This is a genomic window from Leptolyngbya iicbica LK (assembly GCF_004212215.1).
Taxonomy (GTDB): Bacteria; Cyanobacteriota; Cyanobacteriia; order Phormidesmidales; family Phormidesmidaceae; genus Halomicronema; species Halomicronema iicbica.
Genome location: NZ_QVFV01000013.1, coordinates 1 through 45,298, shown reverse-complemented (window position 1 = coordinate 45,298; position 45,298 = coordinate 1). Strand labels below are relative to the sequence as shown.

The following is a 45,298-nucleotide window of genomic DNA, read 5'->3' as shown; positions in this document are numbered from 1 at the left end:
ATGCTCACTCAAGGGCTGATGGTTCGTATCTTCAGCTTATGGCGAGTGAGCTTTTTTACTGACTGAGCGATTTATCAAACATCCTCTGACTCTTGGCGATATCATCTGGCGGTTTAGCCCATAAAGGCCAAGATGGCTTTGTCGTTCAGTCAACAGCAGATATCGTTGCTAGACTGCGTTATTTGTCGCAGAAGCTCCACCAAAATCAGATGCTATTCTCAAAGGCGTATAGTGACTGAAGTTGCGACCGATTAGAAGAGACTGAACTGATGAGAATTTGGCGACGTTGGTTGTCCCCAGTGGCTCTATTTGTCTGTGCAGTATTCGTTACTGTGGCCTGCGCAGGTAATAACGGCGGTAGCGATGTCATCCGCGTAGGCTCAAAAGATTTTACTGAGCAGCTCATCTTGGGCGAAATGTATGCGCTTGTGCTGGAAGACGCAGGCTACTCGGTCGAGCGCAAGTTGAACTTGGGCGGCACCCCCGTTGCCCAAGCGGCGCTCGAAAGTGGCGAAATTGATTTATATCCTGAATATACGGGCACTGGTTTATTAACGGTACTCAAAGCCGAGGCGAATAGTGATCCGACGGTGGTATACGAAACGGTTTCGAGTCAGTACCAAGAACAGTTCAATTTGGTTTGGCTAGAGCCGTCGCCGATGAATAATACTCAGGCATTGGCCATGACCCAAGAGAAGTCTAGCGAATTGGGCATTACGACAATTTCTGAGTTCGCAGCTCAAGCCAGCAACCTCACTTTAATTGGCCCCCCCGAGTTTGAAGTTCGGGAAGACGGCTTACCGGGTCTGCAAGCCGCCTATGGAAATTTTCAACTCAATAGTTACAAAGCCGTCGATGCCGGGTTGCGTTATAAAGGCTTAGTCGATGGTGAAGCTGATGTGGCTGTCGCCTTTGGTACAGATGGTGAAATCAGCGCGTTTGACCTGGTGTTGTTGGAGGACGATCAACAACTCTTTCCGCCTTATCAAGTTGCGCCTGTGGTGCGTCAAGAGGTGTTAGATGCGAATCCTGATGTCCGAGATATTTTGAATAGTCTGGCGCCGCTGATTACTGACGAGGTGATGCAGTCGCTTAATTATCAGGTCACAGGTGAAGCTCAGGAGCCAGATGCGGTGGCGCTGCAGTTTTTGCAAGAGTCTGGGCTGCTAGAAGCTGCTGCCAGCGAGGCTGAGTAAAGCCTTAGATGCTTGGGTTGACTCTGGTTGTCGAGGGGCGGAGTGAGCTTGGCCACTCATTTCACGGCAGCGATTGCCCCTTACAGGGCTTAATTCTGACCACTTTTTAGGTTGGCAATGGGCAATATTTTATTTGAACAGGTCACGCTGAAATTTGCGGGGATGGCTCGCCCAGCGGTGGATCAGGTGACTTGTGAAATTCAATCGGGTGAATTGGTCGTCATTTTGGGGCCTTCGGGCTGCGGTAAAACGACTCTGCTAAAGATGGTCAACCGCCTTTATGAGCCTACTAAAGGGCGCATCACGATGGCCGGGCAAAATATCAAAGCGTTACGCCCGACAACACTGCGCCAAAAAATTGGCTACGTGATTCAACAATCGGGGTTATTTCCCCATATGACGGTCGCGAATAATGTGGCTGTGGTGCCCAAGTTGCTGAAGTGGCCGATGCAAAAAATTCAAGCTCGGGTGGATGAACTGCTGGATTTGGTAAAACTGCCGCCTGCTGACTATCGCGATCGCTATCCGGCTCAGTTATCGGGTGGTCAACAACAGCGGGTCGGCATCGCTCGTGCCTTAGCGGGTAATCCCGACTATATGTTGATGGATGAGCCGTTTGGGGCGATTGACGCGATTACTCGAAATGCCCTGCAGGCAGAGATTCTGCGCTTGCATCAGCAATTGAAAAAAACGATCCTGTTTGTCTCTCACGATGTGGATGAAGCACTGCGGTTGGGCGATCGCATTATCGTCATGAATGCGGGGCGGATTGTCCAATTTGACACCCCTTTCAAGCTGTTAACGCAACCTGCCGATCCCTTTGTTCATCAACTTTTAGGCGCTGACGATATGGTGCGTCAGTTAGGGCAGGTCCCAGTCGATGCGGCGCTGATGCCACTGCCAGCCCCGTTTCAACCCGGTCAGCATCCAGTGGTTGAGGCTGACGCCAACCTGCGCGATGCCTTATCCATCATTCTAAAAACTGGAGCCCCTGAACTTACTGTTGTCCGTCAGGGTGAACCCGTCGGACGATTAACGTTGGATCACATTCGCACCTGCGCCCGGGAGCACAACCACTGATGGCCTATTTGCTGAACCACCCTGGCGAAATCGCAACCCTGGTCTGGCAGCATTTACAGATGACGCTCAGTGCTTTGGCGATCGCTATTCTGATTGCCGTTCCCATTGCCTTGTTGATTAACCATGTGCGCTGGCTTTCCGTTCCGGTGATGGGGCTATTGGGAATTTTTTACACGATTCCTAGTCTGGCGCTGATTATTTTTCTGGTGCCTGTGTTTGGGCTCAATGCGACCTCGGTCATCGTGGCAATGGTGATCTATACCCAGGTCATTTTGGTACGCAACCTCACCGTGGGCCTGGCGGGCATTGATGGCTCGATACTCGAAGCGGCGCGGGGCATGGGCATGAGCCTATGGCAACGGTGGTGGTGGGTGCAGGTGCCGTTGGTGTTGCCTGTGTTTGTAGCGGGGGTGAGAATTGCCGCAATTGTGGCGATCGCGATCGCGACGATCGGTGCCAAGTTCAATGCTGGCGGCTTGGGTACACTCTTGTTCGACGGCATTCAAACGAATCGCATTGACAAAATTTGGGCTGGCGCGATCGCAGTCGCCATCCTCGCCTTTGCCTTCAACGGTCTCTTGCTCTGGCTCGAACAACGAAGTCGGCCCGCCCATCAGCGGTAGGCCGAAAGCGAATACATTATTGCCCAAAAGCATCTCCCCGCTCACTTCACCTCAGGCGACATGACTGCAGGCGATGAAGTAGGAGGCGCGAGTATTCATAAAATGATTCAGCGATTCAAATTTTAAGCAACTAAAAAGCGGCTGCTGGTTAAGCAACCGCTTTGAGGCGTATGACAGCAATAGAAGCGCCTGCCAAGATTAACTAAACGGCTGAACCGACGCCCGCATAAGCCCCGTAGAAAAACAGACCGACTACCACCAGCACACCAGTGCCAGCAACGGTGGCCACAATCCACAAAGGAATCCGTCCATTCTTAATCATTTTGGTACCTCCTACTCACAAACTAATCAACACAACAACAGCGGCTCAAAGCCTGATGAAACTAATGACTTGCCAGACTTAGTTGAAGAAATAACTGGAAAACAGCAACCCAGTCACAAAGACCAGCAACAGTCCCAGATAAAGGGATGTCCGGTTCAGCTCAACTGGTTGTTTATTCGGATTCTGATTCCGTTCCACTGGTGTGCTCCTATCGCTGAATAAACTGCATTGCGGCGATCGCGCCCAAGAAGAAAACGCTGGGAACGCCAAGGGTGTGTACGGCTAGCCACCGCACCGTAAAAATGGGATAAACCGTTGGTTCATTGGGAGTGTTCGTCATGTCCTGCTCACTAATTCGTTCGACTGCACTAAGGGTTAACAGTTTTGAGCGCCGTTATTGGCCCAAAAACTCTTTAATTTGCTGTTCTGCCTCATAGCGATCCGACACAATGGGCAGTTCCATCTGATTGCTCTGGTAATACTCGTTGGGACGAGGAGTGCCAAAGGCATCGTAAGCCAAACCAGTGCTCACAAAGAGCCAGCCAGCAATAAACAAAGCGGGGATGGTAACACTATGAATGACCCAGTAACGGATGCTTGTAATAATGTCGCCAAAGGGCCGTTCGCCGGTATCACCTGCCATATCAACCTCACATGTAACGTGTGTATCAATCCTATTACTTAATGATACGGAACTCAGGAATCCATCACAAGTTAGATGCTAAGTTCCGCATTCCACGAGCCGACCTTAAGCTGCTTGAGCGCCAGCATACCGCAGTAAGTAACCGTTTTGGCCCAAGATGAAACCCTGGTCTGGGGTATTGAAAATGATGCGATACAGGTTCGAGGGGACCTGATCAACGTCAGCATCTTTGAACCAGGTCAACCCATCATCGGGACTGAAGTACAGCGTTCCACTCCCGCCGGAAACCCAAAGTTCCTCAGACGTGCGGAAGGCCGCATCCAAAAAGCCCCAGCTAGTAGCTAACTCAGGGGTGATCGGCTCCTGCCAATCTTCCTCTTCGCCCGTGAGCGAAAACTGAATCTGTCCGCCCCGTTCTAGCAGCCATAAGCCACCATCTTGGTCAAAACCAATATTTTGCAAGCGGCGAGAGCTCTCACGGTTGAAAGGACGCCATTCCAAATCGCCAGGGGACCACAGAGAGTAAAAGTTGCCCCGTGAAGAGACGGCCGCGTAGCTGCCGTCGGGACTCCGACTCATGTTGCGGACAACGCCTACAGCCCCTAATACGAGCCCTTTCCAGTTCTGGCCACCATCGCGGGTGCGATAAATGGCGCCTACATCGGTGGCCAACTCAGCTTCTTTATCTGCTAGGGCCGTAATGAGGAAAGGCTTACCGGGTAATTTGTCGCTCAGGGGGACCCGTTCCCAAGTGTCGCCCCCATTCGTGGTGTGGAGCAGAATTTGGGGTTGGCCAGCGACCCAACCTTCATTGCCCACAAAACTCACGGAGGTAAAGGTAAACCCTTTATCTCCCAGGTCGAGCGATCGCTGGGCCCAGGTTTTGCCACCGTCACGGGTTTCCATCAGGGTGCTGCGACTGCCCACCAGCCAGCCGTGATCAGCATCATCGGTAAAAGCAATGTCAGAGAACGTCGCCTCTGTATCCAGATGCACGACCTCCCAAGGATTGTTTTCGAGGTCGGGCAAAAACGCATTGCTGCACCCGAAACACAGAAAAGCGATCGCCACAATCGCCCCAAACTTTCGTAAATGAACTAATAAACCACCCATGCTAGCCTCACCATCCTCAGCCGTAACAACATCAACGTTCGTATCTTTAACTCTGGGCGCCCTGGAGTTATCGCAAACCATAAAGGCTAATAAAGAAGAAAAAACCAACTGCTAAGGCTCCAAAAATCAGAATATTCTTCTGACCAGGCGTCAAGGTATTCACGCCCAAGCCATAATTCAGATTTTCTTTAAAGCCCGAGGGGGTGCCAGCTGGCCCAACATTGGCAAAACGCTTTTTCTGGGCTCCGCAAACCGGACATCGCCAATTCAGCGGTACGTCTTGAAATGGCACACCGGCTTTAATCCCGCTGCGATCGTCCCCTTTGGTCGGCTCATAGGTATAACCACAGGCCATACACTCAAATCGATCCATTTCCCGTGGAGTTAACGGCTTGTCCGGCTCGGCTGCCGAATCGGCGTTTGTCTCCTCAATCGGTGTGGCATTTTGCTGATCAACCGATTGGTCATCAAGCGGGCTGCTCGGCTCAACTTGCTGATTAGGCTCAGGCGACATCACTAATTTCCCTCGACGGCTCTACAAGCAACATCAGCCAGCTAGTCTTCATTAGACCGCTGAAGGCTGATTATGAAAAATTGCAATATTTCTTACCAATTATGACATGGCGCTGAACCTTACTTGTTACCAGGTCAATTTTGAAGGTCGTGATCAACCGCGCCAATTTTGCTGTGGCTCAATGATGAGACTGCCTAATCACCCGCATGGAAACTGCAAAACACTCACGGCGCGCAACGGTCTGAAGTTCAAGCAAATGTAAACTAATATGGAAATGCGTACAGCAAAAGACTGTGTGCGATCGTGAGTGAGGATACGCAGTGTTTGTCTTAACCGGATACGAATACCTCTTAGTCTTTCTCCTCTTATGTGGTTCAGTACCGATTTTGGCCCTTGGCATCGCTTACTTTTTGCGACCCAAGCGAGAAGGGGCGAGTCGTCGAACTACTTATGAATCGGGGATGGAGCCCATTGGCGGAGCGTGGATTCAATTCAACATCCGTTATTACATGTTTGCCCTGGTATTTGTCATTTTTGACGTTGAAACAGTGTTTTTGTATCCCTGGGCGGTGGCCTTTAGCAAGCTGGGACTCCTGGCATTTATAGAGGCGCTGATTTTCATTGCGATTCTAGTGGTCGGTTTGGTGTACGCATGGCGAAAAGGAGCATTGGAATGGTCATGAACCCTGAAAGTAAGGCACCGATGCTGGCTCCTGACGAGCGTTTGATAAATCCAGTTGGCGCTCCGACGGTAACCCAGGATCTCTCTGAAAATGTCATTTTGACTACGGTGGATGATCTGTACAACTGGACTCGTTTGTCTAGTTTGTTTCCACTGCTATATGGCACCGCTTGCTGTTTTATTGAATTTGCAGCACTGATTGGTTCGCGGTTTGACTTTGACCGCTTTGGCCTGTTGCCACGGGCCTCTCCCCGGCAAGCTGATCTGATTATTACTGCCGGTACCATCACGATGAAGATGGCTCCAGCGTTGGTGCGGTTGTATGAACAGATGCCTGATCCTAAGTATGTGATTGCGATGGGTGCCTGTACGATTACGGGCGGTATGTTCAGTATGGATTCGCCGACAGCAGTACGAGGGGTTGATAAGTTGATTCCGGTGGATGTTTACATTCCCGGTTGTCCGCCCCGACCAGAGGCGATTTTTGACGCGATTATTAAGCTGCGGAAGAAGATTGCGACTGAATCTTGGGCCGATCAATCCGCGATCGCTCAAACCCACCGATACCATACGACCCAGCATCAGATGCAGAGTGTTTCGCCGATCTTGACGGGCAAATATTTGCAGACGGGCACCCACGAAACGCCGCCAAAAGAATTGATGGCCGCGATGGGCATGTCGGTTGAATCTTCTTTGGAAGAAGCGAAGCAGGAGGAAGTCAATGGCTGATGCGGATGTAAATCAGAATGAGACTGCTGAAGATGGCGGGGCCATTGTTGAGGCCGGGCCCGTATCAAAGTGGCTGACTGAGAATGGCTTTGGTCACGAGTCTTTAGCTCCTGATCATTTAGGAATTGAAGTGCTAACGGTTGAACCGCAGTTTTTGATTCCTATTTGCACGGCTTTGTTTGCTTATGGGTTTAACTATCTGCAATGTCAAGGGGCGTATGATGAAGGCCCTGGTAAGTCTCTAGTGAGTTTTTACCATCTAGTGAAAGTCAGTGATGATGCCACTAGTCCAGAAGAGGTGCGGGTAAAAGTGTTTTTGCCGCGCGAAAACCCGACGCTACCTTCGGTTTACTGGATTTGGAAGGCTGCTGACTGGCAAGAGCGTGAAAGCTATGACATGTACGGCATTGTGTACGAAGGACATCCTAATTTGAAGCGGTTGCTGATGCCGGAAGACTGGAAGGGATGGCCTTTGCGCAAAGACTACATTTCGCCAGATTTTTACGAATTGCAAGACGCTTACTAGGGCGCCACTTAGATTTATGGCTAGGTAGTTTGAAGGATGTACGGTTTGGCCGTGCATCCTTTTTAGTTTGACGATTTTAGTTGGTTGCAGTAGCTGACCCAATCACATGGGTGATTTAGAGGGGGGATGGGGCGATCGCGATGAGTAAATCTTGCTGCGATGCCTTGGCTATTGAGGGCGACTGAATTTCCTAAGAGGCTTCAATGAAAATTGATGAGCTTGTAATTCTAGCTGAGTATTTATGTTGAGATGAACTGGCTGGAGAGTCGATGCTGTGATGCCTTGGATTGGCTTAAGGATGAGAAAAAATTGCTGTGAATAAGTATTTTCAAACCGTTTGACGTTAGCGGGCGCGCTGAGTTAGGCATTTTTAGTATGGGTGACTACGTGAGGTTGTATAAACGTTGCAACACTCACGACACATACAACTACAAAGGGATGCATTTACCATGATTCAGTCAGCTAAATATCCAATGAGCCAGGGCATTTATCCGGGCCAGACCCGTGTATCTAGCGCAAAGCGGTATGCTCCGATTCCGGTGTGGCGGCCAGAACTTTTTGCGATCGCAACTCATGGCGCTCATTCATTAGCGAACGAGGCACTGCAGCTGGCGGGGGCGGGGACGATTTTACAAACATCGACGGTTTTACAGGTTTCGACTTCCCTGCAGTCAAAACAATCGCGACGTCGCAGCCGCAAGCGACCCAGTCCCGCGTCAATTTATCTCGGTATCTGGTTCTTCGTACTGCCGTTTATCAATACTTGTGTATTTGTCGGGCTACTGATCTACACCGTCATGGGTCAAAAAGCGAGTAGTGCCCCGGTGCCCATCTTGGCTCAGCCATTTTTGCCCACGGGGAATGCCAAGTTGTCGGAGACCGGCGTCGCGGGGACAACTGTGGCAGAAATGGCTACAGACACTCAGACCTCTAGCTCCTTCTTGGCTGCGAAATTGCCACTGCTGCCCATGCCCGCACCGATTTCAGAAATTGGCGCAGACGCAGATGTGAAAGTCGCTGCTCCCACGCGAGGTCAGGCGTTGGGTGATTTCCGTTATCCCGTTGCTGGTTTTCCCCTGTCGAGTCCTTTTGGTGAGCGTGTACACCCGATTTCTAAGCAGGTGCGATTTCATGAGGGGGTCGATTTTGCTGTACCCACAGGGACTCCTATCAAGGCTGCCGATGGGGGGCGGATTAGCCGTGCAGGCAGCAATGGGGGCTATGGCAATGTGATTGAGATTGATCATGGTAATGGCTTTCGGACTCGCTATGCGCATTTAAGCGGGTTTCAAGTATCGGTGAATGATCTGGTGGCCCAACATGAGGTGATTGGTTTTTCCGGCAATACGGGCTACTCCACCGGGCCGCATTTGCATTTTGAAGTGCTGCTCAATAGCAAACCTCAAGATCCATTGAAGTTTTTAGTGGATTAAGGGGGCTTTCCGGATGTTTTAGAGAGCGATCGCGCTTGGCCATCATCTTAGTCAAAGGGTAGAGCTACGGGCGATCGCTCTCTAGAGAGCCACTGGAGATCGGCCAATAACCAACGGTCCTCTTCCTATGTGGGTAGTCAAATTGGGGCTGTGGAGGCTAAGAATTGGCGATGGTCGCTGATATCTGAGCCTGCCTGAGCACCGTTCCTTGACATCTTCCGGCATGATGGAACGGGCACTGTTGCAGAGGAATTATGGCCGATCGTTCGCAGCGTTTACCGTGGCGCTTTTGGATTATTACGCTGGTCGCATTTATTAATGCGGTCAGTTTTACCATCATCATTCCGGTTTTATATCCCTATGCCAAACAGTTTGGCCTGAGCGACTTTCAGGCCAGTTTGCTCACCACTGCCTATGCTGCTTCGCAGTTTATTGGGACACCGATTTTGGGTCGCCTGTCTGATCGAGTCGGGCGCAAACCGCTACTGATTTTGAGCTTGCTGGGGACGGTGTTAGCTAACCTGATGGCCAGTCTGGCCCCATTTGCCTGGTTTTTATTTCTGGCCAGAGTGTTGGATGGGGTGACCGGAGGCAATAACTCGATCGCCCAGGCGATTATTAGCGATATCACGAACCCTGAGCAGCGCACCCGGGCTTTCGGCATTTTTGGCGCCACCTTTCGTCTTGGGTTTGTGGCGGGGCCACCGCTGAGTTATTTGGCGCAGGTGGTGCCGCCGCTGCCTGGGATCTCATCTTTGGGGATGAGTTTTATGGTGTCAGCCGCGATCGCCCTTATCGCCACAATCCTCTGCGCGGTCTGCCTGCCAGAAACCCATCAGGTCTGCGAGCAATTTGAACTGACTTGGTCAGACTTTAAGTTGGGGCGCATTGTGCGATCGCTTCAGAATCCCCGCTTTGGCCGCACCTTTCTTGTGACGTTTTTGAGCGGCTTTACCTTCACGATTTTCACGTTTGCATTTCAACCCTTTTTCTTGAATATTTTGGGACAAACGCCAGGACGACTCGCGCTCATTTTTGCGGTGTTTGGCATTATCGGCTTTATGACTCAGGTGTTTGGGCTAGAGCCATTGCGCCAACGATTCAATGTGGTCAACATTTTGGCGTTTATGCTGGCCGCGCGAGGCATCTGTTTCTTGCTGATTCCCACGTTTCCGACGATTCAAGCGTTTGTGGTCATTACGGTGGTTTTTGCAGCGGTCAACTCCTTCCCCCTGCCGCTGATCGAGTCGATTTTGTCGCTGCGCAGTGGCCCGCAAGAACAAGGAGAAGTGCTGGGTACCAACGCCTCTTTTCTCAGTTTGTCGAATGCGATCGGGCCAGCAGTCGCCGGGGCACTGGTGAGCTTTGGTTACGGTATTCCTTTTTGGATTACTGGAGTGCTGACGATTGGCGTGGCCTGGTTTGCGCTCAGTTTACGGGAGTCAGCTTCGGCCCATTCCACATAATGGGCAATAAGGACTGCTATTCCGGTAAGGTCAGTCGATTGATTCAGTTGTTACGCAAATGCTTAGCCAGCCTTGAGTACGCTGAGATATTCGCGATCGAGACGCTGGCCTTGTTGGGATCGTCATCAATTTCATTTTCGCCGACGAGGCAATAGCCGTCGGGCATGATGGTGTAGCTCATCTTGGCGGCCTCTAGCGGCACATTTTGTAGATTGGCCCCCGTCAAATTAGTGCCAAACAACGATGCCCCCGACAAGTTAGCCCCCGTGAGATCGGCTCCGCGCAAGTTGGCACCATTGAGATTGGCCCCTGCTAATGTCGCTCGCTGCAGATTGGCCTCACTGAGATCAGCCCCGCAAAGATTGGCGGAGGATAAGAGGGCATCACGCAGGCAGGCTTGATGCAAATTAGCCCGAATCAGGTCAGCGGCAATGAGGTTAGCTTTATCAAGCTGCGCCGACTGTAAGCGAATCCGCATGAGCGTGGCCCCGGTCAAAATGGCGTGACGCAAATCGGCATGTTCTAAATTGGCTGATTCGAGGTTGATAAACGGCAGATAAACCCCACGCAAGTCGACAGCTTTTAAGATTAAATCGCTAAAGTTTTCCTGGCCGGCCTGGTAAGCATCGAGCAACTGTTGGGGATGGCGAATCGGTGATTTCACGGCAGCCTTGAAGGGGATGTCGGTAATTCTGGGAGGGTAACCGCAATGGGTACGAGGCAAAACGCAACCGTCCTTTATCCTAACAGCCGCGATCATCCGGACTGCTAAGTAGTTCTACGGAATCGGGCCGGGGTTAAGAGGGAGCATGCAGAACTACGATGTTCAGGAATTTCAGACTCATTTCCTGCGGTTGTGACGGCAACCGTGAGAATGAGCCCTGGGCTCTGCGCGGTCTCGGTGACGATAGGATGCAACCAGGATACATTTGACGATCAGGCAGCAAATACCAAGGGCGATCGCGGTCATGTAACCATCCTGATGTCTTAATTGTGGCTTAATTGGCGCAAAATATCGGTTGTTGGCTGGCAAGACTTTACGTTGGTGAGGCAAGCTGCTGTTGCGGGCCATGGTAGGGCGATGCGTGGCTGTAAAGTGTGCCTGGTGTCGATTGAGCTCTCTCCTGATTCGCCAGTCTTTCAAGATCTCTTGGTCGATGACAGGGCTGTCGTTTCTAACACGCAGGTTGTTGGCACCAGCTTGTTGTGAGTAAGGCGATATGGAGCATGTGGACAACCCTGAAATCCAGGTCCTGAATGTAAGGGTTTAGCGTGAAGCTCTCTGCCGGTATTGAATCCCCTCTGAGGCGGGGCGTTGGGGTGGCTTAGTCAAGGCATGACCGATATCTGACCCACCCTGCCCTCCGGGCACCCCTCATCGGAGAGGATCAGCCATTCCGAACTAACGCTAAACATGTACTCCTGAATTTAGACCCTAAAATGCAGGGTTCACCGGTCATTCGTGGTGTTGCCAGCAATTGTGGGTGCCAGAGATTCGAGGGTAGTCTGGCAGAGGCAGAGTTTCCGCATCCCCAATACCCATGATTATTGTCCAAGTTTCTGACTTACATGTGCAGCCTGCAGGCCAGCGAGCCTATGGTATTGTCGACACCAATCGCTACTTGCAAGCTGCGGTGCAGCAGATTAATCGGTTGTCGCCCCAGCCCGATTTAGTGGTGGCTACGGGTGACTTGGTCGATGAGGGCAGCGTTGAGGAATATGAACAGCTTCAAGCGCTTCTAGCCCCACTCAAAGCCCCCTTGTATTTGGTGATGGGCAACCATGACGATCGCGCGGCCTTCCGTCAGGTGTTTCCCAACTTGTCTTACGTCCCGGCTGAGGGCTTTGTGCAGTATGTGGTTGAAGACTGGCCGCTGCGGCTGATCGTGCTCGATACTTTAGTCGAGGGAGAGGGGTACGGCAATATTGATCGCGATCGCCTGACTTGGCTCCGCGATCGCCTAGCCGAAGCGCCCGATCGCCCGACCGTCATCTTTATGCATCATCCCCCGTTTGAGAGCGGCTTATATGGGATGGATCGTCTGCGGTGTCGGGGGGATGTCGCGCTCGCGCAACTCATTCAGCAGTATCCCAACGTGCAGCGGGTGGCTTGTGGTCATCTGCATCGCTCGATTCAAACTTTGTGGGCCGGCACGTTGTGTACTGTTGCGCCCAGCACGGCTCACCAAGTCGCCCTCAAACTTGCTGCCGATGCCCCGCCGACTATGGTGATGGAGCCGCCCGGTTTGCATCTGCATCTCTGGCATGAGGGGACTGGGTTGATTACGCACACAGCCTTTATTGGCGACTTTGATGCCTACTCTTATAAAACTAAGGAGAAAGTCAACTTGTATGAGTCGGCATGACTCGATCGCCGACAATCTGGCGATGGCTGGTGGGGAGACAGTTTACCCACCAGCGATGTGGGCTGCGAGGGGATGACTCCTCGGCTGCGGGCTCAAACCACTACAATTGTGTCCACATCATGCCATCAAAATTTATGCCGTCGAATTTGGGTCAATTACAGTCGCTAGCGAACTTGTGGCGATCGCGGCTGTCGCGGCGCATTGTGTTTTGGGTCTTTCTCAGCATTGTGGTGATTGAGGCCATTATTTTGGTGCCGTCAGTCATGCGGCGGGAGCGGGAGCTGTTGAATTATTTGCGATCGCTCTCCACAGCCCAGGCCGAAGGCATCTTGAGCAGCCAAGGGGATTTGATGGCGATTGACGACCAGTCGGTACTGGCCAGTCTGGAAACGTTGCTCCGGAATGAAGTCATTTTGGGTGGCACCCTCTATCGTGCTGACGGCACCCAGATCGGCAGCTTTGGTGAATTGCCCGAGCTAGCAGCTGCAATGCCTGAGCTGCTGCCACAAGTTTTGACGGAGCGCGATCGCTACAACCGCCGCACCCAACGCTACGATGCCGTGTGGGAAATGTCGCCCCTAGAGGGACGCTATGAGCTGATTATTCGCCATGATGCGACTTGGGTCGGGCGGGAGTTTTACTACTTCATTGGTCGCATCATCGGGCTCGTGCTGATCATTTCCGTTTTTGTCACCGGGGCCACCATGATCGTGCTGGATCGGTTGGTGATTGCCTCAGTGCTGGCGCTGCGACGCGACTTGCGGCGTGCCGGTCAGACCTTGCGGCGCAACGAGGATGCGCGATCGCTTCCGTTTGAATCGGTATCGCCGGGGGCATCGCGCCCGGACGAACTGGGCGACGTGATCATGGCGTTTGAGGAAATGGTCAATCAGGTGGGGGAAGCGATCGCCGAGCGAGATCAAGCCGAAGCCGATCTGCGCCTATCAGAAGAGAAGTTTTCCAAATCGTTTTATGCCAGCCCCAACCCGATGAGTTTGAGCGTGTTTGACACGGGGGAACTGTTGGATGTCAATGACAGCTTTCTGACGCTGTATGGCGCCGAGCGGGCTGCCGTCATTGGGCAAACGGCTGCTAGTTTGAAATTGTGGGCTGATATTGGCGATCGCGCTGCCATGCTGCATCGCCTGCGACAACAAGGCTTCATTCGCAATCAAGAATATCGCTTTTGCTGTGCCCAAGGCACCAGCCGCACCGTGCTCTATTCCGCTGAAATCGTACAGCTCAACGGTCAGGAGTGTATTTTGTCAGTCTCCAATGACATCACTGAACGCAAAGCTGCCGAAGATGCCCTCAGTGAGAGCGAGCAACGGTTTCGAACGCTGGTGGAGCAGGCGACAGATGCCCTCTTTGTGGTGGATACGGATGGTCGCTTCATTGATGTCAACGAGGAAGCTTGCCATACTCTGGGCTATACCCGTGCTGAACTGCTGCAACTGTCGGTGCCCGATGTGCAAAAGTCGGTATCGATGTCCGCATTGGCCCAAGATTGGGATTTGGCTGCTGGGCAGGCCGTGACTCGCGAAGGCATCCATCAGCGCAAGGATGGCAGTCAGTTTCCGGTCGAGGTGCGCATTGGTCGCATTGATATCGGCGGCAAGCCAGTGCTGTTGGCGCTGGCCCGTGACATCACCGCCCGCCGAGCGATGGAGCAAGTCCAGGCTCGACTGGCCGAAATTGGGGAACTTGCCGCCATGATTGTGCATGAAGTGCGCAATCCCCTCACGACGATCTTGCTCGGGCTCAACTCTTTGACCCAGATGGAGTTGCCGCCGCGATCGCAGCACCGCCTCGCCTTTGCGCTAGAAGAATCCGAACGCCTACAACGGCTGCTCAACGAAATCTTGATGTATGCCCGCGAGCAGCATTTAGAGCTGGAACCGTTGGCCCTGGGGCCATTTTTACAAACGCTACACGCAGAATTCAGCCATCAGCCGGTGGCGCAAAATCGGCAGCTCCACACGATTGGCCTGGAGCAAACCGTCACGGTGAATGGCGATCGCGATCGCCTCACACAAGTTTTCATCAATCTTCTGAGCAATGCCTGTGAGGCCTGCCCCGAGGGCGATCGCATCACCTGTTCGCTCTGCGTGAATGATGACACTGTCAACATTCACGTTCACAACGGCGGTGACCCCATCCCGCCAGAGACCTTGCCGAAATTGATGCAACCCTTTTTCACCACCAAATCCACTGGCAATGGCCTTGGCCTCGCTATTACCCGCCGCATTGTCGAGGCCCACGACGGGGCGATCGCCTTCACCTCCAACGCCGCAAGTGGGACGACTGTGACCGTCACCCTCCCCCTCAAGGTGACGCCGTCGGTCACGTTAAACCCGGGCTGAACTGATCCCATGCCGGATAGTGCAGCACCAGCGTGCTGCTAAGACATCGGCAAAACCGAACTGTTTGCTTCGGACTTTACGGCTCCAGCAAGAGGAGTGAATTTTAACCTTTCGTTACAATAGGGATATAAACGCGGAATGACTTCGAGTTGTTTGGGGTTATGCCGCACTGATGAAAATTTGAGGTGCCCCATATGAACGGCAATATACGGGTGGGCAGCCTATTCGGGATACCCTTCTATCTCAATGTGTCCTGGTTTTTGGTGTTAGCCCTGGTGACTTGGAGTTATGGCAGCGGTTTGGCCGACGCCTTTCCTGCATTACCGGGGACGACTCCCTGGTTACTGGGTTTGTTTGCCGCCCTCTTGCTTTTTAGTTCGGTGTTGGCTCACGAACTGGGTCACAGTTTTGCCGCCCTACGTCAAGGCATTGGCGTCAATTCCATTACGCTGTTTCTCTTTGGGGGACTGGCGGCGTTGGAAAAAGAATCTGATAGCCCTGGCGGTGCGTTCAAAGTGGCGATCGCGGGTCCGGTAGTGAGTTTGTTGTTGTTTGCTGCTCTGTTCACAGCGGGACAAGTCTTGGCACTGAGCGGCCCACTGGGCGCGATCGTGTCTTTGCTGGCTTACATCAACCTCGCGCTGGGAATTTTTAATTTGCTGCCAGGGTTGCCCCTCGACGGCGGTAACGTCGTGAAGGCGATTGTCTGGCGGATTACAGATGATCCTTACAAAGGATTGGCGTTTGCGAGTCGGGCCGGTCAAGTCCTGGGTTGGTTAGCCATTGCGATCGGTGCTGCCGCCATCGCGGGGATCAGTCCCATCGGCAACGTGTGGACTCTGTTGATTGGCTGGTTTTTACTGAGTAATGCTAATCGCTCGGCGCAGTCCGCGACTGTCCAGCAACGCTTAGAAGGTTTGACGGCGGCAGATGCCACAGTTAGCGATAGCCCGATCGTGGCTCAAGACGTTTCACTGCGCACTTTTGCCGATGACGTGGTGCTTAATACCCATGGCAACTGGCGCAAGTTCCTTGTGGTGAATGAGACGGGAGCGCTGGTCGGTACGGTCTCGATGGACGCGCTGCAAGAGACGCCCCGCGATCGCTGGGCCACAACCCGTGTCGCAGAAGTGATGTCGACCGACATACCACTGACCACGATTGAGTCTGATCAACCGCTGCTAGAGGTCATCCGCACGTTAGACGAGAAAAAGCTGTCGGTGCTAGCTGTGATTCGTGAGAATGGTCAGCTGCTGGGGCTGTTGGAAAAGCAGGCGATCGTTCATCTGATGCAGGGTCAGCCTTCGAAAATGCAATCTGCCACCGCAGATTAGGTTGATTCACTAAAGGTGACTGCCCGCATGAATAAAGCTACAAGGCGATAAAAGCGTCAGACAGCAAAAAGCCCAGACAGATATCTGTCTGGGCCTTTCATTTATTTGGTGGCGGGGCATGGATTTGAACCATGGACCTTCGGGTTATGAGCCCGACGAGCTACCAGACTGCTCTACCCCGCGTCGGCTTATGTAGTATAGCGAACAAAGTTCAATTGCGACAATGAAATTGCCGAAGAAATAAAAATCGCTCTTTTTCTCTACGTCAGCTCTAGGAAAAGTCCCTGGGATTCAGGGATGGTCAATCTAATTTCATCGATTGATCGCGCGATCGCAACACCGCAAACCATGAAATAAGCCGCCATTGGGGACGGTGCCCTATTGGATCAGCCAATACTCTCAGGAGGAACTCAAGGGCACCGTCCCCTGATGAGGTCTCGACCGTGTCTTGAAACCGTTTTGGCCTGACGAATGGATCAGCGACTCGTGGCGCTGGGCTGATTTCCTGCGACTTTGGCAAGTTAGAACGTGCCCTAAATAAGCCTGGCTTTTATTTCTCAACCGCTGTCTCGGCCGCTTTCAGTTGGTCAGTGGCGAGATCCTCGACATCCTCGGCAACGGGGACGATTTGAGACTCGGCCTTATCGAGTTCTTCGTCAAATGCTGCCGCAGCGCGCTCTAACTCTGCTTCCAGCGCTTCCGCCGCCTCTTCATTGGCTGCTTCTAACTTTTGCTGAATGGAGGCTTTTTCATCTTCTAATTTTTGCTCTAGAGCGGCTTCGGTTGTTTGTACGGTGTCTTTAACCGTCTGGACTAGTTCAGATGTCTCATCGGCTGCGGCATCCGTGAGGTCTTCAGTCGGGGCGATCGCTTCGACACTATCTTTGACCTCAGCAGTACCTTCTTTAGCGGCTTTGGTCACTTCCTCAGTCGTCTCTTTAACGGTTTCCTTAGCGGCCTCTGTCGCCGCTTCGGTAACGTTTTTTGCCGCCTTAGTGGTGGTGTCACTCACGGTTTCTAGGGTGTCTTCTGCCGCCTCAACGCTGGCCGCGTCAGTAGTAGTGCGGTCTTGAGGCTTCTTCAGACTATCGGTGACAGATTCCAATTGGGGCAACTCGTCTGGCGTTGTCGTGCTGCAAGCTACCGATCCCAGCAGTAGGCTCAGGCCAGCGATCGCGACCAGCAGTAGTCGCGCTAGGCGAGAAAATATAACCTTCAACATAGCTCCCTCGAAGTTACGAATGTGACTCATCGCGCCACACTTGCACTTTCACAAAGGGATCGCCGGTCTGACAAGCGCTAATCGATAGAAGAATGCCAGAGATTTTGGGCACTGGCGTCATCGAGCACCGTGGCGGCTTACCAATCGCCGGTCGCGACTGTGAGCGTTGCCCCGGTGTTTTCTAGCACCACGAGCGGTAATGTGGCGGCACTCTCAACTCGCTCAAATTGGAGAAAGCGCAGTCCAGTGGTGGTGGGTTCAACCGTCATTTGATACTGGTCGCCCGTCCAGGTGAAATCGACGACTTGATAGCCGATTAACCACATTTCGGCGCGCTCACCCGCGTTGATGGCGGTGGGGCGATCGCCCTCATAACAGGCCGACATTTCATCGATCCCCGTCCAAACGCCACTCAGGTAGATCGGTTCCGTGCGGGCGCTTAAACCATAGGTCGTAAAGGTGATCAGCGATTCATGCCAAAACTTTTCAAACAGGCTTTGCAGCGGTTCCGTGGCCAAGGCTTCGCCGTAACGGGGATTTTCCTGCAGGGCGGTCGTCTGTTCTTCGAGACTGGGACGTTGCCAATCGTCGATCTCGCCACAAATGTCGTAGGCGATCGCGGTGGGGGGGGCCGTCGCGATCGCCACTTGAGTGGGTCCCGACTGCACCACGGGTAACGCCTGTGCTGACGATGACGGTGACTCTGCGAGCCGGTGCAATGATGGACAGCCTGCTAATCCCAAGCTGCCGACTAATAGTCCGGCGAAGCCAATAGTTGATAACGAAAATCCTGTCTGCATCGGAGAGATCCTTAGTGCCTGGACTGCAGCCCTCACTGGGGTTGCAGATCCGGTTAGTAAACGAAGATGAGTTCTGCAGGGGGCAAAACTCGGGGCCGCTAAGTTGCTCACAGCCGCGAAGGATGTCGCCCAGCCAGCGATCGCGATCGGTCTGCCCAACAGCAGTAACCAGCTGGTTTACCACGTCCTTATCGATCTACGGCAGTTTATCGTCCCAAAATTGGCTTGAAGACGCCATGCCTCAGGGTGATGACTCCCCCAGACCTGACATCCAAACGTCTAGCACTTACTGCTTGCGGTCATTTCTAACGGCTAGTGCTGACTTCACTATCGGCATCGTGATTGCTCGATAATTGTCTGAAGCCGCCGATGAGAGTCCGGTTTGATGCCGATGAAGTCAGCTAGTGCAATGCATTCATCTGTAGTTGCCGTCGGCGCTCTTGACGATGATGTACTCACGAGTGGGTCGGAGTCTTCATAACCATGCCGCAGATGCAGTGAATTGCTATCGCAAACAGTCAGAATTAGCTGAGGGGTGACTTATAGGAGCAACTTAAATCTGTATTACTTTTAGCACATGCTTCGTCCGGAAAGATTGCAGTTTTAGGAAACTTGAGCTGATTACTGCTGTTGACCCAATCGCCTTTCCGATAAGCGTTTGCACTCCCAATATAGAAACCGTTGGGGGCGACTGGCGATGACTCAGTTGAGTAAGGAGCACTGGCTATGGTCGGTCATATCTATACGTGTGAGCTCCGTGATCCCCAGTAGCATCCAGTCCTATGACGCTAAGGTCCTGCCCAGGTGCGGGGACGCAAGCAAAGTATCCCGCTGGTACTGGACTCATGGCATGTGCTCGGCGGCCCAACCGTTCATTGACCGATCACGGTTCAGGCCCCGATCGCCGCCGCAACTTGATGCTTCCATCGATCGCCGACTACCACACTGGAGCCGTGGCGTTAGCGGTTTGGAGTTGCTCGGCTAGCACTCGCGGTAACTGTTTGGCCAACTCGCTAGCTGGGCACCCGAGCTCTGTCTGTTGAGCCGCAATGGCGCGGCCGGTTTGTGCATGCCACCACACTGCCGCGATCGCGGCATCCAGTAGCATCGTGTCGGTGACTGCGGTTTGTGCCAGTTGCGCGGCGAGCCCCGTGACCAGCCCCGTCAACACATCGCCGCTGCCGCCTCGGGCTAGGGCTGCACTGCTGTCAGGGTTGAACCACAATTGACCATCCGCATGGGCGATCGCACTAATGGCCCCTTTGAGAATGAGGGTAGAGTGGGCCGCGATCGCGGCTTGACTGGCGGCCAAGCTAGGGGATGCGGCAGCTTGCCACGGTTGGGGAAAGAGCCGCCGAAATTCACCCACGTGAGGCGTCAGGAGCGTGGGTGCTGTACGAGCGGCTAATCGACCCTTGGGATCATCCTCTTGTGCCAAGCTGTTCAAGCCGTCAGCATCCAGCACGAGGGGGCGATCGCTCTGCAACACCGCCTTCACTACGGAGGCCGCATCTATGGTTAGTCCAGGCCCGCAAGCCACGACATCGTAGCGATCCCATTCCCAATCATCGGGCAGTGCGGCGATCGCTCCCTGGGCAGTTTCAGTCGCCCCAATGACCAAGGCTTCGGGGAGTTGGCTCACCACCATAAGTCGCAAACTCTCCGGCACAACGAGGGTGAGCATACCGACCCCGCTGGCGAGCGCGCCTTGGGCGGCCAACAGGGCCGCCCCGGCATATTGCCGTGATCCCGCAATGAGCAGGGCATGGCCTGCGGTGTATTTATGGGCAATGGGCGATCGCGGCAAGGGCAGGCGGGCGATCGCGGCAGCGGCAGTCAAGCAGCAGGGCGGCGGCTGATCCTGCAAGGCGGGTTGGAGCGCTGTTAGCGGCACATCAAACGGGATCAAGTGACACTGTCCCACCCAGGGTTGCGCTCGATCTTGCAGTAATCCCAGTTTCCAGAGGCCCAGGCAAAGGGTATGCGTGGCCTGCACCGCGACGCCTAATACTTCCCCGGTATTGCTTTCCAAGCCCGAGGGCAGGTCGATACTGACGACGGGCACGGTGCCGGTGTTCAAGGTGCGGATGCCCGTCGCGAGTTCTCCTGTCAAGGGGCGTGTCAGCCCTAACCCAAATCCCCCGTCGATGAGCAGATCGCAAAAATTCAGCTCCTCACTCGCCTGGGTAAACCGGACGCCTAAATATTCCAAATAGGCTTTGTGTTGGGCGGTGAGTTCTTTCACTTGGGCGAAGGGATACCAGATAAGCATTTGATAGCCGCGATGATGAAGCTCGCGGGCGACGACCAACGCATCCCCACCGTTATGCCCCGGTCCCACAATGCACCCAACTAGAGGAAAGCGATCGCGGGGAAAGTGCTGCATAATCCACCGGGCGACTTTGCCTGCCACCTTTTCCATGAGCGCTGCTACGGGCATCCCTTCGGCAAAGATCGTTGCTTCCACGGCTTGCATTTGCTGGGCCGTGACAATCACCGAGGAGGCAAAGTCTGGCTGGTCGCGCAGTGGGGAATGCATCATGATGGCTTGGCTAATGGACTATCTAAATGATTTCAACGATTTCACTCGGTCAAGGTGTCTGATATGGATGGTTGCCCAGACTGATGGCAGCAGCAGCCCAGCGCTGGCAATAATAAAGGCCCTACGAGCATCTTCGTCCATAGGGCCTAATGTTTAGGCAATCTGATTCCGTATTCAATACCTATGCAATTGGGACGCGGCTATCCGAAATTGTGACTCAGTCCCGAGTTACTCGCGCGGCGATCGCTGCTAGTACTGGGAGCAAAGGCATTTACTGAAAATGCACCCGCGCACCCGCAATGCCCGAATCGCGCAGATAGTTATTCCATTCTTGAGCGATGTCGTAATCGCCATAAGGTCCCACCGCTACATGAGGACCACGCGGTGCAGTGCGCGATTGCACTAATACGCTGGGTGCGCCTAAAGACACAATTTGATTTGCGAGCTGTTGCAGTTCAATCGAGCTCCCTGGTACCACAACGTAGTAGCCCGATGCTAAGTTGCCTTGCACAACTGCAGGAGTTGTGAGCGGCGGCGGCGTTGCGCCCGTGGGCGGCCCGCTGGGATAACTGACGTTTGACGGGGAGGGTGGAAAAGCTGCAGCCGAAGTGGGGGCCGCAGAACCAAACGGGGCCGCCTGACCAAATTCGATGGTCGAAGGGGTGGCGGCTACCGTGTTGCTAGGAAAGGGTTGGGCAACCCCTTGACCCGTTGCGGGGTAAGCCAAACTGTAATCAGACGGTGGGGTAACTGCGATGGGGGCACTGGCATAGTCGGTGCTTTGGACATCGGCAGTGATGCCAAAGCCGGCTAATTCATTCGCTCGATATTGTGCATTTTCATAGGAGTTGAAGCGTCCAGCTTGGATCACTGACTGGCCATCAACAAAATTTACAAATGCCCCGGGCTCGACTTGCCGCACCTGCTGCAGTAACAGATCGCTACTGCCGTTAACGAGCACTAAATATTGATCTCCCGAGGTGGGCGCGACGCCGCTATTCGTTGGCAGTGGGGGCAAGGGGGTGGGCAGGGCTTGAGCGATCGCCCCATCCGTCACCCCTTCCGGCGCGGTCAAGGTAGCGGCGACACTCGGTAAAGCGATCGCCAATCCCAAGCCGCCGCCTAGCAAGCAGGCGATCGGTAGCCCGGATAGACGTGGCCGACACCACTGCCGAAACCGGGAAGTGACCATTGCATTTGACCAATGAGCAGAATGTGATTTCATAAGACGTGATCAGCTAAGAGCTGAGGGCTAGAGGGCGATGTCACAGATAAGCCATGAGCTGACCTCGGCCTTCCTACGAACAGTCGAGGCGAATGCTAGCCTAGGATAGTTACATTCATAGAAAAATTCCAGACTTTTTTGAAGATGAGCAAAATTGTTGTGGGCCTCTCTGGTGGGGTCGATAGTTCAGTGGCTGCCGCAACATTGCATCATCAAGGTCATGAGGTGATCGGACTGACCCTGTGGCTGATGAAAGGCAAGGGGCAATGTTGTTCAGAAGGGATGGTAGATGCGGCGCAACTCTGTGAAGAGTTGGGGGTGCCCCATCACATTGTGGATAGCCGCGATACCTTTCAAGCCAATATTGTGGATTACTTGGTCGAGGGGTATCAGGCTGGGGTGACTCCTCTACCGTGCTCGCAATGTAACCGCACGGTGAAGTTTGGCCCGATGTTGGACTATGCCCGGCGCGAGTTGGGGGCCGAGGCGATCGCCACGGGGCACTATGCGCGGGTGCGGTTTAACGAAACGACTCAGCGCTATGAGCTGTTGCGCGCCGTTGATCGCAACAAAGACCAGTCTTACTTTCTGTACGATTTAACCCAAGAGATGTTGGGCTCGCTGCACTTTCCGTTGGGCGAGCAGACCAAAGCGGAGACGCGCCAAATGGCCGAGCAATTTGGTCTGCACACCGCTGCCAAGCCCGAAAGCCAGGATTTGTGCCTGATTGAGCATCATGGCTCCATGGGACAGTTTTTAGAGAAGTATTTAGCGCCAAAACCGGGAGATATTGTGGATACCCAAGGGCGGATTTTGGGGCGCCATACAGGGGTACACAACTATACGATCGGTCAACGCAAAGGATTGGGCGTCGCTGCGGCGTACCCACTCTACGTCGTCGCCCTAGATGTTGGTCGCAACCAGGTGATTGTGGGCGATCGCGCGAGCGTTCACTATCCAGACTGTACCGTTCACCGCGTAAACTGGGTATCGGCAGCGCCCCCCACGGAGCCCCTCTCGGTCACCGTACAGATTCGTTATCGCTCAACGGCGGTGCCAGCCACGCTGGTACCGCTAAGCGCGGCCTCTGAGACCGAGGGCGCACGCGTGCAGCTGGTATTTGCCGAGCCGCAATTTGGTGTCACCCCGGGGCAGGCGGCCGTTTGGTATGACGGCGATCGCGTTCTTGGGGGCGGCATCATTGAGCCGCTGCCAGTGCAAGCCCGGGTAGATGCCGCGCTGGCGCAAGCGAGTGCTCCGACCTAGCGCTGCCAAGATTCCCGGTTCTTTCCTGATGTCACCGGACTCAGCGGGCGGCATTGGGAATACTGGACAAGTCCGTTTAGCAGTTTGAGAGGTTCGTATTTTGACTACATCCCTGGACATTAACGCCGCCCACGGTGGCACCTTGGTGCATCGCATCGCCACCCCTGAGCAACGAGAAGCTTTTTTAGAAGCTGGCGACACGATGCCCCGCATCACCCTCGATGAACGAGCGGTCTCTGATTTGGTGATGATTGCGATCGGCGGCTTTAGTCCGTTAGAAGGATTTTTGGGGCGCGCTGATTACGACACCGTCGTTACTGATATGCGGCTGGCTAATGGCCTACCCTGGGCGATCCCCGTGACGCTGTCGGTCGAAGCGACGATCGCCGACTCCCTCACCGAAGGCACGAAAGTTCGGTTGGATGACAGTGCCGGACGCTTTGTTGGTGTCTTGGAACTGACTGAAAAATACGCCTACGACAAGCAAAAAGAAGCGATCAACGTTTATCGTACCGACGAAGAAAAGCACCCTGGCGTTAAAGTCGTCTATGACCAGGGCGAGGTGAACTTGGCTGGCCCGGTCTGGCTGCTAGAGCGTGATCCCCATCCTCTGTTCCCGAAATATCAAATTGACCCAGCCGTCTCGCGGGTGATGTTTGCCGAGCGCGGTTGGCAAACGGTCGTCGGCTTTCAGACCCGTAATCCTATCCATCGCGCCCACGAATATATTCAAAAGTGCGCTTTAGAAATTGTGGATGGTCTCTTCCTCCATCCCTTGGTGGGTGCCACCAAGCAAGACGACATCCCAGCGGATGTGCGCATGCGGTGCTACGAAATTATGATGGAGCACTATTTTCCACAAAATCGCGTGATTTTAGCGATTAATCCTTCAGCTATGCGGTACGCTGGCCCTAGAGAAGCCATTTTCCATGCTCTAGTGCGGAAAAACTACGGCTGTACGCACTTTATTGTGGGTCGCGACCATGCGGGTGTCGGTGACTACTACGGCACCTATGATGCTCAGCATATTTTTGATGAGTTTGCCCCCGATGAGCTTGGCATTACGCCGTTGAAGTTTGAGCATGCTTTCTACTGCACTCGCACCAGTACGATGGCCACTACCAAAACGAGTCCCAGTTCTCCGGAAGAGCGGGTGCATCTGTCTGGCACCAAAGTTCGGGAAATGTTGCGCCGGGGAGAACTCCCCCCACCCGAATTTTCTCGTCCTGAAGTGGCAGCAGAATTGGCGCGGGCCATGCGGGTGGCTCAAGAAGTCTAGAAACAAAGGGGTGCCCCTGCTGTGACGCTGGGACGACGAGATTTTTTGCAGCGTTTAAGCGCCGTCCTGGCTGCTCTAGGGGTCACGGATAGCTGGCTGGCAGGTTCCGTGGGAGCCTACCAGTCAGCTTTTGCTGAAACGAATCAGCGCTTTGCCCTGTTAGTGGGCATTAATGCTTATCCGGAGAAAGTCTGGCGATCGCCCGCCAAGGTTGAAACTGAGCGATTTTTGCAGGGAGCCGTTACGGACGTTGAGCTCCAGCGCGAACTGCTGATTCACCGCTTGGGGGTAGACCCCCAAAACATCGTCACCCTGGCGAATGCGGAAGCGACAGTCAATCAAATTTTGACGACGGCGCAAAGCCATCTGGTGGAGCAAGCGAAACCGGGAGATACCGTCATTCTTCACTTTAGTGGTCTAGGTAGCCAAGCCACCCTGTCGGATCAGGCGACCGACCCGACATTCCCGACGTTGGTGGCCGCTGACAGCTACTGGCCCGATGAAACGATGCCCGTCATCCATGATTTATTTACCGAAAGCCTGATGCAGTTATTGGCCAAGCTGCGCGGCGTGAGGGTCTTGACGGTGATTGATGCCAGCTCGACATTGCCGCCCACGCTCCGGCGGGGTAACTTTCGGGTGCGATCGCGCCTCGCCTCAGCACAGGGTGCCTGGCAATCGCCAGCGTCGATTCCGCTGACCAAACCGACCAAAACGTGGCAACAGCTCGCCACCGACTGGCCTGGGATTTTGTTGCATCCCCAACTGGGCAACGGTGTCGCCCTCGAAGGCAACTGGCCGGATTTCAGCGCGGGACTCTTTACCTATGCGCTGACGCAACAGATTTGGATGAGCATGCCCGCCCAGCGCCAACAGTGGTTTATGCGTCGCATCGATCGCAAATTGTCGGCTTGGACAGGCACGGATCAGACTTCTGAAATTTTCGGCAAGGCGATCGCCCAGCGTCCCGGCATTCCCTTGTTGTCGGGGCGATTGCCGCAGCCCGCCGCCGATGGCGTCATTAAAACGATTGATCAGGCTGACCACAGCGCGATCGTGTGGCTCGGCGGTCTGCCATCAGGTTTGCTACCTTACTGTGAGTTAGGGTTGCAGCTGCAACCGCTCCCGACGTTGCCAGGACTCACCGCCGTGCCCGAAGGCGTCCTACAGGTCAAAACGTTGAACGGGTTACGCGCCAAAACCACGCTGAAAAATTTGACTGACCTCCCCATCGGGACGCCGATTATTGAAGTGGAGCGGCGTTTTCCCAAAGAGATTGACTTGACTGTGGCGCTTGATCCCGCCCTGGAACGGATCGAGCGAGTGGACGCGACCAGCGCCCTGTCCGGTCTGCCGTCGATCGCCACGACGGCTCCCGGGGAAGGGGTGGCGGATTGTTTATTTGGCAAAAGCCGTTCGCTCTTGAGTGCGACTGCGCCCTCCCCGGTGGCCAAATCGATTCCGCTGGAAGCCGCAGACCTCGCTTCTGAGCAGTCTACTGTGCCGCCAGGCTACGGCTTGTTCACCCCGGATGGGTCGCTCATTGCGGGCACCACCGCGGAAGAAGAAGAAGCGGTGAAAACGGCAATTACGCGGTTGACTGCAACGCTGCATAGTCTGCTGGCGGTCAAAATCCTGCGGTTGACGCTGAATCCGGTGTCGTCGCAACTGCCCGTGCGGCTAGTACTCGAAACTCAAGCCCCCGATAGCAAACTCTTATTGCTGGAAGAAACGCTGCGATCGCGTCAGCTCAACGGCAGTAGCTTGAGTCAGTCAGAGCGGCTAACGTTTGGCAGCTTAACGCGCAACCGCCCCGAACAGTATCAAATCCGCCTGCGGAATGCGGGGACCGAGACGGTGTATTACCTTTTGTTCAGTGTGGTGGATAAAAGTCGGCTGTCGGTTTACTGCCCGCCGTTCAACATGGCTGAAGGGAGCGAACAAACTAGCCAGGTGATTGCCCGAGAAAGCTCTCTGCCCGGCGATACGGCGATTAAGTATCCCAAAATGCCAGAAACGTCGTTTGCCCTGCAGCCCTTGAAAACGACGGAAGTATTTGCGGTCGCCTGCACTCAACCGCTGCTCAAAACTTGGAAAGCCATTCGCACCACTGGGTTTCGGTATCAGAGCGATCGCTGGGCAGTGATCTCAGATCCCCTGTCGGTGACCCAGGCGCTACTGCATGATTTGCATGATGCCAGCGGCAAACTCAAACCCAAACCGGATGCGCCAGCCGAGCATACCTTGACCTTGAAATCTAACGCTTGGGCGACCTTGTCCTTGTAAGCACTCTTGCAGGGGCACTAACCAAACCATTCCTGGTAGATTTCCTCATATTGCCCGGTTTCATACAGCTTGAGTAGCGTCGCGTTGATGGCTTCGCGGTAGGGACTATCTTGCTGGAGGGCGATCCCGTAGTTGAGGGATTGAAAGACTTCGCCCACAACTTTGTATTGGCCCTGGCCTTGGTGGGAGACAAAATATTGCAGCACGGGAGAATCGTAGACCACGGCATCCACTGATTTCTCAGTATCGACGGCGAGGTACAACGCCTCCTGGGTCGGAAATTCCTGAAAAAGCAGGTTGGTTTGCTCGTCCAGAAATTCAGCAGCCGCACTCTCCGCTACGGTGGCGACCCGTTTACCGGGCAGGTCTTCCAGACCGTTGATCACCCCTTGCAGCTCTTGCACCGTAAACGTGGTGGCAATGCTAGCGGTGAAGTAGGCAAAGACAAAATAGCCAGAGAACATCCAGATCAGCCCAAACACCCTGCCAGCAGGTTTTTTCGGCACTTTGTCGCCATAGCCGACGGTCGTCACCGTGACGGCGGCCCACCAAAACGCTTCCCAAATGCCGTGCCAATAGCTATCGGGAAATTCGTGGTTGTGCGTGCGTTCTGACCACCATAGGATGTGCGCCACGATGAGCAAGACCAAAATCAGGATGCCGACACCGTAATAAAGCCGGGGCGATCGCAACACCGCACCAATCACGGTCAGCAACTTGCTCAACTCACTTTGGTCACTGGGCACCAAGACTTGCAGCCCGGACTCGTAATAGGGGTAGGAAAAGTCGAGCCGTTCCTCGCGCTGAGACGTAATGCCAATGCCCGCGATCGCAATATCGGCGGCCCCGCGTTCGACTTCATCCAGCAGTTTGGCGACGGAGTTGACCCCCACCAAGTCATAGGGGAGCTGCAATTCATCGGCGATCGCTTCCCACAGGTCAATGCTAAAGCCCTGATATTGCTGGTCTTCGTAAATGACGAATGGCTCAAAGCGCTGGGTCACCACGCGCAGGGGAGCCGTCACCGAGAGCCTCGTGGGACCGACATCGGCGGCAGTCTCAGGCGAGCCCTCAGTGGGTGGAAGGTCAGCGATCGCCTGGGCCTGCACAAGCCAACTGTCTACGAGCTCGCGATTGGCCTGAATCCATTCCTGAGCCTGGCGGCGAATATCATTCTCATCTCCTTGGCCTGCCAACATTTGGGCATTTTGGGCAGCAATGTCTTCGAGGGGAATGGTGACTTGTTCGAGCAGCGATCGCACTGCCGGATTAGCGGCCAGAAACTCTGTATTAGCCACGGCGCGGATATCATTACGCGGAAACCCTAACGTGCAGGGATCAGCCACACAACCGACAATTCCGGTCATAGTTGTTTCACTTTCGAGCTGCTTTTGCCCCAGCGGCAAACTGGGATAGGGCACTTCCAACCACACGACATCCTCATCCGGTACCAGTTCGTTCACCGTCCAGTTCGGCGTCCAGGTGTAGAACAAAACGGATTCGCCCCGACGTTGACGGGCCACCGTGTCTTCCATCAGCGGAGCGTAAGCACCCTGAATATGCGCCACCGTTTCGGTCAGGCCATATTCCGCCAGGTGGTAATCGATGACCTCGGCACAGGCCCAATCTTCGTTGCAGCCGAGTAAATCAGCCCGACCGTCTTGGTCGCGATCGAACGCCTCAATCACTTCGGGTCGCTGTAAATCAGCCAGCGTGATAATATTCAGCCTTTCTGCGGTGGCTTTATCCACCAGATAGCCTTGCAACGCGCCGCCAGGCACCTCAAAACCGACAGGCTCCACCTGGCCCTGAATTTCTGGTTGTTCCAAATAGCGATTGTGCAATGGAAACCAACCACTGGCCCAAAGATCTACCTCGCCAGCCGCCGCCTGCGTGTAGAAATCATCATTGCTGAGGGTTTTTGGAGCCTTCACCCCATATCCCAACTCGATCAACAGCTCACGATAAATCTCGGCCTGAAACCACCCCGTATCCCAGGTGGGGCGGCCCATCGTAATCGTTGGCGCGGCTGAGCTGGCGGGCATCCCCTGTAGCAGACCGACTAGGACAACGCCAAGGATGGTCAAACTCCAGAGCGAGCGGCGGCGAAAGCCCCGGGGGAGCAGTCGCGGCATGGCCTGCTGACATGGGCGCAGGCAGGCAAACAGACATCGGCGAAGGGAAGAGAGTTTCATCACACTGGCAAGCACGCGATCGCGGCAGGTTGGCTGTTCCCATTTTGCAAGCTATCGCCGGTTCGAGCCGCTCCGGTTGGCGGATCTCCAGATCGGTGGGAGCGATCGCTCCCTTGAATACCGACAGTCAGCAGCCCTGTACTGACGCCATGAAAGTGCCTCTAGCTCTAAGATGAGAGCATTCTGTGGCAAGCTCTCCATGTATCAGCATTCTCGAACCGTTGTCTGGGCTGCTGGGCTGTTGGTCGGCGCAGCGATCGCTCCCCTACTCTCTGCCCGCCCCGCCCAAGCTGATGAAACAGTGGCCTATTGTGATTTGACCGAATATGCCATCAATGTCTATCGCACCAGTGCCGCAGACAACGACCCGGCGGCCTATCAAATGCGGGTGTTTTGGCGCGATAAAGCGATCATTTTTGTTGATCAACCCGCCGATCGCACCGTCATCCCCGAAGGCTATGTTTACCGCAATTTACCCATGCCCGACAATGATGGCTTGATCGGTGAAGATGAGGCGACTTGGACGTTGTTTGTGCTCAACGATGAGACCCTGCCCTGCTTTTTGTTTAAGCAAGGAGCCCTCATCAGCCGAGGCCCCGTCACCCAGCGGGAAGCACCTACTCCTATCGAACCGTAATCTGTAGTGAATAAATGCCCTTGTTTGAGTGAGTTCTGGATCGTGCGTAAAAAGCGATCGCGTCTGGCTGTTGAGGGCGATCGCACAGTCAGTAAAATCAAGAAAGTCCTACAGCCCACAGATGATGAACTCAACCGCTAGCTTGTTAGACCGGATCACCCAGACCTCAGGTCAATGCGGCGGGCGTCCCTGCATTCGGGGCATGCGCATTCGAGTCACCGACATTTTGGAAATGCTAGCCGAAAACGTGAGCGTCACGGAAATTTTGGAAGATTTTCCTGATCTAGAGCCAGCAGACATCCAAGCCTGTTTGCTCTTTGCGGCCCGCCGGACTGATTTCCCTAGACTGACGGCATGAAAATCTGGGTTGATGCTCAACTCCCGCCAACTCTGGCAAATTGGTTGTCAGCAACTTTTGACTTAGAGGCATCGGCACTGCGAGACTTATCCTTGCGCGATGCTCAAGACCTCGACATTTTTCAAGCTGCGCGAGCTGCAAATGCTGTGATCATGACTAAAGACAGTGACTTCATCGATTTAGTCTGCCGCTTGGGAACGCCCCCTCAGATCTTGTGGTTAACCTGTGGCAATGTTACAAATCGAAATTTGCGGCGATTGCTAACAGCAACTCTTCCCGAAGCAATAGAGCAACTACAGCAAGGCGAGATGATTGTCGAAATTAGCAATATTTCCTAAAAATTAGCTGTGATCAGTTGCGGTGCAACAGGCCAAAATGGCAAACCGCAAAATCTGAGTTTGCCTGTGCATAATGGATTTGCCGTTTAGGCCAACGCACCACTGCATATGACTGCTGATAAAAATTTGAGTCATCTAGCTTCTACTCGTTTCAGCTTGTCCAAGGCAGAAGGCCGCTTATTAGAGCAGGTGGAAACTGGCGAAGTCGCAAATTATCTGGCTGAAGCGGCTACCCAAAACGATCCCTCTCAGGCCGATACTTGGGATGACAGCCGCCAGTTACGGGCGACTTTGTTGAGCTGGCTCTGTACCGATACCGAAGCCAGCCAGTTTATTACCCATCGGGGCATCCAAATTCAGGGGGCGAAAATTGTGGGCTCTCTTGATCTGCAATTTGCCACGCTACCGTTTCCCTTGATTTGCCAGCAGTGCGCATTTACCGAGGCCATTCGTCTAGAGTGAGCCAGGGTTAAGTTCTTGGATCTCTCTGGCTCCTACCTCGCGGGTAGCGTCATTAAGCTTCCTGAAACCGACCAAACAGTGATGGTGGCTCTGGAGGCGAGAGGCTTACAAGTCGAGAGTGATGTGTTCTTGGGTCAGGGCTTCTATGCTACAGGCACAGTGATGCTGTTGGGAGCAATCATTGGCGGCAATCTCAATTGTGACCAGGGCCGCGTTGAGAACTCAGACGGCGATGCCCTGTTCGCTGAGGGCATTGAGGTCAAAGGCTCTGTGTGGCTGCGCAACGGCTTTCACGTCACGGGGCGAGTATCGTTATTGGGAGCCACGATTGGCGGCAATCTCGGGTGTGATCAAGGCTACTTTGAGGGGGCGGGCGGTGAATCCGTGCTCGCTTCAAATATTGAGGTCAGTGGTGATGTGTTGCTACGCAGGGGCTTCCGTGCTGTTGGAAATGTATGGTTGAACGGAGCCAAGATTGGCGGAGATCTAAATTGTTATCAAGGTCAGTTTGAGAATGCGGGGGGTGACGCCATAGTTGCTCAAAGTATTGCAGTCAAGGGAGCAGTATTTCTATGCCAAGGTTTTTACACCACAGGGCGAGTATCGTTGTTGGGAGCAAAAATTGGCAGTGTTCTCGACTGTGGTCAGGGTCGGTTTGAGAATCCCGACAGCGATGCCCTGTTTGCTGAGGGCGTCGAGGTTAGGGGAGGTGTATTATTGCGTCACGGATTCTATGCAGTAGGGCGAGTGTCGTTGCTGGGAGCCACGATTGGCGGCAACCTTGAGTGTGGTCAGGGCCGGTTTGAGAATGTGGGCGGCGATGCTCTCCTAGTTGATAACAGTGAGATTAAGGGTTCTGTATTACTGCGTAATGGGTTTTTTGCTAAAGGCGTTGTGTCACTTGGGGGAGCCACAATTGGCGGTAACCTCGATTGTCATCAAGGCCGGTTTGAAAACGCAGATGGTTTTGCTCTGTTCGTGGATAGTGTTGCAGTTGGGGGCGCAGTCTTTTTATCAAAGAACTTTTATGCCCACGGCAGGATATTTTTGCAAGATGCGCAAATTGCGGACGGTCTGTATCTGGATAGCGCTATGCTGGCCCCCGATTCCCCCACCACTGAGGTTGATTTGAGGTTTGCCAGAGCCTTGACCTTGGCAGATTCTCAGGTCAAAAGTCGTTCTCAGTGGCCCCAACCGGGTAAGTTGCGGATCGAGGGCTTTACTTACGAAAAACTCAGTCCCGATTCCCCAACTGATAGCCAGTATCGACTGCGATGGCTGCAGCCTCAGCACGGCAAGGGGCGCTTTTCGCCTCAGCCCTATACCCAACTAGCGCGAGTCCTCCAGGCCAGTGGCCATGAACAGGAAGCCACGGAAATTCTAATTGGTAAACAGGAAGCAGCTCGTCAGTATGGCAATCTGAGTCGCTTCAAATGGTTTTGGAACTGGTTTCTGGGAAAAACTATTGCCCATGGCTATAAACCTACACGGGCACTGTTTATGTCTTTGGCTGTGATTATCTTTGGCACTGGTCTGTTTCACATCGGCTACCGAGACGGGTGGATAGAAGCATCAGACTTGGAGGCTTACACCATTGCAACTGCAGAAGATTCATCCCTGACTTATCCCGAGTTCTTCCCGCTCACGTATTCATTAGATGTTTTCTTGCCAGTGATCGATTTACATCAAGCTAGCTACTGGATACCCAAGGCCAGTCTTGGTGAGCCCGTTGATAAGAGTATTGACTGTTTATCGACAGGGATTCGAGATGGCGGGGTTCTTCTCGCCTATTTTTGGCTACAAATTATGTTGGGCTGGGTACTCACTTCATTGTGGGTTGCTGGCTTTACAGGTCTTGTCCGGCGTCTTGAGTAACTCGTGAGGAACCATCTTGGGCCGATCTCAGACGTTCCCCACATCATCACCGACGGTCTATTGGCAGATCATGCTCGTCCTCAGTTATCAAGTCCACGATAAAGTTCAGCGATCGCAAACTGCAAATCAATGCTGTGGAGAGCGACGGTGTCACCCGTCTGGTAAATCACCGTTTCCCAGGTATTAAGACTCGTGCGACGGCGGCACTCAACGCGCTGACGATCTTGCGAGATCAAGACATATTCTTCAAGGGAATCGAGTTGGCAGTAATCGGCAAATTTTTCGCCCGTGTCGAACTCTTGGGTGCTGGGTGACAGCACTTCCACAATGAGTTTGGGATATCGTTTGACGTAGCGATCGTCGCGGTCACGAGAATCACAGGTTACAAACGCATCAGGATAATAATAAAAGTCGTCTTGAAAATTGACTTTGACATTGCCGGAATGAAAGCGGCAAGCGGAATCGCCGAGATGCAAGTTAACCAGGGTCAACAAATTGAGGGCAATGCGATCGTGATTATCCGAGCCCCCGGCCATGGCGTACACCAAACCCCGACGATATTCGTGACGAATGGGGCTTTGGTCTTCAATTTCCAGGTATTCTTCTGGGCTGATGTAGTTGGGGACGGCAATCATTGCAAGTATTGAGCAATTCTTCAACGGTAGCCGAGAGGTATCTCAATTTTAGACCCTCACTTTCGACTAGAGCTTTGAGGGTGATCGCTCACGCCCTTACAGATCGCTGCACACCCCTCCTTATCCGCTGCTTGTATCGTCTCGCCTCAATTCATTACAAAACCTCGAAACTCGCCCGCTGACCGCTCAAGTCACCGTAGAATATTGCCGACTGTAAGTGATTTAGCGGTTCGGCGGGCCGATTATCTCTACAGTTCACCTGTGGATTGCATTTTTTGAGGATTGCCCATGAGCTACCGCATGGATCGACGCGCTTACGCTGAAACCTATGGCCCCACGGTGGGCGATCGCGTGCGGCTGGCGGATACCGATTTGATCATTGAGGTGGAACGCGACTTTACCACCTACGGCGACGAAGTGAAGTTTGGCGGCGGTAAGGTGATTCGCGATGGCATGGGGCAATCGCCCATCTCGCGGGCGGATGGGGCAGTTGATACCGTCATCACCAACGCCTTGATTTTGGACTGGTGGGGCATCGTCAAAGCCGACATCGGTATCAAAGATGGCCGCATCACCAAAATCGGCAAAGCGGGCAACCCCTACATTCAAGACCATGTAGACATCATTATTGGCCCCAGCACCGAAGCGATCGCGGGCGAGGGCATGATCCTCACCGCAGGCGGCATCGACGCCCACATTCACTTCATTTGTCCCCAGCAGATTGAGACGGCGATCGCCTCCGGCGTCACCACGATGATCGGCGGCGGCACTGGTCCCGCCACGGGGACGAACGCCACTACCTGCACCCCCGGTCCCTGGCACATCTGGCGCATGTATCAAGCGATCGACGCCTTTCCGCTGAACTTCGGCTTTATGGGCAAGGGCAACAGTGCGCTCCAGCCCGGCTTGCGAGAACAGGTGGAAGCCGGAGCCGTCGGTCTGAAACTGCACGAAGACTGGGGCACGACGCCCGCCGCGATCGACACCTGTCTCAGCGTGGCCGAAGACTACGACGTGCAGGTGGCCATCCACACCGACACTCTGAACGAGTCGGGCTTTGTGGAAGACACGATCGCCGCCTTCAAAGGGCGCACCATTCACACCTATCACACCGAAGGCGCAGGCGGCGGCCACGCGCCAGACATCATCAAGGTTTGCGGCGAGAGCAACGTGCTGCCGTCTTCCACCAATCCCACCCGCCCTTACACCACCAACACGCTCGAAGAACACCTCGACATGCTGATGGTGTGTCACCATCTCAGCCGCAGCATTCCCGAAGACGTGGCCTTTGCCGAGTCCCGCATTCGCCGCGAAACTATTGCCGCCGAAGACATCCTCCACGATTTGGGCGCGTTCAGCATGATTTCGTCCGACTCTCAGGCCATGGGCCGGGTGGGCGAAGTGATCATTCGCACCTGGCAAACCGCCCACAAAATGAAAGTGCAGCGGGGCGCCTTGTCAGAAGACAGCGATCGCAACGACAACCACCGCGCCAAGCGCTACATCGCTAAGTACACCATCAACCCCGCCATCACCCACGGCGTCTCCCACATCATCGGGTCGGTTGAGGAGGGCAAACTGGCGGATCTGTGTTTGTGGAAGCCTGCCATGTTTGGGGTGAAGCCCGAGATTGTGTTGAAAGGGGGCGCGATCGCCTGGGCGCAAATGGGCGACCCGAACGCCAGCATCCCCACGCCGCAGCCCGTGCACATGCGACCGATGTTTGGCAGCTATGGCGGAGCGATCGCCGCCACCAGCGTCAGCTTTATGTCGCAAGCTGCCGTCGAAGCGGGCATCGCTGCCCAAATTGGCCTGCAAAAACCGCCCGAAGCGGTCCACACCATTCGTAGCATTGGCAAAGCCGACATGAAGCTCAACACCTACCAGCCCCATATGGAAGTGAACTCCGAAACCTACGAAGTCCGCGCTGATGGCGAACTGCTCACCTGCGAACCCGCCGACGTGCTGCCCATGGCCCAGCGCTATTTCTTGTTCTGAACATACCCCTTAGCGCCTAAACATTGTCCGCTCACCATCGGATAGAGGTGCGCCCAAAATATTTGCCCTAAACAGATACCTGAGTGGGCTGCATGAGCCGCTTACTCAGGTTTGATGTCGCTTGTCTGCTGGTTAGGCAACTGTATCACCGCCGGATTCAGGACACGGTAGAGGGAGCGTACAGTTTGTGCTGGTAGGCCAAAACCCTTGAGCTCACCTTACTTAAACTCAGCAATCAGCTCGCCCATATGCGGTTATTGCGTAATGTCATCAAAAAAATAATTAATCACCCAAGTAAATTCATCATTGTCACTTTTTGATTGCAACCGCCATCCTGGTGAATGTATCTGCCAATTCATGTATCTACCGACAGGATTGGGCGAATAAAACGGGGGCTCACTTGTGAAATATGAGTATCCCCGCGAACCCCAGCATCAGCTCATATTGACCTCGACTGCCTAACGAGGCATTGTCTGGTTTTTATATCACTTTCAGGCCAGATAAATATGTTGTCTAGGGCAACCAAGCATCTCTTGATTTACCAAGATGCTATGCCTTTACAGCACACAGTTTTGCAACAACCAGGGATGTTAGGGACTCAACCTTGAGCGATCTATCCAGGTTCAGTTGAGTAGAGGCGAGGTATCTTCCAGGGCTGCTAGGCATCCTCCATCTACCTGATTGCCTGTTTTTACACAACGCTAATCTCCATGACAGGAGAGCGACGTGACTCATTTCCAATGCTTGGAAATGAAACTGATTTCGACGGAATTGGAACTACCTCATCTACCTCAATATCAGTTCCTAGTCATACGAATCTGTGTGACTGACAGGATATTGCAATTTTGAATTCTGTAACCCATTACAACTGCTAATTCAGCAGCTAATTCATCATGGAAAATGAGGCATTTGTTTTAGAAATCATCAACCTCACGAATCAACACCGAGCCCAATTAGGGTTGTCCGCCCTTTCAGTCGATATTGATCTGGAAGAAGCTGCCCAATACCACTCGGACAACATGGCCAACCTGGACTTTTTTGATCACCAAAATCTAGATGGCAAACGTCCAGCCGATCGCGCCCAAGACTTTGGCTATGAGACCCGTAGTGTGGGCGAAAATATTGCCTGGGGGTACACGACTCCCCAAGCTGTATTTACTGGTTGGCTCAACAGTTCTGGGCACCGGGCCAATATTGAAAATGCCACCTGGAATGAAATTGGCGTCGGCTATTATTACCTGGCAAATGACCCGGGAAACTATACCGGCAGACATTATTGGACGCAAAAATTTGGCCGCGGTGACATCGAAAATCCGGGGGGCAGTGGCACCCCGACCAGCGGCGGTGGCAGTACTCCAAATACTTCTTCGAGTAATGCTTTACCCCCAGACTTTGACCCACTCCAATATGGCGCTTCTCATGGTGATTTGATTCAAGCTTTTGGTAGCAATGCGGCAGCGCTAGAGGCTCATTATCTGAATCATGGTCGGGCAGAAGGGCGAGCCTATAATTTGTTCAATGCCGCTCAATACTTAGCAGCGCACGGTGATTTACGGGCTGCTTTTGGCAATGATTTGCAAGCAGCTACTTTGCATTATCTCCAGTTTGGCTATCAAGAGGGGCGATCGCTGTCCGGCCGCTCGGGAACTGCCTCCAATAACAATAGTGCAGCCTTGCCCTCGGGATTTGATCCCCTAATCTATGGGGCGTCTAACCATGATTTGATGGCTGTCTTGGGTACAGATGCGGCTGCACTGCAATCGCATTATCTTACTTATGGTCGGCAAGAAGGTCGCTCCTACAATCGCTTTAATGCTCAACGGTATTTAAATGCCTACGATGACTTGTTGAGCATTTACGGCAATGATCTCCAAGGGGCTACTTTGCACTACATGCAGTTTGGTCGTCATGAGGGGCGCTCTATGTTGGGAGGTATCTTTAATGCAGCACAGTATCTGGCCTCTTATCAAGATCTAATAACTGCTTTTGGCTATAACCTTGATGCAGGCACAGTTCACTATCAGAACTTAGGACAATTCGAAAATCGCCGACATGATTTGTTTGACGAGGGTCGATACTTGGCTTCCAACCCTGATTTAATTCAGGCGTTTGGCTACGATTTAGAGGCTGCAACCTCTCACTACATCCGTTTTGGCAGCCAAGAAGGGCGTGGCCACGGAACCTTTGATGCTGCTACTTACTTACAAAACTACGGCGATTTGCGGGCGGCGTTTGGCTCAGATTTAAATGCTGCAACGCAGCATTACATTCAGTCGGGCTTCGCAGAGGGACGTCGTCCGGTATAGCTGGACCATGTTGAAATGTGCTTGGGTTTAACGCACTCGCCCTGCGCTACCCATGGCCGCCGCCAACATAGCCGAGGGCTGACCCCCGGTGTGTCAAAACTCATGTTGGCTGGATAGTCCAACATTGAGCGGAAGCAAAAAGCCGTTAACTGTTCTCTAGCCTGCTTGAGAAAAAAAGGTTTCCAGAGGAGAGATCACTCACTGTCTTCAGCAGGCTGGAGAGTAACGGTATTTGCTGTTTTCAGATAAAACTAATAACTACGAGTACCATCAGGGAAACCTTGAGATCATCTACCACTGGAGGATTGGGGTATGGGTACTTGGATTAAAGAGACCGCGAAAGCGATTTATCTGATGGAAGGCGGCTATTGGATTTCCAGGCTGTCCAAATATCCTTCTAAAACAAATCCTGACGAACAGGTGTTGAATATTTCGGCGGTACGCTCGTGGTTTATGCGCACTGATTACCCCCGGGCGATGACGGTCTCGCTGACGGGGCCGGAGCCATCGCCCCGACCAGCCCCGCCGAAACCGCCAGAACCCGCGCCTGGCAGTGCTGCAAGCGGCAAAATTCCCCGGGCCGCGATCGACATTATTAAAGAATTTGAAGGATATGCTGAGCGTTTGCCCGATGGTCGGGCACGGGCGTATGCCGACCCAATTCACGGTTGGGCCGTGCCGACCATTGGCTATGGCACCACTAAATATCCCGATGGTCGCAAGGTAAAGCAGGGCGACATCATCACCCGAGAGCAGGCCGAAGAATATCTGATTGACCATATTGAGAAAGAGACTCGCGCCCCGATGGAGCGCATTCCGACCTGGTCACAGATGAACGACAATCAGCGTAGTGCGATTTATAGCTTTGCTTACAATTTGGGATCTGGGTTTTATCGCGGCAGTGGCTTTAAGTCCATCACGGCGGTTTGCGACTCGCCCCAAAGGTGGAAAGATCGCGCCTGGATCACGGAGCAGTTCAGCAAGTATCGCAATCCGGGCACCTCGGCAGAAGCCGGATTGCTCAGACGGCGCAAGGCCGAGGCTGATCTGTTTCTCTCATAACCGGGTGGGCGATCGCCACTGACCATAGCGTGGGAATGTCTTGAGCCAGTTGATTAACCACATTTTGGGTGACAACCTTAATTAAAAGCCTGCCGGAGCAATTGCTCCGGCAGGCTTTTAAGTTATTTAGTGATTTTGAAAGTTTAATTAGGAGACGACGAAGGCCAAAGACAGAACGCCTGCAACCAACCCAAAAGCCAGTGCGCCCAGAATAATATAGTTGCGCTTTTCAGTAGCGGTAGGCGGTTCAGCTTCGTACATCTTGGGTTCGACGGCAAAGTTGTTTAACCGACCACCTTCTTCAACGGTGTAGCGCATATAAATTCCTCTTCGTATCAGTCCTCATTACCATAGCAGACATTCCACAGAAAACTACATACTTCTTAACAGTTTTCAGGTTTTCTAAATCTTCCGATAGAGGAATTTATATGCTGCTGCTTCTGAAGGGTTGGTTTTTTGGGGGGAGTTTTCTCGGTGACTGCGATGAGGTCGGGGCTTGCCAGGTGGCGGGTCCTTTGTGAGGCGGGGCGATCGCTGTTGCTTACTTTGTCGTAGGGTTAAGCCCGAGCAAAGTAGATAGCCGCGAGAACGATTAACCCAAGTAACGCTAGCGGAACCCAGAGATCGACGAGATTTATCATAAAAGCACCTGCACGTCGCTGACTGTAGGGTAAGGCAATGAGGATGAACCATGGTGATAACCACCGCCCACGATCGCTTGATCTGGTTGCAAGAGCGATCGGCGCTCAACGTCCTCAGTGCGGACACGTTAGGGGCGCTGAGCACCCAGCTCGAACTGCGTGCTTTGCCACCCCACCAGCCAGTGGTGATGGCTGATACGCCACCAGAAGGGCTGTTCATCTTGATTGACGGTCGGTTGGAGCATAAGCCCGGGGTGCGGAGTCCGATGAGTTTTTTGCCGGGGTCCGTGCTGAACTTGCGATCGCTCCTCCTCGGTGAACCTGTCGAAAGCACGATCCTGACTCTGAGCCACTGCCAATTCTGGTTTTTGCCAGCGGCCAAGGTAGAGCAGTTCAAGACCGACTATCCCGAAATCATGCAGTTGTTTTCGCAACGCATTGCGGCAGAACTGCGGCAAGTCGCCTCTCAACTCACCTACGAGCAAGAGCGACAGGATATTTTGCGCCCCTATCTGGTGACTAAAGCCCGACGCGGGGTGATTGGTCGCAGTCGCTATGCCCAGCGGCTCCGACAGCAAATTCGCGATGCGTTTGACCACGGTCAGACCACTTGCGCTTCGGTGCTGGTGTTTGGTGAGCCCGGCAACGAAAAAGACAATATTGCGGCGCTGATTCACTACGGGTCTGACTATCGGCGGCAGCCCATCATCAAAGTCGATTGTGCGCGGCTGCAAGCCAGTGGCGCAGAACTGTTTGGCCGCGTGGGCGGCAAGCCGGGACTGCTCGAAGCCCTCGGTCAGGGCACGCTCATTCTCAATAATGTGGAAGAGTTGCCGGAGAGTTTAGTAGGGGCGATCGCTCAACTGCTGACCCAGCAGACGTATGCCCCGGTGAGCCGCGATCTCGACGAGCCAGTGCCTACTCGCCCCAGTAACGCCCGCCTCATTCTGATTTCTGAGCGCCCCATTCCTGCTGTCGACAAAGTTGTTGACGCGCAGATCAAAGTGCCGCCGCTGCGCGTGCGTAAAGCGGATATTGAAGACTACGTTAACTACTACATCAGCTTGGTGAGCCGCGCTCGCGGTCAAAAGAAGATTTCGGTAACCCCAGAAGCGATTCGCCGCCTTCAGGCCTACGACTTTCCCAACAATTTGCGTGAGTTGGAAAGTTTGGTCACGCGAGCCTTATCGCAGGTCGCCCCCGATTGCGTCCTGACCGAAGAAATTCTCTGGCCGTCTCAAAGCAAAAAGAAACAGTTCCGCCTCAACCTGCTGAATGCGTATCCCGCCCTCCGGCAGTTTCTCCGGAGTCCCTGGTGGCCCGATCGCCTCAATTACGGTTTCACGCTCTCGGTGTTCGCTTTAGTGAATATCATGCTGTTTGTTGGGCCGCAAACCCGCGATCAAAATATTGCCCTCAATCTGTTTTGGGTCTGGTGGTGGCCGGTGATCTTGCTGGTCTTCCCGTTCCTGGGGCGGGTTTGGTGTGCCGTTTGCCCGTTCATGATTTACGGTGAGGCGCTACAAACCCTGTCGCTCAAATTCTGGCCCCGACAGTTAAAACGCTGGCCCCGCGAAACGGCTGAGCGCTGGGGCGGTTGGTTTCTCTTTGGGCTATTTGCCCTGATTTTGCTGTGGGAAGAACTGTGGGATTTGCAAAATACAGCGTATTTGTCGTCCTGTTTACTGCTGCTGATTACGGCAGGGGCGATCGTGTTTTCCCAAATTTTTGAGCGCCGATTTTGGTGTCGCTATCTCTGCCCCATCGGCGGCATGAATGGCCTTTATGCCAAGCTCTCAATGACCGAACTGCGGGCTCAGCAGGGCACCTGTTCGGCGGAATGCACCACCTATCAGTGTTATAAAGGTGGGCCGGCCAAGGGAGAAGGGCAGGAAACCGGGGGATGCCCCATTTACTCGCATCCGGCGCAGCTCGAAGAAAATCGAGATTGCGTGCTGTGTATGACTTGTCTCAAAGCGTGTCCCCATCGCTCGGTGGAATTTAACCTGCGCCCTCCCGGCATTGAACTGTGGACCACCCATACGCCTCGTTTCTATGAAGTGGCGTTGCTGTTCCTGCTGTTGGATGCGGTGTTTCTCCATCGGCTGCCGGAATTGGTGTCGTGGCTACCGTGGCCAGTGGATCTGAGCAACTTTTGGGTGCACGGGGGGCTCGCGATCGCCCTCCTTACCCTGCCTGCCCTACTGCCCCTAGTGGCCCAAGGCGGTCTCTTCCTCATTTATCAACTGGCCCGCACCCGCAAGCCACGTCCCTTCAAGGAACTCGCTTATGGCTACTTGCCCCTAGTGCTCATGGGCACGCTGGCTCACTATCTGTACTTGTTTCTCAATGAGGCGGGGCGGGTATTGCCTGTGAGCGCGGCGACCATTGGCCTGTCGGGGATAAACTTGCCCGTATTAGTCGCGCATCCCGCAGTCGTGGCCTTTTTGCAAGGGACTTCGCTGCTGGTCGGAGCGGTGTTAGCGATCGGGCTGACGCAGAAAATCGCGCGTTATCCCCTCCGATTGCTGCTGCCGCAACATGTCGCTATCCTGCTGCTGACGACCGCTCTCTGGCAACTCATCGTGTAGATGCCCCAGACGAACCGGTCCCCCTGGATTGGCTCAATTCGCCCGAACTGCTCTAACGCTATGGCGTTGCACAGATAGCTCCGTTCATCTCCACCGCAGAAAAACGAGGGGATTAAGACAGGATTGTATAAAATCCAAGTTTTGTCAGGCAGACATCTTACCTGCTCCGGGACAGCCGAGACGACTGTCCACACTTAGATTGAATGCCCATTCCTGCAACTTTTGGGCTCTCGGTACCTGACTGAGAATTGCCATAGCAACACCCGGCAGTTGCGCTAAAACTCGTAGCGCGCCCCTAATTGCAGTGAGTGAATGAACAACGTATCGGCATCTAAATCCGTCCCCAGTGCTTCAAAGCTTTGGCCCGGAATGCCCATTAGTCGGTAGTTTAGAAATGCCGTCAGCTCATCGGTAATGTCATAGCCTGCCCCAGCTTTAAACTGGAAGATAAAGCTGGAGTCGGAGTCATCAATGCTGACTTCACCAAACGGCGGCAATGTCGCCGACACATCATTGGCCGACAAAACGGCAAGACCTGCACCGCCACCTACATACGGACTGAAGCGGCTAGCGGTCGGAAAATCGTAGTAACCGTTGATCAAAAATTTCCAGTTGCCAATATCGCCGTCTGCTGAGGCATCGATATTGTTGACTGTGATGCTATCGACATTGTTATTGTTGTAGCCCACCTCAAACTCGACCCGCGCATTATCAAAACGATAGCCAACGGCCCCGCTAACGCCAAAGCCAGTATCTGTATCGAGTGAGGTATCGAGCGGTACGGTGGTGATGCCAATGGGGGGCAACCCGGGGGCGGGAATCACAGGCACCGCGACATTGCCGCCGTCGATGTCAACGTCATAGCCAAACACGATTTCTGGGGCTAACGAAACATACCAGCCGGTCGTGGTTTGGGTGGCGGGAATAGTTTGGGCGATCGCGGTTCCCTGGTCACTTAAGGCGCTGGCTGACTGGGCCGGTGCCCAGGTGTTGCCAGTACCCGGCTCGACCAATTCAACCACGGTCAAAGACTCAGCTGCGGTGACCGGAGTCATGGCATTGGCCACAGCCTCTAGATCCATCAGAGTTGTTGCGGCTGGAACCGGGGCTGCATTGAGGCCCGGCTCGCTCAGGTCGGAGACCGTTTCAGCGCTGGTTGTAGTGGTTGAGGTCGGCTCAGCTGCCAACGCCTCGGCAAGATTGACGCCGAGCGATCGCTCCCTACTCGTCTCAGGTTCTGTCAGCGTTGATGCAGTGACAGGCTGTTCTACTGCTTGCTTTACAAGCGTTGCTGTAGAAGCTTGCGCGGTTGGCGTTAGGGCGGTTGCCCCAGTCAGGACAGCCAGCTGCAACAACCACAACCGAGAATATTTCATAGCGCCACAATTCTAAAAAGTTTAATTGCCTAAAATATTAATCCCGAATTTGGTGAAATGACATGCGCTACAAGGATTTGGCTTGAATAATCGATGTAGCGATGGTGCTAAAAATTGAAAATTAAGTGAAGTCTAAAACCAGACTCTTAAAACTGAACTAATGGAGCTAAGCGGATTCGAACCGCTGACCCCTTGAATGCCATTCAAGTGCTCTACCAACTGAGCTATAGCCCCGCATAATGCGACTATGATCATGCCCTGAGGGGGGTACTAGCGTCAAGCACTATAAAGAAATTAACGCTGATGAAGGAATGAACGCGCTAGAGTCAGGGCAGACCGATCGCATCCCTTTGACTGTGCCCATGGCCTCTTCTGAACCTGTGACCAACTCGCCTGTTGATATTGATAAATTGGTGACTCAACTCCGCCATAAAGAAGGTAGCTGGGTGGAGTGGGGCAAAGCCTGCCAGGCACTGCAAAAAGCGGGGCTCAAGCCGCAGGAGATTTTTGAACAGACGGGATTTGAGCCACCACAGCAAAACCAGGTCATGGTCGGCGCACAGGTCTATGACTCGATTGTGGCCGCCGAAGCCTCCACGATGGTGCAGTCGCATTTTGCGCAGCGGGGCAGCGACATCTTATATGAGTTGCGTATTCTGACCCAGCGCGATCGCGCCCGCGCCGCTGAACTGGCTTTGCAACAAGGCTTAGATGCCGACACGATTAAAGACGCGGCCAAAGCGCTCAAAGAGTACGCCTATTTGAAAGAGCCACCGCCTGGGTTTAGTGACAGTGCGGGTGATGCGGTGGCCTATACCTATTGGAAGCTAGCCCGCCAGCAGTCTGATTTGGCGGCGCGATCGCGCCTCATCGCCCAAGCCTTGCGCTTTGCCAGTAGCGACTCCGCTCGTCAACAGGTGGAATCGTTGCTGACTGACCTGACCGTCGTGAAGTCGAGACCCGCCCCGACCCTCCCGACTTACCGCATCGAAACCGATGCCGAACTGCCCCTCATCATTCCCCTGGTGGGTCAACTGCCCCTGAGCGTTAAAGACCTCAAGGCGGTGCCCGTCATCGTGCCCGAGGATCCCTTTGGGGCAGTGAAGGCCGATGGCCCAGCGGCGTGGGTGCCCATTCCCGGTTGGCAAGTGGTTTTGCAAGCGGCAGATCCCGTAGCGATGTTGGCCAAGCCCGCCCAGTTGCCCAATGTGCAAAATCCTGACAATCCTGAAACGGTATTGCTGGTGTGCGATCGCGCCCAACGCGACTGGGATGCCGACAGTTACTTTATCACCGAGCAAGGTGGCACGGTCACGGTGGAATGGCTGCCAGAACCCAGCGATCGCCCACTCCTCGGCAGACTGTTAGTGGTCATGCGCCCCAAACGTATTTTGGACGAAAACTATACCCGCGAACTGATGCAGTTTGACGACTAAATGCTGAAAATCATCAGCGAACACGGGCATTTTCACCCACTTCACTCTGCCACTCATCCACCCTACAACTCCCCATTTCCATGCCCCTCGAACGTCGCCTGTCCCGTGCCATGTTTTTAGAAACCGAAGTTGTCGAACTGCGGCAGCTTTGCTTGACTCCAGGACGGATGTTTGAGCCGGGCAAATATATCGCCGGGGAACTCCCGGACATTGCTTTTGAAATGGGCTTAGTCGACAAACTGCCACCAGTACGCGGCCATAGTGAAGAGATTGGTGACCCACCCGGCGATCGCTCCCCAACCTGAGAGGATGTTTGATAAATCGCTCAGTCAGTAAAAAAGCTCACTCGCCATAAGCTGAAGATACGAACCATCAGCC

General features: G+C 53.8%; 40 protein-coding genes and 2 tRNA genes. 25 read left to right on the top strand and 17 right to left on the bottom strand.

Features of this window, described 5'->3' with window-relative positions; all coding sequences use genetic code 11:
- The first annotated feature begins 269 nt into the window (after positions 1–269).
- The 3 genes from DYY88_RS23590 to DYY88_RS23580 all read left to right on the top strand — a co-directional run bounded on the left by DYY88_RS23590 (position 270) and on the right by DYY88_RS23580 (position 2,899).
- On the top strand, positions 270–1,196 hold the full coding sequence (locus DYY88_RS23590; RefSeq protein ID WP_039726693.1) for a glycine betaine ABC transporter substrate-binding protein: 927 nt from the start codon (positions 270–272) through the stop codon (positions 1,194–1,196).
- A gap of 117 nt (positions 1,197–1,313) precedes the next feature.
- Positions 1,314–2,276 carry an ABC transporter ATP-binding protein gene (locus tag DYY88_RS23585; protein WP_039726695.1) on the top strand — a complete coding sequence of 321 codons (963 nt, stop codon included), beginning with the start codon at positions 1,314–1,316 and terminating at the stop codon, positions 2,274–2,276.
- On the top strand, positions 2,276–2,899 hold the full coding sequence (locus DYY88_RS23580) for an ABC transporter permease (protein ID WP_039726696.1): 624 nt from the start codon (positions 2,276–2,278) through the stop codon (positions 2,897–2,899). The genes DYY88_RS23585 and DYY88_RS23580 overlap by 1 nt, the downstream gene beginning before the upstream one ends.
- 202 nt (positions 2,900–3,101) lie before the next feature.
- Here DYY88_RS23580 and DYY88_RS23575 read toward each other — a convergent pair whose 3' ends face one another.
- The 6 genes from DYY88_RS23575 to DYY88_RS23550 all read right to left on the bottom strand — a co-directional run bounded on the left by DYY88_RS23575 (position 3,102) and on the right by DYY88_RS23550 (position 5,491).
- The gene (locus DYY88_RS23575; RefSeq protein ID WP_063776177.1) at positions 3,102–3,221 is read right to left on the bottom strand and encodes a photosystem II reaction center protein J; all 120 of its coding nucleotides are present in this window, start codon (positions 3,219–3,221) and stop codon (positions 3,102–3,104) included.
- 78 nt (positions 3,222–3,299) lie between these two features.
- The gene (gene psbL / locus DYY88_RS23570) at positions 3,300–3,419 is read right to left on the bottom strand and encodes a photosystem II reaction center protein PsbL (protein WP_072041322.1); all 120 of its coding nucleotides are present in this window, start codon (positions 3,417–3,419) and stop codon (positions 3,300–3,302) included.
- 10 nt (positions 3,420–3,429) lie between these two features.
- Complete coding sequence (gene psbF, locus DYY88_RS23565) at positions 3,430–3,561, bottom strand: cytochrome b559 subunit beta (protein WP_039726697.1); 132 nt, start codon at positions 3,559–3,561, stop codon at positions 3,430–3,432.
- A gap of 54 nt (positions 3,562–3,615) precedes the next feature.
- Positions 3,616–3,864, bottom strand: a complete 249-nt coding sequence (psbE, locus tag DYY88_RS23560) for a cytochrome b559 subunit alpha (RefSeq protein WP_039726698.1) — start codon at positions 3,862–3,864, stop codon at positions 3,616–3,618.
- 105 nt (positions 3,865–3,969) lie between these two features.
- Complete coding sequence (locus tag DYY88_RS23555) at positions 3,970–4,977, bottom strand: photosynthesis system II assembly factor Ycf48 (protein ID WP_039726699.1); 1,008 nt, start codon at positions 4,975–4,977, stop codon at positions 3,970–3,972.
- A 67-nt stretch (positions 4,978–5,044) separates the two neighbouring features.
- Positions 5,045–5,491 carry a rubredoxin gene (locus DYY88_RS23550; protein ID WP_084607050.1) on the bottom strand — a complete coding sequence of 149 codons (447 nt, stop codon included), beginning with the start codon at positions 5,489–5,491 and terminating at the stop codon, positions 5,045–5,047.
- Between the two features lie 320 nt (positions 5,492–5,811).
- Between DYY88_RS23550 and DYY88_RS23545 the strand changes: the two genes are divergently transcribed.
- From DYY88_RS23545 to DYY88_RS23525, 5 genes are all read left to right on the top strand, one after another.
- The gene (locus DYY88_RS23545; RefSeq protein WP_039726700.1) at positions 5,812–6,174 is read left to right on the top strand and encodes an NAD(P)H-quinone oxidoreductase subunit 3; all 363 of its coding nucleotides are present in this window, start codon (positions 5,812–5,814) and stop codon (positions 6,172–6,174) included.
- A gap of 20 nt (positions 6,175–6,194) precedes the next feature.
- A complete protein-coding gene (locus DYY88_RS23540; RefSeq protein WP_236146462.1) occupies positions 6,195–6,902 on the top strand; it encodes an NADH dehydrogenase subunit K in 708 nt (235 codons plus the stop codon).
- On the top strand, positions 6,895–7,428 hold the full coding sequence (locus tag DYY88_RS23535; RefSeq protein WP_039726702.1) for an NAD(P)H-quinone oxidoreductase subunit J: 534 nt from the start codon (positions 6,895–6,897) through the stop codon (positions 7,426–7,428). The genes DYY88_RS23540 and DYY88_RS23535 overlap by 8 nt, the downstream gene beginning before the upstream one ends.
- 449 nt (positions 7,429–7,877) lie before the next feature.
- Positions 7,878–8,861, top strand: coding sequence for a M23 family metallopeptidase (locus tag DYY88_RS23530; RefSeq protein ID WP_084607051.1), 984 nt, complete (start codon positions 7,878–7,880; stop codon positions 8,859–8,861).
- A gap of 254 nt (positions 8,862–9,115) precedes the next feature.
- Positions 9,116–10,327 carry an MFS transporter gene (locus tag DYY88_RS23525; protein ID WP_039726703.1) on the top strand — a complete coding sequence of 404 codons (1,212 nt, stop codon included), beginning with the start codon at positions 9,116–9,118 and terminating at the stop codon, positions 10,325–10,327.
- A 43-nt stretch (positions 10,328–10,370) separates the two neighbouring features.
- On the opposite strand, the gene DYY88_RS23520 is transcribed toward DYY88_RS23525, so the two are convergent.
- The gene (locus tag DYY88_RS23520) at positions 10,371–11,051 is read right to left on the bottom strand and encodes a pentapeptide repeat-containing protein (RefSeq protein ID WP_165390139.1); all 681 of its coding nucleotides are present in this window, start codon (positions 11,049–11,051) and stop codon (positions 10,371–10,373) included.
- Positions 11,052–11,868: 817 nt separating this feature from the next.
- Here DYY88_RS23520 and DYY88_RS23515 point away from each other — a divergent pair.
- The 3 genes from DYY88_RS23515 to DYY88_RS23505 all read left to right on the top strand — a co-directional run bounded on the left by DYY88_RS23515 (position 11,869) and on the right by DYY88_RS23505 (position 16,390).
- Entirely contained in the window at positions 11,869–12,693 is an 825-nt protein-coding gene (locus DYY88_RS23515; protein WP_039726704.1) for a phosphodiesterase, read from the top strand.
- 134 nt (positions 12,694–12,827) lie between these two features.
- Positions 12,828–15,056, top strand: coding sequence for a PAS domain S-box protein (locus tag DYY88_RS23510; RefSeq protein WP_044151188.1), 2,229 nt, complete (start codon positions 12,828–12,830; stop codon positions 15,054–15,056).
- 194 nt (positions 15,057–15,250) lie between these two features.
- Positions 15,251–16,390: a site-2 protease family protein gene (locus tag DYY88_RS23505; RefSeq protein WP_039726705.1), complete on the top strand. Its 1,140-nt coding sequence runs from the start codon at positions 15,251–15,253 to the stop codon at positions 16,388–16,390.
- A 106-nt stretch (positions 16,391–16,496) separates the two neighbouring features.
- Here DYY88_RS23505 and DYY88_RS23500 read toward each other — a convergent pair.
- The 5 genes from DYY88_RS23500 to DYY88_RS23480 all read right to left on the bottom strand — a co-directional run bounded on the left by DYY88_RS23500 (position 16,497) and on the right by DYY88_RS23480 (position 22,146).
- Positions 16,497–16,573: transfer RNA gene (locus DYY88_RS23500), tRNA-Met, on the bottom strand.
- A gap of 367 nt (positions 16,574–16,940) precedes the next feature.
- A complete protein-coding gene (locus tag DYY88_RS23495) occupies positions 16,941–17,612 on the bottom strand; it encodes a hypothetical protein (protein ID WP_039726706.1) in 672 nt (223 codons plus the stop codon).
- 137 nt (positions 17,613–17,749) lie between these two features.
- Entirely contained in the window at positions 17,750–18,412 is a 663-nt protein-coding gene (locus DYY88_RS23490) for a hypothetical protein (RefSeq protein WP_130199585.1), read from the bottom strand.
- A 937-nt stretch (positions 18,413–19,349) separates the two neighbouring features.
- Positions 19,350–20,954, bottom strand: coding sequence for a bifunctional ADP-dependent NAD(P)H-hydrate dehydratase/NAD(P)H-hydrate epimerase (locus DYY88_RS23485; RefSeq protein ID WP_039726707.1), 1,605 nt, complete (start codon positions 20,952–20,954; stop codon positions 19,350–19,352).
- A gap of 271 nt (positions 20,955–21,225) precedes the next feature.
- A complete protein-coding gene (locus tag DYY88_RS23480; protein WP_039726708.1) occupies positions 21,226–22,146 on the bottom strand; it encodes a hypothetical protein in 921 nt (306 codons plus the stop codon).
- Between the two features lie 138 nt (positions 22,147–22,284).
- On the opposite strand from DYY88_RS23480, the gene mnmA reads away from it, so the two are divergent.
- The 3 genes from mnmA to DYY88_RS23465 all read left to right on the top strand — a co-directional run bounded on the left by mnmA (position 22,285) and on the right by DYY88_RS23465 (position 27,010).
- Positions 22,285–23,445, top strand: coding sequence for a tRNA 2-thiouridine(34) synthase MnmA (gene mnmA, locus DYY88_RS23475; RefSeq protein WP_367889323.1), 1,161 nt, complete (start codon positions 22,285–22,287; stop codon positions 23,443–23,445).
- Positions 23,446–23,545: 100 nt separating this feature from the next.
- A complete protein-coding gene (gene sat, locus DYY88_RS23470) occupies positions 23,546–24,724 on the top strand; it encodes a sulfate adenylyltransferase (RefSeq protein WP_039726709.1) in 1,179 nt (392 codons plus the stop codon).
- Positions 24,725–24,745: 21 nt separating this feature from the next.
- Entirely contained in the window at positions 24,746–27,010 is a 2,265-nt protein-coding gene (locus tag DYY88_RS23465; RefSeq protein ID WP_039726710.1) for a caspase family protein, read from the top strand.
- 17 nt (positions 27,011–27,027) lie between these two features.
- Here DYY88_RS23465 and proX read toward each other — a convergent pair whose 3' ends face one another.
- A complete protein-coding gene (gene proX, locus DYY88_RS23460; protein WP_130199584.1) occupies positions 27,028–29,205 on the bottom strand; it encodes a glycine betaine/L-proline ABC transporter substrate-binding protein ProX in 2,178 nt (725 codons plus the stop codon).
- Between the two features lie 199 nt (positions 29,206–29,404).
- Here proX and DYY88_RS23455 point away from each other — a divergent pair, with 199 nt between their 5' ends.
- From DYY88_RS23455 to DYY88_RS23435, 5 genes are all read left to right on the top strand, one after another.
- Entirely contained in the window at positions 29,405–29,842 is a 438-nt protein-coding gene (locus DYY88_RS23455) for a hypothetical protein (RefSeq protein WP_039726711.1), read from the top strand.
- Between the two features lie 121 nt (positions 29,843–29,963).
- Positions 29,964–30,200 carry a DUF433 domain-containing protein gene (locus DYY88_RS23450; RefSeq protein WP_437438596.1) on the top strand — a complete coding sequence of 79 codons (237 nt, stop codon included), beginning with the start codon at positions 29,964–29,966 and terminating at the stop codon, positions 30,198–30,200.
- Positions 30,197–30,538, top strand: a complete 342-nt coding sequence (locus DYY88_RS23445; RefSeq protein WP_039726712.1) for a DUF5615 family PIN-like protein — start codon at positions 30,197–30,199, stop codon at positions 30,536–30,538. The genes DYY88_RS23450 and DYY88_RS23445 overlap by 4 nt, the downstream gene beginning before the upstream one ends.
- 108 nt (positions 30,539–30,646) lie before the next feature.
- Positions 30,647–31,000 carry a hypothetical protein gene (locus DYY88_RS23440; RefSeq protein ID WP_052288391.1) on the top strand — a complete coding sequence of 118 codons (354 nt, stop codon included), beginning with the start codon at positions 30,647–30,649 and terminating at the stop codon, positions 30,998–31,000.
- A gap of 129 nt (positions 31,001–31,129) precedes the next feature.
- Positions 31,130–32,875 carry a hypothetical protein gene (locus DYY88_RS23435; RefSeq protein ID WP_130199583.1) on the top strand — a complete coding sequence of 582 codons (1,746 nt, stop codon included), beginning with the start codon at positions 31,130–31,132 and terminating at the stop codon, positions 32,873–32,875.
- Between the two features lie 80 nt (positions 32,876–32,955).
- Here DYY88_RS23435 and DYY88_RS23430 read toward each other — a convergent pair whose 3' ends face one another.
- Positions 32,956–33,510 carry a Uma2 family endonuclease gene (locus DYY88_RS23430; protein WP_039726713.1) on the bottom strand — a complete coding sequence of 185 codons (555 nt, stop codon included), beginning with the start codon at positions 33,508–33,510 and terminating at the stop codon, positions 32,956–32,958.
- 288 nt (positions 33,511–33,798) lie between these two features.
- Between DYY88_RS23430 and ureC the strand changes: the two genes are divergently transcribed.
- The 3 genes from ureC (at position 33,799) to DYY88_RS23415 (ending at position 38,876) form a co-directional block, all read left to right on the top strand.
- Complete coding sequence (gene ureC / locus DYY88_RS23425; RefSeq protein WP_039726714.1) at positions 33,799–35,508, top strand: urease subunit alpha; 1,710 nt, start codon at positions 33,799–33,801, stop codon at positions 35,506–35,508.
- An 893-nt stretch (positions 35,509–36,401) separates the two neighbouring features.
- On the top strand, positions 36,402–37,814 hold the full coding sequence (locus DYY88_RS23420; RefSeq protein ID WP_052288393.1) for a CAP domain-containing protein: 1,413 nt from the start codon (positions 36,402–36,404) through the stop codon (positions 37,812–37,814).
- Positions 37,815–38,126: 312 nt separating this feature from the next.
- Positions 38,127–38,876, top strand: coding sequence for a lysozyme (locus tag DYY88_RS23415; protein ID WP_039726715.1), 750 nt, complete (start codon positions 38,127–38,129; stop codon positions 38,874–38,876).
- A 147-nt stretch (positions 38,877–39,023) separates the two neighbouring features.
- Here the strand turns inward: DYY88_RS23415 and psb34 are convergent, their stop codons facing one another.
- Entirely contained in the window at positions 39,024–39,194 is a 171-nt protein-coding gene (gene psb34, locus DYY88_RS23410) for a photosystem II assembly protein Psb34 (protein ID WP_130199582.1), read from the bottom strand.
- Between the two features lie 373 nt (positions 39,195–39,567).
- On the opposite strand from psb34, the gene DYY88_RS23405 reads away from it, so the two are divergent.
- Positions 39,568–42,108, top strand: coding sequence for a sigma 54-interacting transcriptional regulator (locus DYY88_RS23405; RefSeq protein WP_039726716.1), 2,541 nt, complete (start codon positions 39,568–39,570; stop codon positions 42,106–42,108).
- Between the two features lie 275 nt (positions 42,109–42,383).
- Here the strand turns inward: DYY88_RS23405 and DYY88_RS23400 are convergent, their stop codons facing one another.
- Complete coding sequence (locus DYY88_RS23400) at positions 42,384–43,484, bottom strand: outer membrane protein (RefSeq protein ID WP_044151190.1); 1,101 nt, start codon at positions 43,482–43,484, stop codon at positions 42,384–42,386.
- 161 nt (positions 43,485–43,645) lie between these two features.
- A tRNA-Ala gene (locus DYY88_RS23395) sits at positions 43,646–43,718 on the bottom strand.
- A gap of 128 nt (positions 43,719–43,846) precedes the next feature.
- Between DYY88_RS23395 and DYY88_RS23390 the strand changes: the two genes are divergently transcribed.
- Together DYY88_RS23390 and DYY88_RS23385 are read left to right on the top strand one after the other, a co-directional pair.
- The gene (locus DYY88_RS23390) at positions 43,847–44,920 is read left to right on the top strand and encodes a RuBisCO accumulation factor 1 (protein WP_039729835.1); all 1,074 of its coding nucleotides are present in this window, start codon (positions 43,847–43,849) and stop codon (positions 44,918–44,920) included.
- An 80-nt stretch (positions 44,921–45,000) separates the two neighbouring features.
- A complete protein-coding gene (locus DYY88_RS23385) occupies positions 45,001–45,225 on the top strand; it encodes a hypothetical protein (protein ID WP_039726718.1) in 225 nt (74 codons plus the stop codon).
- The last annotated feature ends 73 nt before the right edge of the window (positions 45,226–45,298 follow it).

What these genes read in the sequence shown, in the direction of transcription:
- DYY88_RS23420 (WP_052288393.1), top strand. Translation starts at nt 36,402, where the DNA reads ATGGAAAATGAGGCATTTGTTTTAGAAATCATCAACCTCACGAATCAA.
- DYY88_RS23590 (WP_039726693.1), top strand. Translation starts at nt 270, where the DNA reads ATGAGAATTTGGCGACGTTGGTTGTCCCCAGTGGCTCTATTTGTCTGT.
- psbE (WP_039726698.1), bottom strand. Translation starts at nt 3,864, where the DNA reads ATGGCAGGTGATACCGGCGAACGGCCCTTTGGCGACATTATTACAAGC.
- DYY88_RS23505 (WP_039726705.1), top strand. Translation starts at nt 15,251, where the DNA reads ATGAACGGCAATATACGGGTGGGCAGCCTATTCGGGATACCCTTCTAT.
- DYY88_RS23525 (WP_039726703.1), top strand. Translation starts at nt 9,116, where the DNA reads ATGGCCGATCGTTCGCAGCGTTTACCGTGGCGCTTTTGGATTATTACG.
- DYY88_RS23490 (WP_130199585.1), bottom strand. Translation starts at nt 18,412, where the DNA reads ATGCAGACAGGATTTTCGTTATCAACTATTGGCTTCGCCGGACTATTA.
- DYY88_RS23575 (WP_063776177.1), bottom strand. Translation starts at nt 3,221, where the DNA reads ATGATTAAGAATGGACGGATTCCTTTGTGGATTGTGGCCACCGTTGCT.
- DYY88_RS23510 (WP_044151188.1), top strand. Translation starts at nt 12,828, where the DNA reads ATGCCGTCGAATTTGGGTCAATTACAGTCGCTAGCGAACTTGTGGCGA.
- DYY88_RS23450 (WP_437438596.1), top strand. Translation starts at nt 29,964, where the DNA reads ATGATGAACTCAACCGCTAGCTTGTTAGACCGGATCACCCAGACCTCA.
- DYY88_RS23550 (WP_084607050.1), bottom strand. Translation starts at nt 5,491, where the DNA reads ATGTCGCCTGAGCCTAATCAGCAAGTTGAGCCGAGCAGCCCGCTTGAT.
- psb34 (WP_130199582.1), bottom strand. Translation starts at nt 39,194, where the DNA reads ATGCGCTACACCGTTGAAGAAGGTGGTCGGTTAAACAACTTTGCCGTC.
- DYY88_RS23440 (WP_052288391.1), top strand. Translation starts at nt 30,647, where the DNA reads ATGACTGCTGATAAAAATTTGAGTCATCTAGCTTCTACTCGTTTCAGC.
- psbF (WP_039726697.1), bottom strand. Translation starts at nt 3,561, where the DNA reads ATGACGAACACTCCCAATGAACCAACGGTTTATCCCATTTTTACGGTG.
- DYY88_RS23515 (WP_039726704.1), top strand. Translation starts at nt 11,869, where the DNA reads ATGATTATTGTCCAAGTTTCTGACTTACATGTGCAGCCTGCAGGCCAG.
- DYY88_RS23445 (WP_039726712.1), top strand. Translation starts at nt 30,197, where the DNA reads ATGAAAATCTGGGTTGATGCTCAACTCCCGCCAACTCTGGCAAATTGG.
- DYY88_RS23495 (WP_039726706.1), bottom strand. Translation starts at nt 17,612, where the DNA reads ATGTTGAAGGTTATATTTTCTCGCCTAGCGCGACTACTGCTGGTCGCG.
- DYY88_RS23405 (WP_039726716.1), top strand. Translation starts at nt 39,568, where the DNA reads ATGGTGATAACCACCGCCCACGATCGCTTGATCTGGTTGCAAGAGCGA.
- DYY88_RS23580 (WP_039726696.1), top strand. Translation starts at nt 2,276, where the DNA reads ATGGCCTATTTGCTGAACCACCCTGGCGAAATCGCAACCCTGGTCTGG.
- DYY88_RS23530 (WP_084607051.1), top strand. Translation starts at nt 7,878, where the DNA reads ATGATTCAGTCAGCTAAATATCCAATGAGCCAGGGCATTTATCCGGGC.
- DYY88_RS23585 (WP_039726695.1), top strand. Translation starts at nt 1,314, where the DNA reads ATGGGCAATATTTTATTTGAACAGGTCACGCTGAAATTTGCGGGGATG.
- DYY88_RS23455 (WP_039726711.1), top strand. Translation starts at nt 29,405, where the DNA reads ATGTATCAGCATTCTCGAACCGTTGTCTGGGCTGCTGGGCTGTTGGTC.
- DYY88_RS23535 (WP_039726702.1), top strand. Translation starts at nt 6,895, where the DNA reads ATGGCTGATGCGGATGTAAATCAGAATGAGACTGCTGAAGATGGCGGG.
- DYY88_RS23540 (WP_236146462.1), top strand. Translation starts at nt 6,195, where the DNA reads ATGCTGGCTCCTGACGAGCGTTTGATAAATCCAGTTGGCGCTCCGACG.
- DYY88_RS23385 (WP_039726718.1), top strand. Translation starts at nt 45,001, where the DNA reads ATGCCCCTCGAACGTCGCCTGTCCCGTGCCATGTTTTTAGAAACCGAA.
- proX (WP_130199584.1), bottom strand. Translation starts at nt 29,205, where the DNA reads ATGAAACTCTCTTCCCTTCGCCGATGTCTGTTTGCCTGCCTGCGCCCA.
- ureC (WP_039726714.1), top strand. Translation starts at nt 33,799, where the DNA reads ATGAGCTACCGCATGGATCGACGCGCTTACGCTGAAACCTATGGCCCC.
- DYY88_RS23415 (WP_039726715.1), top strand. Translation starts at nt 38,127, where the DNA reads ATGGGTACTTGGATTAAAGAGACCGCGAAAGCGATTTATCTGATGGAA.
- DYY88_RS23480 (WP_039726708.1), bottom strand. Translation starts at nt 22,146, where the DNA reads ATGGTCACTTCCCGGTTTCGGCAGTGGTGTCGGCCACGTCTATCCGGG.
- DYY88_RS23390 (WP_039729835.1), top strand. Translation starts at nt 43,847, where the DNA reads ATGGCCTCTTCTGAACCTGTGACCAACTCGCCTGTTGATATTGATAAA.
- DYY88_RS23430 (WP_039726713.1), bottom strand. Translation starts at nt 33,510, where the DNA reads ATGATTGCCGTCCCCAACTACATCAGCCCAGAAGAATACCTGGAAATT.
- DYY88_RS23555 (WP_039726699.1), bottom strand. Translation starts at nt 4,977, where the DNA reads ATGGGTGGTTTATTAGTTCATTTACGAAAGTTTGGGGCGATTGTGGCG.
- DYY88_RS23400 (WP_044151190.1), bottom strand. Translation starts at nt 43,484, where the DNA reads ATGAAATATTCTCGGTTGTGGTTGTTGCAGCTGGCTGTCCTGACTGGG.
- DYY88_RS23485 (WP_039726707.1), bottom strand. Translation starts at nt 20,954, where the DNA reads ATGATGCATTCCCCACTGCGCGACCAGCCAGACTTTGCCTCCTCGGTG.